The 55,000-nt window shown below is 67.5% G+C and carries 58 protein-coding genes and 3 tRNA genes (2 of these 61 running past the window's edge); 39 read left to right on the top strand and 22 right to left on the bottom strand.

Annotated features, from left to right (window positions below; genetic code table 11):
• Positions 1-614, bottom strand: the 5' portion of a protein-coding gene (locus tag AC4JJG_RS07245) for a Nif3-like dinuclear metal center hexameric protein (protein ID WP_495400237.1). Its footprint begins 502 nt before the window's first position; 614 of the gene's 1,116 nt are visible here — the first part of the coding sequence; its start codon is at positions 612-614; its stop codon lies beyond the left edge, outside the window.
• On the bottom strand, positions 611-1,663 hold the full coding sequence (gene cobC / locus AC4JJG_RS07240) for an Rv2231c family histidinol phosphate aminotransferase CobC (RefSeq protein WP_495400236.1): 1,053 nt from the start codon (positions 1,661-1,663) through the stop codon (positions 611-613). The genes AC4JJG_RS07245 and cobC overlap by 4 nt, the downstream gene beginning before the upstream one ends.
• A gap of 120 nt (positions 1,664-1,783) precedes the next feature.
• Here cobC and AC4JJG_RS07235 point away from each other — a divergent pair, with 120 nt between their 5' ends.
• The 4 genes from AC4JJG_RS07235 to AC4JJG_RS07220 all read left to right on the top strand — a co-directional run bounded on the left by AC4JJG_RS07235 (position 1,784) and on the right by AC4JJG_RS07220 (position 5,179).
• A complete protein-coding gene (locus AC4JJG_RS07235) occupies positions 1,784-2,932 on the top strand; it encodes a heme-binding protein (protein WP_495400235.1) in 1,149 nt (382 codons plus the stop codon).
• Between the two features lie 80 nt (positions 2,933-3,012).
• Positions 3,013-3,699 carry an HAD hydrolase-like protein gene (locus AC4JJG_RS07230; protein WP_495400506.1) on the top strand — a complete coding sequence of 229 codons (687 nt, stop codon included), beginning with the start codon at positions 3,013-3,015 and terminating at the stop codon, positions 3,697-3,699.
• Entirely contained in the window at positions 3,692-4,171 is a 480-nt protein-coding gene (locus tag AC4JJG_RS07225) for a low molecular weight protein-tyrosine-phosphatase (RefSeq protein WP_495400234.1), read from the top strand. Before AC4JJG_RS07230 ends, AC4JJG_RS07225 begins: the two co-directional genes overlap by 8 nt.
• Before the next feature lie 36 nt (positions 4,172-4,207).
• Positions 4,208-5,179: an SURF1 family cytochrome oxidase biogenesis protein gene (locus AC4JJG_RS07220; RefSeq protein WP_495400233.1), complete on the top strand. Its 972-nt coding sequence runs from the start codon at positions 4,208-4,210 to the stop codon at positions 5,177-5,179.
• On the opposite strand, the gene AC4JJG_RS07215 is transcribed toward AC4JJG_RS07220, so the two are convergent.
• Positions 5,167-6,108 carry a cobalamin biosynthesis protein gene (locus AC4JJG_RS07215; protein WP_495400232.1) on the bottom strand — a complete coding sequence of 314 codons (942 nt, stop codon included), beginning with the start codon at positions 6,106-6,108 and terminating at the stop codon, positions 5,167-5,169. The genes AC4JJG_RS07220 and AC4JJG_RS07215 overlap by 13 nt on opposite strands.
• Positions 6,109-6,161: 53 nt before the next feature.
• Between AC4JJG_RS07215 and AC4JJG_RS07210 the strand changes: the two genes are divergently transcribed.
• Together AC4JJG_RS07210 and AC4JJG_RS07205 are read left to right on the top strand one after the other, a co-directional pair.
• Positions 6,162-7,016, top strand: coding sequence for a spermidine synthase (locus tag AC4JJG_RS07210; protein ID WP_495400231.1), 855 nt, complete (start codon positions 6,162-6,164; stop codon positions 7,014-7,016).
• Between the two features lie 140 nt (positions 7,017-7,156).
• The gene (locus tag AC4JJG_RS07205; protein WP_495400230.1) at positions 7,157-9,151 is read left to right on the top strand and encodes a protein kinase domain-containing protein; all 1,995 of its coding nucleotides are present in this window, start codon (positions 7,157-7,159) and stop codon (positions 9,149-9,151) included.
• 14 nt (positions 9,152-9,165) lie between these two features.
• Here the strand turns inward: AC4JJG_RS07205 and AC4JJG_RS07200 are convergent, their stop codons facing one another.
• Positions 9,166-9,996, bottom strand: coding sequence for a maleylpyruvate isomerase family mycothiol-dependent enzyme (locus AC4JJG_RS07200; protein ID WP_495400229.1), 831 nt, complete (start codon positions 9,994-9,996; stop codon positions 9,166-9,168).
• Entirely contained in the window at positions 9,993-11,318 is a 1,326-nt protein-coding gene (locus AC4JJG_RS07195) for a family 1 glycosylhydrolase (RefSeq protein WP_495400228.1), read from the bottom strand. Before AC4JJG_RS07195 ends, AC4JJG_RS07200 begins: the two co-directional genes overlap by 4 nt.
• Before the next feature lie 116 nt (positions 11,319-11,434).
• On the opposite strand from AC4JJG_RS07195, the gene AC4JJG_RS07190 reads away from it, so the two are divergent.
• The 5 genes from AC4JJG_RS07190 to AC4JJG_RS07170 all read left to right on the top strand — a co-directional run bounded on the left by AC4JJG_RS07190 (position 11,435) and on the right by AC4JJG_RS07170 (position 15,370).
• Positions 11,435-12,457 (top strand): CE1 family esterase, encoded by a 1,023-nt coding sequence (locus AC4JJG_RS07190; RefSeq protein WP_495405747.1) that lies wholly within the window; start codon positions 11,435-11,437, stop codon positions 12,455-12,457.
• Positions 12,458-12,525: 68 nt separating this feature from the next.
• Positions 12,526-13,401, top strand: coding sequence for an aldo/keto reductase (locus AC4JJG_RS07185; protein WP_495400226.1), 876 nt, complete (start codon positions 12,526-12,528; stop codon positions 13,399-13,401).
• Positions 13,402-13,449: 48 nt separating this feature from the next.
• A complete protein-coding gene (locus AC4JJG_RS07180) occupies positions 13,450-14,436 on the top strand; it encodes a helix-turn-helix transcriptional regulator (protein WP_495400225.1) in 987 nt (328 codons plus the stop codon).
• On the top strand, positions 14,433-15,239 hold the full coding sequence (locus AC4JJG_RS07175) for a putative protein N(5)-glutamine methyltransferase (protein ID WP_495400224.1): 807 nt from the start codon (positions 14,433-14,435) through the stop codon (positions 15,237-15,239). Before AC4JJG_RS07180 ends, AC4JJG_RS07175 begins: the two co-directional genes overlap by 4 nt.
• 56 nt (positions 15,240-15,295) lie before the next feature.
• A tRNA-Val gene (locus AC4JJG_RS07170) sits at positions 15,296-15,370 on the top strand.
• 4 nt (positions 15,371-15,374) lie between these two features.
• On the opposite strand, the gene AC4JJG_RS07165 is transcribed toward AC4JJG_RS07170, so the two are convergent.
• The 4 genes from AC4JJG_RS07165 to AC4JJG_RS07150 all read right to left on the bottom strand — a co-directional run bounded on the left by AC4JJG_RS07165 (position 15,375) and on the right by AC4JJG_RS07150 (position 17,327).
• Positions 15,375-15,725 carry a VOC family protein gene (locus AC4JJG_RS07165; protein ID WP_495400223.1) on the bottom strand — a complete coding sequence of 117 codons (351 nt, stop codon included), beginning with the start codon at positions 15,723-15,725 and terminating at the stop codon, positions 15,375-15,377.
• Entirely contained in the window at positions 15,695-16,156 is a 462-nt protein-coding gene (locus AC4JJG_RS07160) for a redoxin domain-containing protein (protein WP_495400222.1), read from the bottom strand. Before AC4JJG_RS07160 ends, AC4JJG_RS07165 begins: the two co-directional genes overlap by 31 nt.
• A complete protein-coding gene (locus AC4JJG_RS07155; protein ID WP_495400221.1) occupies positions 16,153-16,581 on the bottom strand; it encodes a DUF3052 domain-containing protein in 429 nt (142 codons plus the stop codon). Before AC4JJG_RS07155 ends, AC4JJG_RS07160 begins: the two co-directional genes overlap by 4 nt.
• Positions 16,582-16,700: 119 nt before the next feature.
• A complete protein-coding gene (locus AC4JJG_RS07150; protein ID WP_495400220.1) occupies positions 16,701-17,327 on the bottom strand; it encodes an Rv2240c family protein in 627 nt (208 codons plus the stop codon).
• Positions 17,328-17,628: 301 nt separating this feature from the next.
• Here AC4JJG_RS07150 and aceE point away from each other — a divergent pair, with 301 nt between their 5' ends.
• From aceE to AC4JJG_RS07120, 6 genes are all read left to right on the top strand, one after another.
• The gene (gene aceE, locus AC4JJG_RS07145) at positions 17,629-20,358 is read left to right on the top strand and encodes a pyruvate dehydrogenase (acetyl-transferring), homodimeric type (RefSeq protein WP_495400505.1); all 2,730 of its coding nucleotides are present in this window, start codon (positions 17,629-17,631) and stop codon (positions 20,356-20,358) included.
• 137 nt (positions 20,359-20,495) lie between these two features.
• Positions 20,496-21,755 carry a PucR family transcriptional regulator gene (locus AC4JJG_RS07140; RefSeq protein ID WP_495400219.1) on the top strand — a complete coding sequence of 420 codons (1,260 nt, stop codon included), beginning with the start codon at positions 20,496-20,498 and terminating at the stop codon, positions 21,753-21,755.
• 204 nt (positions 21,756-21,959) lie between these two features.
• Complete coding sequence (locus AC4JJG_RS07135) at positions 21,960-22,868, top strand: ACP S-malonyltransferase (RefSeq protein ID WP_495400218.1); 909 nt, start codon at positions 21,960-21,962, stop codon at positions 22,866-22,868.
• Positions 22,869-23,002: 134 nt separating this feature from the next.
• Entirely contained in the window at positions 23,003-23,308 is a 306-nt protein-coding gene (gene acpM, locus AC4JJG_RS07130; protein ID WP_495400217.1) for a meromycolate extension acyl carrier protein AcpM, read from the top strand.
• Complete coding sequence (locus tag AC4JJG_RS07125; protein WP_495400216.1) at positions 23,305-24,576, top strand: KasA/KasB family beta-ketoacyl-ACP synthase; 1,272 nt, start codon at positions 23,305-23,307, stop codon at positions 24,574-24,576. Before acpM ends, AC4JJG_RS07125 begins: the two co-directional genes overlap by 4 nt.
• A 31-nt stretch (positions 24,577-24,607) precedes the next feature.
• Entirely contained in the window at positions 24,608-26,059 is a 1,452-nt protein-coding gene (locus AC4JJG_RS07120; protein WP_495400215.1) for an acyl-CoA carboxylase subunit beta, read from the top strand.
• A gap of 144 nt (positions 26,060-26,203) precedes the next feature.
• Here the strand turns inward: AC4JJG_RS07120 and AC4JJG_RS07115 are convergent, their stop codons facing one another.
• Entirely contained in the window at positions 26,204-26,779 is a 576-nt protein-coding gene (locus tag AC4JJG_RS07115; RefSeq protein WP_495400214.1) for a TetR/AcrR family transcriptional regulator, read from the bottom strand.
• A 97-nt stretch (positions 26,780-26,876) separates the two neighbouring features.
• On the opposite strand from AC4JJG_RS07115, the gene AC4JJG_RS07110 reads away from it, so the two are divergent.
• A complete protein-coding gene (locus AC4JJG_RS07110) occupies positions 26,877-27,878 on the top strand; it encodes a hypothetical protein (RefSeq protein ID WP_495400213.1) in 1,002 nt (333 codons plus the stop codon).
• Positions 27,879-27,994: 116 nt separating this feature from the next.
• Here AC4JJG_RS07110 and AC4JJG_RS07105 read toward each other — a convergent pair whose 3' ends face one another.
• The 5 genes from AC4JJG_RS07105 to AC4JJG_RS07085 form a co-directional block, all read right to left on the bottom strand.
• The gene (locus AC4JJG_RS07105; protein ID WP_495400504.1) at positions 27,995-28,513 is read right to left on the bottom strand and encodes a DUF3145 domain-containing protein; all 519 of its coding nucleotides are present in this window, start codon (positions 28,511-28,513) and stop codon (positions 27,995-27,997) included.
• A 130-nt stretch (positions 28,514-28,643) separates the two neighbouring features.
• The gene (locus AC4JJG_RS07100) at positions 28,644-29,474 is read right to left on the bottom strand and encodes a serine hydrolase domain-containing protein (protein WP_495400212.1); all 831 of its coding nucleotides are present in this window, start codon (positions 29,472-29,474) and stop codon (positions 28,644-28,646) included.
• Between the two features lie 28 nt (positions 29,475-29,502).
• On the bottom strand, positions 29,503-30,633 hold the full coding sequence (locus tag AC4JJG_RS07095) for an NDMA-dependent alcohol dehydrogenase (RefSeq protein WP_495400211.1): 1,131 nt from the start codon (positions 30,631-30,633) through the stop codon (positions 29,503-29,505).
• A 98-nt stretch (positions 30,634-30,731) separates the two neighbouring features.
• Positions 30,732-32,336, bottom strand: coding sequence for a fatty-acid--CoA ligase FadD5 (gene fadD5, locus AC4JJG_RS07090; protein WP_495400210.1), 1,605 nt, complete (start codon positions 32,334-32,336; stop codon positions 30,732-30,734).
• Positions 32,333-33,148 carry an enoyl-CoA hydratase-related protein gene (locus AC4JJG_RS07085; protein WP_495400209.1) on the bottom strand — a complete coding sequence of 272 codons (816 nt, stop codon included), beginning with the start codon at positions 33,146-33,148 and terminating at the stop codon, positions 32,333-32,335. The genes fadD5 and AC4JJG_RS07085 overlap by 4 nt, the downstream gene beginning before the upstream one ends.
• Positions 33,149-33,337: 189 nt before the next feature.
• On the opposite strand from AC4JJG_RS07085, the gene AC4JJG_RS07080 reads away from it, so the two are divergent.
• Entirely contained in the window at positions 33,338-34,531 is a 1,194-nt protein-coding gene (locus tag AC4JJG_RS07080; protein ID WP_495400208.1) for a TetR/AcrR family transcriptional regulator, read from the top strand.
• Here AC4JJG_RS07080 and AC4JJG_RS07075 read toward each other — a convergent pair.
• Complete coding sequence (locus tag AC4JJG_RS07075; RefSeq protein WP_495400207.1) at positions 34,505-35,206, bottom strand: Rv1363c family protein; 702 nt, start codon at positions 35,204-35,206, stop codon at positions 34,505-34,507. The genes AC4JJG_RS07080 and AC4JJG_RS07075 overlap by 27 nt on opposite strands.
• A 38-nt stretch (positions 35,207-35,244) precedes the next feature.
• On the opposite strand from AC4JJG_RS07075, the gene AC4JJG_RS07070 reads away from it, so the two are divergent.
• A complete protein-coding gene (locus AC4JJG_RS07070) occupies positions 35,245-35,952 on the top strand; it encodes a GntR family transcriptional regulator (RefSeq protein ID WP_495400206.1) in 708 nt (235 codons plus the stop codon).
• A 259-nt stretch (positions 35,953-36,211) separates the two neighbouring features.
• Here the strand turns inward: AC4JJG_RS07070 and AC4JJG_RS07065 are convergent.
• Positions 36,212-36,285 (bottom strand) — tRNA-Ile (locus AC4JJG_RS07065).
• Between the two features lie 142 nt (positions 36,286-36,427).
• On the opposite strand from AC4JJG_RS07065, the gene AC4JJG_RS07060 reads away from it, so the two are divergent.
• Both AC4JJG_RS07060 and AC4JJG_RS07055 read left to right on the top strand, forming a co-directional pair.
• Positions 36,428-36,500, top strand: a tRNA-Asn gene (locus tag AC4JJG_RS07060).
• A gap of 326 nt (positions 36,501-36,826) precedes the next feature.
• Positions 36,827-37,054: a helix-turn-helix domain-containing protein gene (locus AC4JJG_RS07055; RefSeq protein WP_188584826.1), complete on the top strand. Its 228-nt coding sequence runs from the start codon at positions 36,827-36,829 to the stop codon at positions 37,052-37,054.
• Positions 37,055-38,087: 1,033 nt separating this feature from the next.
• Here the strand turns inward: AC4JJG_RS07055 and AC4JJG_RS07050 are convergent.
• Complete coding sequence (locus tag AC4JJG_RS07050) at positions 38,088-38,576, bottom strand: helix-turn-helix domain-containing protein (RefSeq protein ID WP_188584825.1); 489 nt, start codon at positions 38,574-38,576, stop codon at positions 38,088-38,090.
• A gap of 140 nt (positions 38,577-38,716) precedes the next feature.
• Between AC4JJG_RS07050 and AC4JJG_RS07045 the strand changes: the two genes are divergently transcribed.
• From AC4JJG_RS07045 to AC4JJG_RS07010, 8 genes are all read left to right on the top strand, one after another.
• The gene (locus AC4JJG_RS07045; RefSeq protein ID WP_188584824.1) at positions 38,717-38,965 is read left to right on the top strand and encodes a helix-turn-helix domain-containing protein; all 249 of its coding nucleotides are present in this window, start codon (positions 38,717-38,719) and stop codon (positions 38,963-38,965) included.
• Between the two features lie 153 nt (positions 38,966-39,118).
• A complete protein-coding gene (locus AC4JJG_RS07040; RefSeq protein ID WP_188584823.1) occupies positions 39,119-41,083 on the top strand; it encodes a phage/plasmid primase, P4 family in 1,965 nt (654 codons plus the stop codon).
• Positions 41,080-41,313: a glutaredoxin-like protein NrdH gene (gene nrdH, locus AC4JJG_RS07035; RefSeq protein ID WP_188584822.1), complete on the top strand. Its 234-nt coding sequence runs from the start codon at positions 41,080-41,082 to the stop codon at positions 41,311-41,313. Before AC4JJG_RS07040 ends, nrdH begins: the two co-directional genes overlap by 4 nt.
• Entirely contained in the window at positions 41,310-42,446 is a 1,137-nt protein-coding gene (locus AC4JJG_RS07030) for a helix-turn-helix domain-containing protein (protein ID WP_188584821.1), read from the top strand. Before nrdH ends, AC4JJG_RS07030 begins: the two co-directional genes overlap by 4 nt.
• A 1,120-nt stretch (positions 42,447-43,566) precedes the next feature.
• On the top strand, positions 43,567-44,271 hold the full coding sequence (locus AC4JJG_RS07025) for a hypothetical protein (protein ID WP_495400205.1): 705 nt from the start codon (positions 43,567-43,569) through the stop codon (positions 44,269-44,271).
• The gene (locus AC4JJG_RS07020; RefSeq protein WP_495400204.1) at positions 44,268-46,223 is read left to right on the top strand and encodes a relaxase/mobilization nuclease domain-containing protein; all 1,956 of its coding nucleotides are present in this window, start codon (positions 44,268-44,270) and stop codon (positions 46,221-46,223) included. Before AC4JJG_RS07025 ends, AC4JJG_RS07020 begins: the two co-directional genes overlap by 4 nt.
• Positions 46,220-46,504 (top strand): hypothetical protein, encoded by a 285-nt coding sequence (locus tag AC4JJG_RS07015; protein ID WP_495400203.1) that lies wholly within the window; start codon positions 46,220-46,222, stop codon positions 46,502-46,504. The genes AC4JJG_RS07020 and AC4JJG_RS07015 overlap by 4 nt, the downstream gene beginning before the upstream one ends.
• A gap of 2 nt (positions 46,505-46,506) precedes the next feature.
• A complete protein-coding gene (locus tag AC4JJG_RS07010) occupies positions 46,507-46,875 on the top strand; it encodes a hypothetical protein (RefSeq protein WP_495400202.1) in 369 nt (122 codons plus the stop codon).
• Positions 46,876-46,933: 58 nt separating this feature from the next.
• Here AC4JJG_RS07010 and AC4JJG_RS07005 read toward each other — a convergent pair whose 3' ends face one another.
• Positions 46,934-48,487, bottom strand: coding sequence for a type IV secretory system conjugative DNA transfer family protein (locus tag AC4JJG_RS07005; RefSeq protein ID WP_495400201.1), 1,554 nt, complete (start codon positions 48,485-48,487; stop codon positions 46,934-46,936).
• Positions 48,484-48,744: a hypothetical protein gene (locus tag AC4JJG_RS07000; RefSeq protein WP_495400200.1), complete on the bottom strand. Its 261-nt coding sequence runs from the start codon at positions 48,742-48,744 to the stop codon at positions 48,484-48,486. Before AC4JJG_RS07000 ends, AC4JJG_RS07005 begins: the two co-directional genes overlap by 4 nt.
• 132 nt (positions 48,745-48,876) lie before the next feature.
• Here AC4JJG_RS07000 and AC4JJG_RS06995 point away from each other — a divergent pair, with 132 nt between their 5' ends.
• From AC4JJG_RS06995 to AC4JJG_RS06965, 7 genes are all read left to right on the top strand, one after another.
• On the top strand, positions 48,877-49,083 hold the full coding sequence (locus AC4JJG_RS06995; protein ID WP_495400199.1) for a hypothetical protein: 207 nt from the start codon (positions 48,877-48,879) through the stop codon (positions 49,081-49,083).
• Positions 49,080-49,895: a hypothetical protein gene (locus AC4JJG_RS06990; protein ID WP_495405746.1), complete on the top strand. Its 816-nt coding sequence runs from the start codon at positions 49,080-49,082 to the stop codon at positions 49,893-49,895. The genes AC4JJG_RS06995 and AC4JJG_RS06990 overlap by 4 nt, the downstream gene beginning before the upstream one ends.
• Entirely contained in the window at positions 49,888-50,268 is a 381-nt protein-coding gene (locus tag AC4JJG_RS06985; RefSeq protein ID WP_495400197.1) for a hypothetical protein, read from the top strand. Before AC4JJG_RS06990 ends, AC4JJG_RS06985 begins: the two co-directional genes overlap by 8 nt.
• Complete coding sequence (locus tag AC4JJG_RS06980) at positions 50,265-50,975, top strand: hypothetical protein (RefSeq protein ID WP_495400196.1); 711 nt, start codon at positions 50,265-50,267, stop codon at positions 50,973-50,975. The genes AC4JJG_RS06985 and AC4JJG_RS06980 overlap by 4 nt, the downstream gene beginning before the upstream one ends.
• Positions 50,968-51,987: a hypothetical protein gene (locus tag AC4JJG_RS06975; protein WP_495400195.1), complete on the top strand. Its 1,020-nt coding sequence runs from the start codon at positions 50,968-50,970 to the stop codon at positions 51,985-51,987. The genes AC4JJG_RS06980 and AC4JJG_RS06975 overlap by 8 nt, the downstream gene beginning before the upstream one ends.
• 92 nt (positions 51,988-52,079) lie before the next feature.
• Positions 52,080-52,481, top strand: a complete 402-nt coding sequence (locus AC4JJG_RS06970; RefSeq protein ID WP_495400194.1) for a hypothetical protein — start codon at positions 52,080-52,082, stop codon at positions 52,479-52,481.
• 97 nt (positions 52,482-52,578) lie between these two features.
• Entirely contained in the window at positions 52,579-53,169 is a 591-nt protein-coding gene (locus tag AC4JJG_RS06965; protein ID WP_495400193.1) for a hypothetical protein, read from the top strand.
• A gap of 67 nt (positions 53,170-53,236) precedes the next feature.
• Here AC4JJG_RS06965 and AC4JJG_RS06960 read toward each other — a convergent pair whose 3' ends face one another.
• Complete coding sequence (locus AC4JJG_RS06960) at positions 53,237-53,692, bottom strand: hypothetical protein (protein WP_495400192.1); 456 nt, start codon at positions 53,690-53,692, stop codon at positions 53,237-53,239.
• Between the two features lie 203 nt (positions 53,693-53,895).
• Entirely contained in the window at positions 53,896-54,459 is a 564-nt protein-coding gene (locus AC4JJG_RS06955; protein WP_495400191.1) for a recombinase family protein, read from the bottom strand.
• 243 nt (positions 54,460-54,702) lie between these two features.
• On the opposite strand from AC4JJG_RS06955, the gene AC4JJG_RS06950 reads away from it, so the two are divergent.
• A complete protein-coding gene (locus AC4JJG_RS06950; RefSeq protein WP_188584802.1) occupies positions 54,703-54,948 on the top strand; it encodes a DUF2188 domain-containing protein in 246 nt (81 codons plus the stop codon).
• Between the two features lie 9 nt (positions 54,949-54,957).
• Positions 54,958-55,000, top strand: the 5' end (the start) of a protein-coding gene (locus AC4JJG_RS06945; RefSeq protein ID WP_188584801.1) for a DUF1883 domain-containing protein. It continues 743 nt past the right edge of the window; the window shows 43 of its 786 coding nt (coding positions 1-43); the start codon lies at positions 54,958-54,960; its stop codon lies beyond the right edge, outside the window.

Genomic DNA, 55,000 nt, shown 5'->3' with positions numbered 1-55,000 from the left:
GCGACCATTTCCACGCGATCCTCGTCGACGCGCGTCCGCTCGCCGATCTGCCCGATCGCCGGATTCGCCGCGTCCTGTGCCTCGAACTGCCCGGTGCCCACCACCGACCACGAACAGTCGCGGTACTCGCCGATGGCGCCGGCGCCCGCGGCGAACATCGCCTCGGTGACCTGCTCGGCGTTGCCCTCCGGCACCATCACCACCCACTTGTCCATGGGCGCAGCCGGTTTCGGGTCGATGGGTACGGTGCCGACGATGTCCAGCAGGTCGGCCAGCGCATCCGATACCCCCGGCCGCGCGCTGTCGGCATTGGTGTGGGCGCTGAACAATCCGATACCCGCACGGATGAGTCGGTGCACGATGCGGCCCTTGGCCGTATCCGCGGACACGCTGTCCACTCCCCGCAGCAGCAACGGGTGATGCGCGACGATCAACTGCGCACCGTCCGCGACCGCGGCGTCCACCACGTCGTCGGTGACGTCGACGGTCACCAGTACCGACGACACCTCCTCGGCGGGATCACCGCACACCGGCCCCACCGAGTCCCACGACTCGGCGAGCCGTCGTGGATACGCGCGATCGAGGACCGCGATCACCTCGGCACCCGTCGTCATCGTCTGGTCTCCTCTCCGGCTCGTCCGAGCGCATCGATCAGGGCGGTGGTCGACGGCTCGCCGCGGACGGCGAGCCGGATGTGGTCCTCGTCGAGGCCGACGAAATTGGCGGCGCTGCGCACCGCGAACCCCAGGTCTCGCAGTCGTTCCTTGACGCGGAGTGCGTCGGGCACCCGGATCAGCACGAAGGAGGCCGCAGGCGTCGCGCACACCTCGATCCCGGCCGCGGTGAGTGCGTCGATCATGACCACGCGCTCGGCGGCCACGGCGCGTGCCTGCTCGTGTGCGTAGGCGACTCCGGCATCACCGGCACATTCCGCGAGGGCCGTCAGCGCCAACGTGCCCAGGGGCCACGGCCTGCGTCCGACGACGAGCCGGGCGATAACGTCCGGTGATGCCAGAAGATAGCCGGCACGCAGGCCCGCGAGCCCGAAAGTCTTTGTCACACTCCGAATCACGATGACGTCGTCATACCGGTCCCCTGCCAGCGACTCCGGTTCGAACCGGCCCGCCTCGCCGACGGTGACATCGGCGAAGGCCTCGTCGACGACGACCGTCCGCCCCGGTCGTCGCAGGGCCGTGATCGCACTGGCGGGATGCAGCACGGACGTGGGATTGGTCGGGTTGCCGACGACGACCAGGTCCGCGTCCCGCGGCACCACCGCCGGCTCCAGGGTCCACGGTGCCGAGAGCTCGACATCGGTGATCGGGATGTTCGCGGCACGCAACGCCAGTTCGGGTTCGGTGAACGACGGCTGGATCAGCGCCGCATGCGCCGGTCGCAACCGCGGGAGCAGTTCGAATCCCTCGGCGGCACCGGCCAGCAGCAGCACCTCATCGGCACCGCGCCCATGCAGGCTCGCGATGGCGTCGACCGCGCGCCGCTCGTCGCTCGCCGACGGGTAGGCACCGAGATCGGGCAACCGCGCGGCGAGCGCGTCCCTCAGGAACGCGGGCGGACCGCCACGCACATTGACGGCGAAGTCGATCAGGCCGGGTTCGGCATCGGCATCGCCGTGCCGATGACGTGCGAACAGCCTGGATGTCATGGGCCACAAGCCTACTGTCACCTCGTCGGCGACCCACGCCCGATCGTGTCGACGGACTGCGGAGCACCCACAACCGATGTTTTCATGGTCAGTGGGCCGGGACGAAACCGAGGAGATCCCATGCCCGTGCCATCGGTCCGGTACAGCCCGGAGAATGACGACGTCCTCCGTGACCTGGGACTGCTGCGGGAGATGGTGGGATCGTGGCAGGGCACCGGGTTCAACCTGATCGCACGCCCGGATTTCGAGGGGCACTCCAATCTGTATCTGCAGCTCAACCGGACGCAGGAGACCTTCGACGTCACGGCCGTCGGCTCCCCGATCCCCAACCGGGCCTGCGGATGCGATGACATCGAGCTCACCGGCGCCACCTACCTGCACAAGGTGCGCGACCGCACGACCCACGGCGCCCTGCACATCGAGCCCGGGATGTGGATGCTGCAACCGCCGGCCGGCTACCCCGACGAACATCCTCCGGCCGACGGACAGATCGTCTACCGCATGGCATCGATCCCGCACGGCAACACGGTGCTCGCGCAGGGAGCGGCCGTACCGTTCGGGAGCGGTTCACCGACGCTGCCCACCGCGGACGTCCCCTACGCGTTCTCCAGTTTCCTGTCCTTCAACAGCACTCCCATCACGGCCGTCGAACCGCCCGCGGTCGCGATCATGAATGCGGCCGGATCGTCGGAGGCCGGCACGTCACGCACCGATCACCTCAAGCCGTTCGCGCAATACGACCTGTCCGTGCCCGCGTCGGCGGACAATCCGCGAACCCCTTATGCGACACAGCCTCCGGAGCCTCCGCTGCCCGACAGCATCGACGGGGTCCCCATGCAGACGATCATCAATGATCCGATCACCCTGCTGCAGGCCGAGGTCCGCAGCCAACTCGCCGACGGCTATTCGTTCGAGGGCGTGGCCATCAACGTGATGACCCAGGAGAAGGTCGGCTTCCGGCGGCATGTGAACGATCCGTACGGCCCCTCGGTGACCGTCGCCCCGCCGAACGCCGCAGGCGGGGTCACCAACACGCCGTTCCTCTCCGGTGGTCGCACTCCCGGCGACATGGGTCCGAACGCGGAGGCCTCGCTGGTGTACGCGACCTACTGGCTGGAGAAGCTCACCCATCCCGATCATCCGCCGGTCATGCAGTTGCAGTACGCCCAGATGACCGTCCTGAACTTCGAGATCCTCCTCATGCCGGATCAGGGCATCATCGGCTGGCCACACATCTCGGTCGCCACCCTTCGCAAAGCGTTCTCCTGACGGGTGGTCAGCCCGGATGCGGCCGCCCCGGAACGGCCGTGCACGATGAACGGGTGACCGATACGCCCGAAACCACCGCCGTGCGCACCGCGACCGACCCGGCAGATCCGGCCACAACCCTGCTGGTCGACCTGGACGGCACGATCACCGACAGCTTCGCCGGGATAGCCAACAGCTTCCGGCACTCCCTCGCGGCGGTCGGCGCGCCACCGCCGCCGGACGACCTGGTAGCAGGCATCGTCGGCCCACCGATGATCGACACGCTGCGCTCGATCGGGCTCGACTCCGCGGCGGTCGACGACGCGATGCGCGCCTACCGCGAGCGCTACACCACGATCGGCTGGCTGGAGAACGCGGTCTTCGACGGGATGGCCGCATTACTCGCCGACCTGACCGCTGCCGGACGTACCCTCGCTCTCGCCACATCGAAGAACGAGACCACCGCGCGGGCCATCCTCGAACATTTCGGCTTGACCGGTCACTTCCAGGTGATCGCCGGCGCCAGCGACGACGGCAGCAGGCGCACCAAATCCGATGTCATCGCCCATGCCCTGGCCGGACTCGGTCTCGATGCGTCGTCGGTCGGTTCGGCCACTGGCCGGCCGGTGGTGATGATCGGCGACCGCGCCCACGATGTCGAGGGCGCTGCCGAATTCGGGATCCCGGCGATCCTCGTCGGTTGGGGCTATGCTCTGCCCGGGGAAGACCCGGCGGCGGCATGGCGCGCCGACTCGGTCCACGATTTGCGTGAGGTACTCGGTGTCTGAACAACTACACGTCTGTTTCGTGTGCACCGGCAATATCTGTCGGTCGCCCATGGCCCAGAACATCTTTCGATCAGCGCTCGACGAGGCGGGACTCTCCGACGCGGTGCGCGTCACCAGTGGCGGTACCACCGGCTGGCACAGCGGCGACCCGGCGGACAATCGGGCGCGCACCGAATTGCTGGCCCACGGATACTCGGACTCACACGTCGCGGCGCAACTCTCGCCGGTGCACTACGACGCGGATCTGTTCGTCGTCGCCGACTCGGGACATGTACGGGATCTCGAGCGCAAACGGCTCGGCGACCGCGTCCGGCTGCTGCGCAGCTTCGACCCGTCCGTCGACGAGGACGACCTCGAACTCGCCGACCCCTACTACGGGACCGGTGATGACTTCGCGGCGACCCGGGAACAGATCGAGGCCTCGATACCCGGACTGCTCGCGTGGGTCCACGCCGAGCTCGCCGACCGCTGACCACGACGACCGTCGGCTCCCCGGTACGGTTGAGGGGTGCATCTCGTCCGAACATTCCTGCGACCCGGGTGGATCGTCCTGGGCATCGTGGTGGTGGCGTTCGCCGCACTGTGCTTCAGCCTGTTGGCCCCGTGGCAACTCGGGAAGAACTCGTCGACCCAGCACCGCAATGAGCTAATCAAGACGGCGATGGCCACCCCGGCCGCGCCGCTGGGCGACGTGGCACCCTCCGGCGCCCCGTTCGCGGCGGATACCGAATGGCGAGAGGTGACACTGACCGGTCGTTATCTGACGGACCGGCAGATCCTGGTCCGATTGCGATCAGCCGAGGAGCGTCCCGCGATCGAGGTGCTCACCCCGTTCGTCACCTCCGACGGCGCACGCACCGTGCTCGTCAATCGGGGCTTCGTCCGGCCCGACCAGAACGCGATTCCGGACATCACGCCCGCCCCCTCCGGGGAGACGACGATCACCGCACGCATCCGGCGCAGCGAGGGCACCAGTCCCGAGCGTGGTGCCCACACCGAGGCAGGGACCCTCGCCGTCTACACCATCGACCCCTCGGAGGTGTCCCGGGCGACCAACCTGACTCTGGACCCGTTCTACCTGCAGCTGTCACCGGATCAGCCGGGCTCCCTCGGGGAGATCGCCGTGCCGCAGCTGGATTCCGGCCCCTACCTCTCCTACGGCCTCCAATGGCTGGCCTTCGGCATCATGGCTCCACTTGGTGCCGCCTACTTCATCTATTCGGAGATCCGTCAGCGCCGCCTCGCCCGCGCTGCGGCCGCTTCCGCCCCGGACGAGGGCGGCTCCGATACGACGACCGGAGATCGGACCAACCCGGCGCCCACCGCACCGATGCGACGCAAGGACCGTGTACGGGCCGATCTGCAGCGCGCGGGCACGGCGAGCGGAACGCGACAGCGTCACCAGATCGGCTCCCGGCCCAACGCCGAGAACACCTCCGACGACGTTCGCACCAAGCTCGCGGAACGCTACGGCGACTGACGCGTACCTCCGCCGCGCCGACGACAGAACGCCACCGTCACCGCCGCGATCGCGGATGCGGCCTGCACGCGTGACGACAGGCGGGCTCCCCTGCGCAGGTCCGCGGCCACCGGCGCGGGGCCCGAGCCGAGCCGGGGCCGGTTCTCGACGCCGTGGGGATAGTCGGTCCGACCGCCCAGCGTCACACCGAGGGCACCGGCGAAGGCCGCTTCCACGACCCCGGCATTCGGACTCGGATGCTTCGACGCGTCGCGCCGCCACGCCGTCCACACCTCCCCTGCATCGCCACTGATCCCGGCGACCATCAGCCCGGTCACGCGCGCCGGAACGAGATTCGCCACGTCGTCGAGACGTGCTGCGGCCCAGCCGAATCGGCGATAACGCGGGTTGCGGTATCCGACCATGGCGTCGAGGGTGTTGATCGCCCGGTAGGCGATCAGTCCGGGTACGCCGGCCACGGCACCCCAGAACAGGGGGGCGACCGTTGCGTCCGAGGTGTTCTCCGCGATGGATTCGAGTGCGGCACGAGCGATTCCGGATTCGTCGAGAACCGACGGATCACGTCCGCACAGGCTGGGCACCAGTGCCCGGGCTCCGTCGAGATCGCCTGCGTCGAGCACGTCGGCCATCTGTTCCCCGACCCGGACCAGCGTCGTGCCACCGAGCACCGACCAGGTCACCGCCGCGACGATCCCGGTGCGCGCCACGACATTCGAGAGCTGCCCGGCACCGGCTCCGACTCCCAGCGCACCGAACACCACGCCCCCGGCGAACAGGCTGCCCGCCACCCGGGAATCGCGATACAGCACCCGTTCGGCGGCACCGGCGATCCGGCCGAGTCCGGCCACCGGGTGACCGCGCCGCGGGTCGCCGACGACCCGGTCGGCGAGGAAGCCGAGAGCGAGTCCGGCCGCGAGGTCTGTACGCACGGGCCGATGGTAGCGACCGAGGGCCCCGCGCCCCGGCAGTAGACTGCCCGATCATGGCGAGGACTCGTCCCGAGCCGGTCTCCGGCACCCACGACATCGATTCCGGTGTTGCCGAACTGACGCCGGATTCCGTGGCGGGCGGATGGTTGCTCACCATCAACGGGGCCCACAGCTCGCATCTGCATCCCGACCCGGAGGTCTTGGACTTCGAGTACATGCGGCAGATGTCCGCACTCGTCGCCGCCCGGCACGCTCCGGCCGACCGGCTGCGCATCCTGCATCTCGGCGCCGCCGCCTGCGCACTTCCCCGGCATCTCGCCCACCGGTTTCCGGAGGCCAGGCAGGTCGCCGTGGAGATCGACGCCAAGCTCGCCGACCTGGCACGGACGTGGTTCGACCTGCCACGCGCTCCTCGCCTGCGCATCCGGGTGGGCGACGGCCGCGAGGTGCTGTCGTCGCTGCACGACGACAGCCGTGACATCGTCATCCGCGACGCGTTCGCCGACGTTCCCGGTGGTCACAACGGGGTCGCGGAGGTGAGGACGCCACGGCATCTGACGACCGTCGAATTCACCCGCGAGGTCCGTCGGATCCTGAATCCCGGAGGGCTGTACCTCGCCAACTGTGGCGACGGACGGGATCTGTCCCGTGCCCGCTCCGAGACAGCCACCGTCGGTTCGGTGTTCGATAACGTCGCGCTCGTCTCCGATCCCTCGATGTTCAAGGGCCGGCGCACCGGCAATATCGTGCTCGCGGCATCGGACGGACCGATCGACGAGACCCCGGAGCTCGTTCGCACGTTGCTCAGCGACCCGCAACCGGCCCAGTTCCGCACCGGCAAGCAGGCGCGGGAATTCGGTTCCGGACCGATTCTCGGTGACCCGATGCCCGCCGACGCCCCGGAATGACGTCCTGTCGTCCGACCGGATGACCCACGGGTCCCGCATCCTGCAACACCGCTCCCTACAATGAACCGGATGCCCGCCATTCGGCGGATATGGTGCGAGATGCACCGGACAGCAACGCGACCGGGGAGATCGGAGGGACCGTGGCCGACCAACCGTCACGCACGGGCTCCGTTCTCGGACACTTCCAGATCGGCCGCATGCTCGGACGCGGCGGTATGGGCGAGGTCTATGAGGCCCTCGATACCCTGCGGGATCGCACCGTCGCCCTGAAGCTGTTGTCCGCCCACCTGGCCGACAACGAGGAGTACCGCGACCGTTTCATGCGGGAGTGCCGGACCGCCGCACGGCTTTCCGAACCCCACATCGTCCCGATCCATGACTTCGGCGAGATCGACGGCATGCTCTTCCTCGACATGCGGCTCGTCGAGGGCAAGGACCTCCGGTACGCGATCAGCCAGGGCCCGTTACCGCCGGCACGTGCGGTCTACATCATCACGCAGGTCGCGAGCGCCCTCGACGCCGCTCACCGCAGCGGTCTCGTTCATCGCGACATCAAGCCCGACAATGTCGTCATCGATGCCGACGACTTCGCCTATCTGGTGGATTTCGGCATCGCGCACGGCCCCACCGACACCCGACTCACCATGACTGGCTCAGCTCTGGGATCGCTCGCCTATATGGCACCCGAGCGCTTCGGCGACGAACGACTGGGCCCCGGCGCCGACATCTACTCCCTCACCTGCGTATTCTACGAATGTCTCACCGGCGCACAGCCTTTCGGCCAAGGCAGCATGAGCTCACTGATGGGCGCGCATCTCACCAAACCGCCGCCGACGACCGGCGGCCCCTTCGATTCCGTCATCGCGCGAGGTATGGCGAAAGATCCGGCACAGCGGTTCGCCACGGCGAAAGAATTCGCGCGGGCCGCGGCGGAGGCCCTGACGCACGTCCCCGAACCGAACCGGGCCGGAGCGTATGCACCTCCTCCCCCTGCCGCGCCGCCATCGACGTCGAATCCGGTACCGCTCGGCTCCGGACCGCAGCCACCGCAGGTACCGGGTCCGCAGGGAACGAACACACCGATTCCGCCTCATCCTCATCGCCACACCTCGGGGCCGCAGCAATCAGTTCCGTGGGCCTCCGGTCCGCACGCCACCGGGGCGGCTCCGATCGGCCGCGTGGCCCGCCCGCAGCCGCCGGGCCCGCCTGCTGCGGGCAGCTACCCCGCCGCATCGGACATCAGGTCCGCGCCACCGCCACCTCCGTCCACGCCCCAGGTGGGCGGCGGCGGTTTCACACCACCACCTCGACCACCGAGTGGTTACAAGAGCCAGTACGGGGTCACCGGTCCGTCGTGGTCGCCGCCGCCGGACACCAGGAAGCGCAACATCCTGATCGGCGTCGGCGTAGTCGTCGTGTTGGCACTGGTGATCGCGGGAATCGTCGCTCTGGCCACCGGCGGCGACGACGATCCGCGCACCGATACCCCCGTCTCGGGCGCGCAGAATGCTTCGGCCACAACCGAATGCACTTACCGCACCCGGCAGGCGAACGGCCCCTCGGCCCCGGTTCCGGCGGCGCAGCAACCGTCGACCGGCACGGTCGCGATGACCCTCGACACGAACCGCGGCGACATCGGACTGAACCTGGATCGGGCCGAGGCGCCGTGCAACGTGGGCGCGATGGTCGCCCTGGCGCAGAACAACTTCTACGACAGCACCACCTGCCACCGGCTGATCGGGGCCGAACTTCTGGTCTGCGGATCCCCGACTGGCCGTCAGGACGCCAATCCCGGGTGGACGAGCGCGGACGAAGTGCCCACGAGCCTCGCACCGGGACCTGCCGGAGGAACCCGCACGGTGATCTATCCGCGCGGCTCCGTCGGCATCCTGAACACGCCGTCGACGGAGCGCACCGGAGACAAGTCGGTGGGAACCGGCGCGGCCTCCTTCTTCCTGGCGATACAAGACACGCCGCTGCCACCGGACTTCACCATCGTCGGCACCATCGACCCGGCCGGATTGTCGGTGCTCGACCGGATCGCCGCGGGCGGCTTCGTCCCGGACGCTCCGAAGGGCACCTACGGACGACCGAAGATGCAGGTCGTGTTGGCGCACGCCACCGTCACGAACTGAGCGCGCGGGGCGTCTCAGATCATGTAGGCGAGATTGTCGACGATCTGCTTGCCCAGCGCCGCATCACCGTCGATCCGGACGCTCCCCGGATCCGCGGAGGCCCGACCACCCGCCAGACGCACCAGGTCCATGAAATCCAGCTCGAGCCGCACCGTCGCGGCGTCGTCGCCACCGGGCAGGTCATCGACGAGCGTCGCGCGCTCGTCGACGGAAATCCGGAGATCGCGCGTGACGAGTCCACCGACGTGGATCAGCACCGACGACCCCGACGGCAGGCCGGCACGTTTACCGAGGACGAACGGCAGTGAGGCGCTGATCTCGTCGAGCACGAATTCGGCGGGCACCGGATCGGTCGGCGGCGTGCGGCCGACGGTGTCCCGGATGTCGAGTTCGTGGACCCAGCAGTCGAAATTCCGGATGCGCATGAAGCGGCCGTAGGTGTCCGGGCCTGCCGGGGTGGCGGCCTCCACGGCGAAGTCGTCGTCGGTCATGGCACGCAACGCCGCCGTCCGTACACCGACGATCTCCCGGTAGGCGGCCATCACGTCGTCCCGGCTCGCGGACCGGAAGTGGTCGAGCCAGCGTTCGTTGAACTCGCCGATGGGATTGCGGACGTGCGGCAGTCCGGCGACATCACGTGTCGCCTCGACATCGCGGCCCTGCAGCATGCTCTCCGTGCCGATGATGTGCGCGATGATGTCGGCGACGGTCCAGCCCGGAAGAATCGAATCGCCCGCCCATGCCGCGTCGTCGAGGGACGACGCCAGATCGTCGAGCGCGGCCCATTCGGCGGTGAGCGCATCGACGATCGGTGTGACCGGGACGATGGTCGGCCGGCGGCTCATCGCACGGGCTCCAGGCAGCTGGACAGGCCGTCGACGAGCGAGCACACCTCGGGCGGCCGGGTGGGTCGGTACCCCGCGGGCACGCCATTGCCGGCGATGATGCCCCGGTAGGCGGATACGCCGTCGGTGGCCCGGCGACGCAGGTGCGGATCCGACTTCACGTCGACCGTGTAGAGACCGAATCGCGGTGCGTAACTGCCCCATTCGTAATTATCGGTCAGACTCCAGTAGTTATAACCGATCACACTGATCCCCTCGCCTCGTGCACGTTGCAGCCAGTAGATCAGATCCCGGAGATGATCGCCTCTCCGGTAGCCGTCCGGCCGGGGTGCGCCGTTCTGCGTGGGCATGCCGGATTCGACCACATAGAGCGGTTTGCGCGGGTATGCCCGTGAGTAGTGACGCAGCGCGTAATACAGTCCGTCGGCCGAGACGGGCGCCCGCCACATCTCCTCTGTCGCCGCGTATTTCGCGTCGGTGTTGCCCGGCGAGATCGAGTAGTAATAGTCGATGCCCACGAAGTCGAGTTTGTCGGTGACCCGATCGAGGAACTGGGTGTCGAGGACGGACTGGACCGACGGTATGTAGGCGACGTTCGACGAGACCATCGCGTGCCGGTCCCGCCGGTGGATGTGGTCGTAGATGGCGCGATGCGCGCGGACCATCCGGTCCACCATCGCCGGGGCCATGGGCGCGGCCAGCCCACCGAAACGCAGTTCGTTCAGGACGTAGGCCGACGGTTCGTTGATCGTGATCCACAGCGGATGCACGCGCGTGTAGCGATCCACGATGCGCCGCTGATGGCGAAGCCACAGCATGGTGATCTGCGGGTCGGCCCAGCCACCGCGCGCAGCCATCCAGCCGGGGTACACCCAGTGATCGAGGGTGATCATCGGCCGCATCCCCGCGGCCACGATGGCATCGACGACCTCGTCGTAGTACGCGAGCTCCCGATGATCGACGACACCGGGTCGCGGTTCGACCCGCGCCCATTCGATGCCGACGCGATACACGCGCACGCCCAGCCGGGCGGCACGGTCGATGTCCTCGCGGAACCGGTGCCGGAAATCGACGGAGGTGCCGATGGGGTCCCAGTGGCGATTCGCCGCCATGTACCGCGTCCAGTTGCTGTCCGGGGAGAAGCCCTCGCTCTGGAATCCGGACGACGACACTCCCCAGGCGAAGTCGCGGGGCAGTGCGGCCGGACCGGGGCGCCCGGGAGCGGCGATCGCGGGAATCGTGACGACGAGGGACAACAGGATGCCCACGACGAGCACCTCGGCGATCACGCGAAACAGTCCGCATTTCGCAGGTGTGTTCACGCGCCAAGAGTCTCAGAGAACACCGTCTCCGGGGGCGGTTTTCCGTGCACAGGCACCAATTCTCGATGTCGTGGATCAGCTCAATGGGGACGGAACCGGCGGAGCACATTACTGTGATGCTGGTGTTCGAACGTTTACGCCGCCGACGTGCTGCCACGCGCACCGGCATCGCCGGTCTGTGCCTTGTCCTCGGGATGACTCCGCTCCTGCTCACCGCGAACGGTGCCGGCGCCGCGGGTGCCGCGCCGTCCGCCGCGCGTCCGGCGGTCTCCCTGTGCGGGATCGATCCCGCAGGCTCCTCGGACAGCTCGGGCTCAGCCGGTTCCTCATACGGCTCGACCGGCTCCGACGGGCTCACCGGTTCGGGCGGACCGAAGGCGGGTCGCACCGAGGTCCGCACCATCCGGGTGGACAACCGGAGCCGAACCTTCCGGGTGCACTATCCGAGCACCTATTCGGGCCGCGCACGGGTGCCGCTGATCCTGGCGTTCCACGGACACTCAGAGCGCAGTGCGGCATTCGAGCGCTACTCCGGGCTGTCGCGGCTGCCCGCGATCGTCGTCTACCCCGACGGCACACGCGGCACCGACGGCGGCTCGGCATGGCAGGGTGCCCCGTACTCGTCGTCGGCGAACGACGTCGCCTTCACCCGCGCGATCCTGAGCACGATGCAGCGCTCCGCCTGCGTCGACGGCAGCCGTGTGTACGCAGTCGGACGCTCCAACGGCGCCTCCCTCGTCGCCGTCCTCGCCTGCCGCATGCCAGGTGCCTTCGCCGCGTTCGCAACCGTCAGCGCCGCCGCCTACCAGCGCACCGAGAGCACCTGCCAGAGCCGTACACCGGTGTCCCTCATCGACTTTCACGGCACGAACGATCGCGTCATCCACTACGGGGGCGGCGTGAAACATGGAGAGCGCTATCTCTCCTCGTCGGAGTGGATCAACCGCTGGAGCTCTCGTGCCCGCTGTGCCGCGCCGGTCACCGTGCGCGTCCCGAACGCGGATCGCGTGAGCCGCCCCATCTGCGCCAACGGCAAGCGCGTGGTGCACTACCGGATCATCGGCGGTACCCACAAGTGGCCGTCTCAGGTCTCACCGGGCCAGAAGATCTGGCAATTCTTCGCCACCACCCGCCGCTGACCTGCGGCCTCGGCGGCACTGACGGATCCGCTTCGGCGGCAGGTGCTCATCGTCGCTAGCCTGAAAACATGAGCACAGATCTACCGACCATCGAGCTCAACGACGGCAGCCTCATCCCGCAACTCGGGCTGGGCGTCTGGCAGGCCGACGACGACGAGACCGAACACGCGGTCGAGTACGCCGTCGGTTCGGCCGGGTACCGGCACGTCGACACCGCCGCGGCGTACGGCAACGAAGCCGCCGTCGGCCGCGGACTCCGCGCATCCGGTGTTCCCCGCTCCGAGGTCTTCGTGACCACGAAGCTGTGGAACGCGGATCAGGGCCACGACGGCACCCTGGCCGCGATCGACGCCAGTCTTGATCGCCTGGAGCTGGACCATGTCGACCTCTACCTCGTGCACTGGCCTCTGCTGGACCGTGACCGGATGATCGAGACGTGGCGAGCCATGATCGAGATCAAGGAGTCCGGCAAGGCCACCTCGATCGGCGTCTCCAACTTCGAGGCCCATCATCTGACCGACATCATCGAGGCGACGGGCGTGACGCCGTCGGTGAATCAGATCGAGATCCATCCCCGGCATCAGCAGCGCGACCTGCGAACCTTCTGCGCCGACCGCGGCATCGTCGTCGAGGCGTGGAGTCCGTTGGGCGGCAGCGGATCCGGATGGGGTTCCGATTCGGTGCCGAACTCCGTCCTCTCCGATCCGGTCATCGGCCGGATCGCCGAGAAGCACGGGCACTCCCCCGCACAGGTGGTGATCCGCTGGCACCTGCAGAGCGGCATCGTCGTCATCCCGAAGTCCGTGCACGACGATCGGATCCGTCAGAACATCGATGTCCTCGACTTCGAACTCGACGACGAGGACATGGCGGCGATCGCCGCTCTCGACACCGGCGCCCGCGTCGGCGCGCATCCCGACGAGATGAATATCGGAGCGCCCTGACCTCGTTTGCGGACACCATCTGTCCGCAAACAGCGGCATGATGACTGCATGCTGGAAACCTCGGCACGGCTGCTCGCTCTTCTCACCCTGCTGCAGACGCGGCGGGAGTGGTCGGGCGCCGAGCTCTCCGAACGCCTGAACATCACCACCCGCACGGTGCGGCGCGACATCGACAAACTGCGCGAACTCGGCTACCCGGTGGACGCGAGCGTCGGAGTCGGCGGCGGTTATCGGCTGGGCGCCGGAGCCGAGATGCCGCCCCTGCTGCTCGACGACCGCGAGGTGCTCGCCGTCGCGCTGGGCCTCAACGAGATCACCACCGGGTCGGTCGCCGACATGGCGGAGGCCTCCGCGGGAGCCCTCACCAAGCTGAGGCAGGTGATGCCCTCGCGCCTCCGTCACCGGCTCGACGCCCTGTCGATAGAGGCCGTTCCCCGCGAGCACACCGTCTCCGTGTCCGCGGCGGTGCTCGGCGAGATCGCGACCGCCTGCCACCGGACCGAGCGCCTGCGATTCGACTACCAACGCGGAGACGGCGACCGAAGCCGTCGTGAAGTGGAACCATATCGATTGGTGCGCAGCGGTTTACGATGGTACCTCATCGGCTGGGACCTGATGCGGGAGGATTGGCGATCCTTCCGCGTGGACCGCATGACGCCGAAGATCCCCACCGGTCCGCGGTTCACCCCGCGAGAGTTACCCGAGGGCGGGGCGTCGGCGTTTCTGGCACGGAACCTGGGCTCGATGTACCGGCGCGCCGAAGCCCGGATCCGGGTGCACGCACCTCTCGACGTGGTGGCTCCGATGGTGCACGACGCGTGGGGCACCGTGGAGGCCGGCGACGACCGGAGTTGCGAGGTCATCCTTTACAACACCTCGCTGTCCGGTATCGCGCGCTGGCTGCACGCCTTCGACGCCGACTTCACCGTCCTCGAACCTGCAGAACTCCTCGACGAATGCCGCGCCCGCGCCGACCATCACGACCGGGTGGCCTCGCGTTACCGACGGGCCGTCGGCGACGCCCTGCCCTCATGACCGGCATACCGCCGACGGTGGTGGCCGCCGCCGTGCTCCGACTGCGGGCCGCGGGATGCGTGTTCGCCGAGGAGGAGGCAGCCGTGCTCACCGAGCACGCATCCGGCGCCGCCGAACCGCTATCGGCGATGACCGGCCTGGTGGAACGACGCGTCGCGGGCGAACCATTGGAGGTGATCGTCGGCTGGGCCGAGTTCTGCGGCTTGCAGGTCACGGTGGCGCCCGGTGTCTTCGTACCACGCAAGCGCACCGAGTCCCTGGTGCAGGCCGCACTCCCCCTACTGTCGTCGGGAATGACGGTGGTCGACCTGTGTTGCGGCTCGGGGGCGATCGGCCTCGCCCTCGCTACGTCGGTACCCGGCTTGCGGGTACACGCCTGCGACATCGATCCGGTGGCAGCCGGCGTCGCCGCCGACAATCTGCGCGCCGTCGGTGGCACCGCCTACTGCGGCGACCTGTTCGGCCCGCTCCCCGAGTCACTGCTCGGCAGCCTGGATCTCGTCGCCGTCAACGCCCCGTATGTACCGACCGACGACATAGCGCTGATGCCGCCCGAGGCACGGGACCACGAACCACGCCACGCGCTCGACGGCGGCTCGGACGGTATCGATCTGCACCGACGCATCGCCACGGCGGTCCCCGCGTGGCTCCGGCCCGGCGGGACGATCCTGATCGAGACCGGCGACCACCAGGGCGATCACACCGCCGCCGCTCTCTCCGACGCCGGCCTGCGCACGACGGTGGAGCACTCCGACGAGCTCTACGCGACCGTCGTCACCGGCGTCCTGCCGGTACCGGTTTGAGGCTGGAGCGTCCTACCGGCTAAATTCATCTGTTGGTGCACGTCGGTGCGCCGTCCGCGCGTATAGCTCAGCGGTAGAGCTCTGGTCTTACACACCAGCGGTCAGGGGTTCAAATCCCTTTGCGCGCACCACCATTCATGACTTCGCGCACCCCTCTACCATCTCCACATAGTGGGCGTTGCTCATGATGCCCAGGATGCAGCCGAAGGGATCGATCACCGAGGCGGTCACATAGCCGGGCGCCTGCTCGGTGATGGGCAGGTATTCGCGGGCGCCCATGTCGATCAGCCTCGTCAGGATGCCTTCGAGATCGTCGACGTGCCAGTGCATGAGCGCTCCACCGGGCCCGGCCGTCTGTCCATCCGGCGCGAAGGGGCGATCGATGAAACCCAGTTCGTCCTGGTCGTTGCCGAGCCGGAACTCCGCATATTCGAGCCGGCCGTCGGGGGTCGAGCTCAGCGGGCCGCGCTCAGCGCTCGTTGCCACAGGTCGTCGCCGCGCTGCTCTCCCGCACCGACCATGTCGGCGAAGAGGGTCGTGCCGTCCCGATCGACGACGAAGGTGCCCCGATTCGCGAAGCCGCCGTCCTCGTTGAACACCCCGTACTCCTCCGCGACCGCGCCGTGCGGCCAGAAGTCCGACAGGATCGGGAACAGGAAGCCCTGCGCGGACGCCCACACCTTCTGCGGGGGTGGCGCCGACACGGAGATGGCAACCGTGTGCAGGTCGTCGTTCTCGAACTCGTCGAGGTGATCACGTATGTGCCCGAGCTCGCCTTGGCACGTGCCGGTGAAGGGCATCGGGAAGAAGACCAGCAGAACCTTGCCGGACTCCCGCAGCTTCGCGAGGGACACGGCCTGATAGTTCTGATCGCGCAATTCGAAGTCGGGGGCGTTGTCGCCTACCGCGAGCGTCATGCTCGTTTACGCGACTTCGGTTGCACCAGACGGGATCCCGACCAATCTCCGAGGCTGGCCACATTTGTCTGCGTCAGGCCCGCGGTAGGCGCGGCCTCCGCGATCTCGCTCGGGTCGACATGCCCCGGCTGGCCGGTCTTCGGCGAGAAGACCCAGACGTAGCCGTCGTCGGCGAGCGGCGAGATGGCGTCCATCAGCGCATCCACCAGGTCACCGTCGTCGTCGCGCCACCAGAGGACCACCACGTCGATGACGTCCTGGGCGTCTTCGTCGAGCATCTCGGCATCGATCGCATCCTCGATCTCGATGCGCAGCTGGTCGTCGGTGTCCTCGTCCCAGCCGAGTTCCTGCACAACCATGCCGGATGTGAATCCGAGCTTCTGAGCGCTGTCGCCAGCACCACTGGACTCTGAAGCGGCAACCACCGCGAATGACCTCCCTGGATGAATACGACTGATGTCAGCTTAGAGAACAGCCTAAATGCTCTCCGCGCAACAGGAACAGGGGGCAACACGTTCGAACGGAAATGACTGCGCGAAACCTGTTACGGGGTGGGCGCCGGAGGCGTTGCCGCAGCCCCCTCCTTGCCCGGTTGCGGCGCAGGCGTGGCGGGCGGGAGTGGCAGGAACTCGGAGCAGGCGTTGAGGACCGCGAGCTTGTCGCCGGTCCACTGGTTCGCGATGGGATTCAGCTTGGCGAGCTCGCTGCGGCCGATCGCGGCACCCAGGCGGCCGGTCGTGTCGAGGAAACGGTTCGTCGGTTCGACGACCGCCATCGGGGTCGTCGGCAGGATCTTCGCGCGGATCTGATCGGACCCGGCGATCAGCGACGCCCGCGCCTTGTTGCCGAGATCGCCGACCTCGCGATAGTTGTGCACCTCGTTGAGGCGTTTGAGCAGGACGTTGTAGCCGTTCAGCATCACCACCGCCGACGATGTCGCCTGGCGGCACAGGTCAACCGCCTGCCTGCGGATCGCCGCGGCTTCCCGGTCGGCACGTTCGGACGCGTACGCGGACACCTCGCCGGGTGCCGCGGTTCCGGAACCGTCGACCGCCGACGCGCACCCGGAGACCGAGGTCAGGGCAGCAAGCAGCAGGGCGGCGACTGCCGCCCTGCGTCGAGGTGACCGATCCCCTCCCGGCCACACGGGTCCGTTGCCCGCGCCCCCCATAAGTTCTCCTGACCCATGAGTACAAACACCAGCACGCTACCGCAGGTGGGGCCGGTGATCACAACCCCTCACCACCGCGTGTGCCAACGGGGGTGACATGGGGCACGATATTGGATAGAAGTCGTCGTCCCAACATCCTGGGTGCGACTCGTGTCATCGCACGCCGAACACCACCGTGTTTCGGCCGACCGAGGGAGTATGCAACACCGTGACCGACAAGGCAGCGACCACACAGACCGCCACCGACCGGACTGCGTCTGAGAACGGCTCGCCATCATCCGGCACCGAGCCGACACCCCGGGTGCGTGTCATCCGTGAGGGCGTCGGTTCCCATCTGCCGGACATCGACCCCGCCGAAACCGCCGAATGGCTGGAGTCCTTCGACAGCCTGGTCGCGGAAGCCGGCCCGGCACGTGCGCGCTACCTGATGCTGCGCCTGTTGGAGCGGGCGGGCGAGAAACATGTGTCGCTGCCGTCGCTGACGTCCACCGACTACGTCAACACGATTCCCACCGAGAACGAGCCGTGGTTCCCCGGCGACGAATCCGTCGAGCGGCACTTCCGGCGCATGCTGCGGTGGAACGCCGCAATCATGGTGCACCGCGCACAGCGGCCCGGCGTCGGCGTAGGCGGGCACATCTCGACGTATGCGTCGTCGGCGACACTGTACGAGGTCGGCTTCAATCACTTCTTCCGCGGCCCCGACCACCCGGGCGGCGGCGACCAGATCTTCGTACAGGGGCACGCCTCTCCCGGCATCTATGCCCGTGCCTTCCTCGAGGGCCGGATCGATGCGCATCGCATGGACGGCTTCCGTCAGGAACACAGCCACGCCGGACTGGGCGGCGGTCTGCCGTCCTATCCGCACCCGCGGCTGATGCCGGAGTTCTGGCAGTTCCCCACGGTGTCGATGGGACTCGGACCGATGAATGCGGTCTATCAGGCCCGGTTCAACCGATACCTGCACAACCGCGGAATCAAGGACACCTCCGAGCAGCACGTGTGGGCGTTCCTCGGCGACGGAGAGATGGACGAGACCGAGTCGCGCGGCTTCGCGAGCTTCGCCGCGACCGAAGGCCTCGACAATCTCACCTTCGTCATCAACTGCAACCTGCAGCGGCTCGACGGCCCCGTCCGCGGCAACGGCAAGATCATCCAGGAACTGGAGTCGTTCTTCCGCGGCGCGGGCTGGAACGTCATCAAGGTCATCTGGGGCCGCGAGTGGGACTCCCTCCTGCACGCCGACCGTGACGGCGCCCTGGTGAATCTGATGAACAGCACCCCGGACGGCGACTACCAGACCTACCGGGCCAACGACGGCGCTTTCATCCGCGAACACTTCTTCGGCCGCGACCCGCGCGCGAAGGAACTCGTCAAGGATCTGACGGACGCGGACATCTGGAACCTCAAGCGTGGTGGCCACGACTACCGGAAGATGTACGCGGCCTACCAGGCGGCGATGACCCACAAGGGCCAGCCCACGGTGATCCTCGCGAAGACCATCAAGGGCTACACCCTGGGTTCGCACTTCGAGGGTCGAAACGCGACGCACCAGATGAAGAAACTGACGCTCGACGACCTCAAGGCGTTCCGCGACACCAACCGCATCCCGGTGTCCGACGCGCAGCTCGAGGAGAATCCGTACCTGCCGCCCTACTACCACCCGGGACCGGATTCCCCGGAGATCAAGTACATGCTGGACCGTCGGCGTCAGCTCGGCGGCTTCCTGCCGACCCGCCGTACGTCGAAGAAGGTCCTGCGCCCGGATGTGACGCCCGCACTGAAGACCACCGCGAAGGGATCGGGCAAGCAGCAGGTCGCGACGACCATGGCCCTGGTCCGCATCTTCAAGGATCTGTTGCGCGACAAGGAGATCGGACACCGGATCGTCCCGATCATCCCGGACGAGGCCCGCACCTTCGGCATGGACTCGTGGTTCCCGACGCTCAAGATCTATAACCCGTACGGCCAGCTCTACACCTCGGTCGACGCCGAACTGATGCTCGCCTACAAGGAGAGCGATGCGGGGCAGATCCTGCACGAGGGCATCAACGAGGCCGGGTCGACGGCGAGCTTCACCGCGGTCGGCACGTCGTATGCGACGCACGACGAACCGATGATCCCGCTGTACATCTTCTATTCGATGTTCGGTTTCCAGCGCACCGGCGACAGCTTCTGGGCCGCGGGCGATCAGATGGCACGCGGATTCGTCATCGGCGCCACGGCCGGACGCACTACGCTGACCGGTGAGGGATTGCAGCACGCCGACGGTCACTCGCACCTGCTCGCGGCGACCAATCCCGCCGCCGTCTCCTACGACCCGGCGTTCGCGTACGAACTCGGCCACATCATCGCCAGCGGCCTCGACCGGATGTACGGCGAGAATCCCGAGGACGTCTTCTTCTACCTGACGGTGTACAACGAGCCGATTCACCAGCCGGCCCAGCCGGAGGATCTCGATGTCGAGGGCCTGCTCAAGGGCATCTATAAGTTCCGCGCGGCGCCCGAGGGCACGAAGCACACCGCCAACCTGCTGGCGTCCGGCGTGACCATGCCCGACGCACTGGCCGCGGCCGATCTCCTCGAGAAGGACTGGGGTGTCGGCGCGAACGTCTACTCGGTGACCTCCTGGAACGAACTGGCCCGTGACGGTGTGCGCGTCGACCGCGCCGCCGTGCGCGAGCCGGGCGCCAATCACGGCACGCCGTACGTCACGTCCGTCCTGTCGGAGACCGAGGGACCGTTCGTCGCGGCCAGCGACTATCAGCGCGGTGTGCAGGAACAGATCCGCGCCTATGTCCCGGGCACCTATCTCACGCTCGGCACCGACGGGTTCGGCTTCTCCGACACCCGCCCGGCCGCGCGTCGGGTGTTCAACGTCGATGCCGCGTCGATCGCCGTCGCGGCACTGGTCGCCCTGGCCCGCGACGGGAAGATCCCGGTGACCGATGCCGCGCACGCGGCGGAGAAGTACGGCGTCACCGACGTGTCGGCCGCGCCCGAGCAGACCAGCGATCCCGGCGTCGCCTGAAGCCATGGCAGACGTTGCACTTTGACGCGCTCACCGCGTCAAGGTGCAACTTCTGTCGGTGTCTCCCGTGTCCCACGGACGTGTCATTCGGACGCAAGACGACGGGCGCCGGATCGCCGAGGTAATACATTGGAGCAATGAGCGAGCCGCGCGTATCCCCCGAACCCCTGGGTGATGTGTTCGGCGAGCGCGGTGCGCATGTACCCGCGCCCGCGACCGTGCACGACGCTCTCCCCGACACACTGCTGCGCCGGGTGAAGCAATACAGTGGCCGCCTCGCCACCGAGGCCGTGCACTCGATGCAGGATCAGCTGCCGTATTTCGGCGATCTCGACGCCGCCCAGCGGGCCAGCGTTCAGCTCGTGGTCCAGACCGCCGTCGTGAACTTCGTCGAGTGGATTCAGGATCCCGAGGGCAACGTGAAGTTCACGGTGCAGGCCTTCCAGGTGGTGCCGCAGGATCTGGCCCGGCGCATCACGCTGCTGCAGACCGTCGAGATGGTGCGTGTCGCGATGGAGTTCTTCGAGAAGTGGCTGCCTCTTCTTGCACGGAACGACGCACAGCTTCGCGCGCTCACGGAGTCGGTGCTCCGCTACGGCCGCGAGATCGGTTTCGCGGCGGCATCCATCTATGCGTCGGCCGCGGAATCCCGCGGTGCGTGGGATTCACGCCTCGAGGCGCTCGTCGTCGACGCGGTCGTCCGTGGTGACTCCGGCCCCCAGCTGCTCTCCCGGGCCGCCGCCCTCAACTGGGATTCCGACGCCCCGGCGACGGTCATCGTCGGTGTACCGCCGCCCGAACAGAACGTGTCGGTGCCGTTGGCCGTCCACAACACCGCCAAGCAATACGACCGCGCCGCGCTGTCGGTTGTCCAGGGCAGTCACCTCGTGGCCATCGTGAGCGGGCCGGTACGGCCCACCGAACGGTTCGTCACCGAGTTGCTGACGCATTTCGCCGACGGACCCGTGGTGATCGGACCGACGATGCCCAACCTGGCGGCCGCCCACGCGAGCGCCACCGAGGCCATGGCCGGCATCACCGCCGTTGCGGGCTGGCCGGGAGCGCCACGCCCGGTGCACAGCATGGAGCTTCTGCCCGAGCGGGCCCTGAATGGCGACGCCACCGCGATGACCACGCTGACCGAGACTCTGGTGCGCCCGCTCGCGAAGAGCGGCGAGACCCTGAACGCCACTCTGGAGGCGTACCTCGACGCGGGCGGGTCCGTCGAAAGTTGCGCCCGCGTACTGTATATCCATCCAAATACAGTGCGTTACCGGCTCAAGAAAATTACCGAGACAACGGGACGTGATCCAACTAACCCTCGGGATGCCTACGTATTGCGGATCGCAGCCACTGTGGGTCGATTGACACACATTCGCGACGAATCGCACTCATGAGTAACACCAACCTCATGCGTAACGTTTGAAAAAACTCGTTTTCGCAGATGAGCGTCCGTAGGCCACGGTTTGGTAACGAGTCTCAACACGATGACAAAGAAAACCACCCTTTGGTCACATTTGTAGGAACCTCACAAAAGGTCACGTGAAGGTTCATGCGCCCCAACACCCACATCCCCGGCCCGAACAGTGTTCTCTGGTCACGTGCTCTCGATGCTTGCGCCCGGTCAGGGCTCTCAGACCCCCGGCATGCTCGTCCCATGGCTGGAACTCGCCGGTGCGCGAGACCTTCTGGCCACGTGGTCGAAGCTGACCGGACTGGATCTGGAACGTCTCGGAACCACGGCGACCGCCGAGGAGATCACCGACACCGCGGTGACTCAGCCGCTGGTCGTCGCGTCCGCTCTGCTCGCCTATAACGAGCTGGCCACCCGCGGCGAACTGGCAGAGGACGCCGTCGTCGCAGGCCACTCTGTCGGTGAACTCGCGGCCGCCGCGATCACCGGCGTGATCTCCGCCGACGAGGCGGTCACCCTGGCCGCCATCCGCGGTGCCGAGATGGCCAAGGCCTGTGCGCTCGAGGCCACCACCATGGCTGCCGTCCTCGGCGGCGACGAGACCGAGGTCCTGGCACGACTCGAGGAACTCGACCTCGTCCCGGCCAACCGGAACGCCGCAGGCCAGATCGTCGCCGCAGGCAAGGTCGAGGCGATCGACGAACTCATCGCGAACCCGCCGGAGAAGGCCCGCACCCGCAAGCTCGCCGTGGCGGGAGCGTTCCACACCCGGTTCATGGCTCCCGCGCAGGATGCGGTGGCCACCGCGGCGGCACAGATCACGCCGTCCGACCCGACTCGCACTCTGTTGTCGAACTCCGACGGCCAACCTGTAACGAATGGCGCCGACGCACTGAAGAAACTAGTGGGACAGGTGACACGACCGGTCCGCTGGGATCTCTGCTCGGCGTACCTGCGCGAACACGGGACCACCGCGGTTGTCGAACTACCACCCGCCGGCACGCTCGTCGGCATCGCGAAGCGCGAGTTGAAGGGCACGCCGACGCTGGCACTCAAGACGCCCGACGATCTCGACAAGATCACCGAACTTGGATAGCGGCCACGGCCCGAGGCCGTGACCCCCGGAGACCGGATCTCTCGTCCGGTTGTCCACCACCTGTCAGAACGAACAGTTCGTCGGGTGTTCCGGATCATCTGAAGAAGCGAACGAACGAAGAAGGGAACCACACAGTGGCTGCCACCCAGGAACAACTCATCGCCGGCATCGCCGAGATCATCGAAGAGGTCACCGGTATCGAGCCGTCCGAGGTGACGATGGAAAAGTCGTTCGTCGACGACCTCGACATCGACTCGCTGTCCATGGTCGAGATCGCTGTGCAGACCGAGGACAAGTACGGCGTGAAGATCCCGGACGAGGATCTGGCCGGCCTGCGCACCGTCGGTGACGCGGTCTCCTACATCCAGAAGCTCGAGGCCGAGAACCCCGAGGCCGCCGCTGCCATCGCAGCTCAGGTCGAGGCAGACAAGAACTCGTGACTCCGTCTTCCCTCCGCGACTACTCCACCCTGGGCGGGAACTTCCCCAGCGTGGTGGTCACCTCCATGGTGGCCACCACCTCGCTGGGCGAAGATCTGGATTCTACCTGGAAGGGTCTCCTGGCGGGGCAGACGGGCATTCGCACCCTGACCGACGACTTCATCACGAAGTTCGGCGAACTCCCCTGCCGCGTCGGCGGACGGCTCGTCAAGGACCCGGCCGACGAGGTGACGCGCATCGAGGCACGCCGTATGGCGTATGTCGAGCGCATCGCACACGTGATGAGCAAGCGCCTCTGGGCGCAGGCCGGTGAGCCCGACGTCGACCCGGATCGTCTCGCGGTCGTCATCGGTACCGGCCAGGGCGGCGGCGACGCGATGGTCGACGCCGTCAAGGCGATCGAGGAGTCCGGCAACTACCGCAAGGTGTCGCCGCTCGCGGTCTCGATGGCCATGCCCAACGGTCCGTCGGCGGTGGTGGGACTGAACGTCGGCGCGCGCGCCGGTGTCATCACCCCCGTCTCCGCCTGCTCGTCGGGTGCCGAGGCCATCGCGCACGCGTGGCGTCACATCGTCATGGGCGACGCCGACATGGTCGTCACCGGTGGCGTCGAAGGGCACATCGATGCGATCCCGATCGCCGCGTTCTCGATGATGCGGGCGATGAGCACGCGCAACGACGACCCGGCGGGCGCATCGCGTCCGTTCGACAAGGATCGTGACGGCTTCGTCTTCGGCGAGGCCGCCGCCATGCTGGTCCTCGAACGCGAGGATCACGCCAAGGCACGTGGAGCACATATCCACGCGCGGGTGCTCGGTGCGGGGATCACCTCCGACGGGTTCCATCTGGTCGCCCCGGACCCCAGTGGTCAGGGCAACGCGCGGGCGATGACCCGGGCGATCCAGACGGCCGGTCTGAGCAAGGCCGACATCACCCACATCAACGCGCATGCGACGTCGACACCGATCGGCGACACGGCGGAGGCCGCGGGCATCAATGCGGCCATCGGTCAGCATGCGGCGGTGTACGCACCGAAGTCGGCACTCGGCCACTCCATCGGAGCGGTCGGTGCGCTGGAGTCCGTGCTCACCATCAAGTCCGTTGAGGAAGGCGTCATCCCGCCGACCCTCAACCTGGAAAATCAGGATCCGGAGTGCGACCTCGATGTCGTTCACGGTGAGGCCCGTTACGGCCAAATCGATTACGCATTGAACAACTCGTTCGGATTCGGTGGGCACAACGTCGCGCTCGCCATCGGCCGCTACTGACACCAACACCCGACACCCCCAGGAGACAGCGATGACCACATTGGCTCCCATCACAGGCCGTGAGGAAGCTGCGGATCCCCGCGATCCGTTGCTCCGTCTGACCAACTTCTTCGACGAGGGCACGATGTCCCTCCTGCACACCCGCGACAAGTCGGGCGTGCAGGCGGCCATCGGCCTGGTCAACGGCGTTCGCACGGTCTCCTACTGCACCGATGGCACCGTGATGGGCGGTGCCATGGGGGTTGTCGGGTGTGCCCACATCGTCAATGCGATCGACACCGCGATCACCGAGCAGGCTCCGGTCGTCGGTATCTGGCATTCGGGCGGTGCCCGTCTGGCCGAGGGTGTCGAGGCACTGCACGCGGTGGGTCAGGTCTTCGAGGCGATGGTCCGTGCCTCCGGCTACGTCCCGCAGATCTCGGTCGTCGTGGGCTTCGCCGCAGGTGGCGCAGCCTACGGACCGGCTCTGACCGACGTGGTCATCATGGCTCCGGAGGGTCGCGTGTTCGTGACCGGTCCGGATGTCGTCAAGAGTGTCACCGGCGAGGCCGTCGACATGGAATCGCTGGGCGGTCCGCACACCCACGGCAAGAAGTCCGGCGTCAGCCACATCACGGCCGATTCCGAGGCCGACGCCTACTGGCGTGCACGTCGCCTGGTGTCGACGTTCAACCAGCAGGGACATTTCAATCGCGAGCAGGCCGAGGCCGGCGACACCGACCTCAAGGCGCTGCTGCCGGAGTCCAACCGCCGCGCCTACGACGTGCACCCGGTCGTCGAGCAGTTGCTCGACACCCAGCTCGCCGCCGACGGCGAAACCGAGATCTCGAGTTTCGAAGAGCTGCAGGCGAAGTGGGCGCCGAACATCGTCATCGGTTTCGGTCGCCTGTCCGGCCGCAGCGTCGGTGTCATCGCCAACAACCCGCTCCGCATGGGCGGCTGCCTGAACTCGCTGAGCGCGGAGAAGGCATCGCGCTTCGTGCGCCTGTGCGACGCGTTCGGCATCCCGCTGATCGTCCTCACCGACGTGCCCGGCTACCTGCCCGGCGTCGGCCAGGAATGGGACGGCGTGGTGCGCCGCGGCGCCAAGTTGCTGCACGCCTTCGCCGAGTGCACGGTCCCCCGCGTCACCCTGGTGACCCGGAAGATCTACGGCGGCGCCTACATCGCGATGAACTCGCGCGCGCTCGGCGCGACCGCGGTCTTCGCGTGGCCGGGCTCCGAGGTCGCCGTGATGGGCGCCAAGGCGGCCGTCGGCATCCTGCACAAGAAAACTCTCGCCGCCGCTCCCGAGCATGAGCGTGAGGATCTGCACGAGCGTCTGGCCGTCGAGCACGAGGCCATCGCCGGCGGTGTGGGCCGCGCCCAGTCGATCGGTGTCGTCGACGACGTCATCGACCCGGCGACCACCCGCAGCCGTATCGCCGAGGCCCTGGCATCGGCACCGGCACGACGCGGACGGCACAAGAACATCCCGCTGTGATTGCCTGATCGCAGCTTTGCGCTGGAAAGCCCTCGGTGATCACACCGGGGGCTTTTCACTTGCCGTCTCCTCCCGCGCGAACCCAACCGATGGTCGAGTAGCGCCGAGCGAGCGCAGCGAGCCCGCCGCGTATCGAGACCCCGCCTACCCCCGAGAGACCGCCTCGAACAGCGGGATGATGCACATCCGGATGATCTCGTCGAGATCGTTGTCGGTGACCCGGCCGCGCAGCAGCACCTCGTGGCGGAGCATGACGATCGGGACTTCGAGAACCCGTTGCGGCACAGGCAGATCGCCGAGTTCGCCGCGCCGGCGCGCGCGTTCGACGATCCCCCCGAAGATCGTGGCGATACGTCCGGCGAACAACGTCCCGAAAAGATCGACACTCTTGCTGTCGACATCGGCGTGCAGGCCCAGCAGCACATCGCGACGGGCGTCGAGTAATTCGCGACCGCGAGTCATGGCCTCTGTCAGATCGCCGGCCAACGAACCGGTGTCGACATTGCCCATCTCGGCGATCTGCCCGTCGGCGGCGAAGGCCGCCAGCACCATCTCCGCCTTCGTCGGCCACCGCCGGTAGAGCACCGCCTTGCCGGTCTCCGCCGCCGCCGCGACCCCCTCGTACGTCAGGTTCGTGTACCCGGTGCGCGCCACCTCGTCCCGGACCGCCGCCAGTATGGCTGCTTCGAGCTCGGCGCCCCGGCGTCGTCGGACGGCCATGTCTTCCCCTTCGACTCTCTAAAGAACGTTGCGTTCCTTATCGAACGAGTCTACAGTCCCTCACTAAGAAACGCATCGACTCTTAAAGAAGGCCCACATGGCTTTTCCGACTCCGGCTCGGACCGAGCCGTCCGCACGATTGGGGATCGGCGTGGTCATCGGCATCGCCGTGCTGCTATCCCTGATGGTCATCGCGTTCGCGCTCCCCGCCGCCCGATCCGCCCCGCACGACGTGCCCCTCGGCGTGGTCGGCTCGCAGACCCAGATCACCCCACTGGAGGCCAAGGCGCACGGATTCGACGTCCGCGACTACCCCTCCGAAGATGCCGCGCGCGACGCGATCCTGCATCGAGAGGTGTACGGCGCCATCATCTTCGGCGACCAGCAGCCCGAACGAGTGCTCGTCTCGACCGCCGCCAGCCCGACCGTGGCATCCCTGATCGGCACGGTCGGCCAGAAGCTCGGCATACAGACCCCACCGGTCGACGTGAAGGGCTTTCCGCCCGACGACCCCAAGGGTGCCGGGCTGGCCGCAGGCGCATTGCCGCTGGCGCTGGGCGGCTGGATCGGCGCGATGGTGATCATGCTCCTGATCCACAACAATCGGGTGCGTCTCGCCGTCGCACTGGGCATCTCCGTCGTCGGCGGTCTCGCGCTGGTCGCCACCCTGCAGTTCCTGATCGGCACCTTCGACGGCAACTATTGGCTGACCGCGCTGGCCGGCATGCTCGGCATCGCGGCCACCTGTTTCATGGTGCTCGGCCTCCGCGAACTGCTGGGCGGTCCGGGTCTCGGCATCGCGGCCATCCTGCTGATCTTCCTCGGAAACCCGTTGTCCGGCTTGGCGAGTGCACCGGAGATGCTGCCCCAACCGTGGGGCACGATCGGTCAACTGTTGCCGCCGGGGGCCACCGGCTCCCTCCTGCGTGACGTCGTCTTCTTCGACGGACACGGCATCACCCGACCGCTGATCGTGCTCGTCTTCTGGCTGGCCTTCGGTCTCGCATGCTACGGCCTGGGCGTCGTCCGGGCACAGCGACGCGCACCCGACACACCGGAACCCACGGTTCCCGACGGCGAGCCGGTCGCCATCGCCTAACGGCGACAACGCTCCTCCGGACACGACTCGGCCCCGGCAGTGTTCTGCCGGGGCCGGATCTCGGAATTGGCCTTCGTGGTGGTGATCTTCGTGGAGTTGGTCTACGTGGTCGCCGGTCAGCCGACGCGTTGCTGCAGCCAGGTCACCTCGGCCCCGGCGCCCCCCATGCGATACGACTCGAGCGCGTCATCCCATGCGGTACCCAGCGCAGCCTCGATCTCACCGGCGAGGCCGATGCTGTCGGGCTGCGATTCGAGCAGTGAGCGCAACTGCATCTCACCGATCACCACGTCGCCATTGGCGCTCATCGAGCCGCGCCACAGGCCGAGGCCGGGCACGTAGCTGTAGCGCTCTCCGTCGACGCCTTCGCTGGCGTTCTCGGTCACCTCGAAGCGCAGCGCCGACCACTCGCGCAGCGCCGTCACCAGGCGTGCGGCCGTGCCGACAGGGCCCGCCCAGTCAACGGTTGCTCGTTGCATGCCCGGGTCGGCGTCCTGCGCGGACCATTTCAGGTTGGCCCGTGCATTCAGGGTCGACGACAGCGCCCACTCGACATGTGGGCACAGCGCCACCGGCGCCGAGTGGATGTAGACCACTCCGGTCGCCATGTCCGCAAACTGGCTCAGATTGCGCACCTTGTTCACCTCCGGTTTCGACGAGGAACGTCTTCCCCAACACACCTCTCGAACCGGATATCACATTCGTGTGATTAATTGTGCCTCATGTGGCCCGTGTTGCGCCAGTTTCTGCAGTGGATTCACAGGATCAATTTTTCGGGGCCTCGGCCTCCCCCAGTCCGGCGACGACCGTGTCGTTGAACTCGCTCCACAGAGGCTTCGCCCAGGAACCGAACGGTTTGTCGGTGAGCACGACGCACGCGGCCGACAGGTCGGGGTCCACCCAGAGGTAGGTGCCCGCCTGACCGAAGTGCCCGAAGGTGCGCGGCGAGTTGGTCGCGCCGGTCCAGTGCGGGGTCTTCTCCGCCCTGATCTCGAACCCCAGTCCCCAGTCGTTGGGCCGGTGGCGGCCGTAACCGGGAACGAATCCGTCCAGACCGGGAAACGCGACCGACGTCGCGCGCGCCGCGAGTTCGGCCGAGAGCAGTCGTGGCTCCAGCAGTTCACCGGCGAATCGCGACAGATCGGCGGCAGTGGACCGGGCACCGTGGCCGGCCGGGCCGACGAGCGCGGTGTCGGTCAGCCCGAGCGGTTCGCACACCGCCTCGTGCAGGTAGTCGGCGAACACGAAACCGGTTGCCGCCTCGACGGCTTCCGCGAGGATCTCGAATCCGGCACTGGAATAGATCCGCTGTTCGCCCGGTGCCGCGACGACCTCGCGACTGTCAAAGGCCAGCCCCGACGCGTGGGCGAGTAGATGCGCGACCGTCGCACCCGGCGGTCCCGCGGCATCGTCGAGGCCGATCGCCCCCTCCTCGACGGCGATCAGAACAGCTTCGGCCACAAGCAGTTTGGTGACCGAGGCCAGCTCGAACACGCGAGTGGGGTCGCCGAATTCCTCGGCGACCCCACTCGTGGTCACAGTGGCGGCCGAAACGTGGTCGACCGGCCAATCCGCCAGCGTTGCAAGTGTGGACACATCAAGCAACGCTACCTGTTGGGCAGGATCAGCGATCCTCGTCGGTGTAGCGGATGACGCCGCGGATGTTGCGGCCCTCCAGCATGTCCTGGTAGCCCTCGTTGATCTGATCGAGCCGGTACTGCCGGGTGATCATGTCGGCGATGTTGAGCTTGCCCGCCTTGTACATCGACAGCAGCATCGGAATGTCCAGCTTCGGATTCGCTCCACCGAAGATGCTGCCCTGCAGGTTCTTCTGCAGCAGGGTGAGCATCGCCAGGTTCAGCGTCACCTGGTTCTCCATCATGTTGCCCATACCGGTGAGCACGCAGGTGCCGCCCTTGGCGGTAATGCTCATCCAGGTGTCGACGTCGGTGCCGTGCACCTCGCCGACGGTGACGACGACTTTCTGACACATCCCCCAGTCGGTCGCGTTGCCGATATCGTTCATCGCCTCCTCGACGGACGCGAACGCCTGCGTGGCACCGAACTTCAGCGCCTGCTCCCGCTTCCACTCCACCGGGTCGATGACGAACACGTTGCGGGCACCTGCGATCACTGCACCCTGCAGCGCGGCGGTACCCACACCGCCGACACCGACGATGGCGACGTCCTCGCCGGGTCGCACGTCACCGCTACGGGTCGACGATCCGTAACCCGTGGGGATACCGCAACCACACAGCGCGGCGACCTCGAAGGGAATCTCCTTGTCGATCTTCACCACCGACGCCTCGTGCACGACCATGTATGGCGAGAAGGTGCCCAGCAGCGTCATCGGGTAGACGTTCTCGCCGTCGGCGGTGTGGATGCGAAAGGTGTTGTCGGAAACAGCTTCACCTTGCAGCAGCATCGCACCGAAATCGCACAGGTTGGCCAGATTGGATCGACACCACTTGCACTTGCCACACGACGGGATGAAGGACAGCACGACGTGGTCGCCGACCTCGAAGTCGGTGACGCCCTCGCCCAGCTCCTCGACCACACCGGCGCCCTCGTGACCTCCGAGGATCGGGAAGCCGCCCATCGGGATGCCGCCGGTCATCAGATGATGATCCGAGTGGCACATGCCCGCGGCTTCCATACGGATCTTGATCTCGTGCGCCTTGGGATCGCCGATCTCGATCTCTTCGATCTTCCACGGCTGATTGAGCTCCCGAAGAAGCGCACCCTTGGTCTTCACCAGTTACCTCCAGAGTTTCTACCGAACGCGAAATCGCTTGCCTCGACCCTAGCCACTTTCGGACGAAAATGGAACGTGTTCTAGTCTCGGGGTCGGCGTCAGTTCGCGAGTCCGGCATCCTTGCTGCCATAAGTCGCGCGCAGATTCGGCTTGACCACCTTGCCGCCGGCGTTGCGGGGCAGCTCGTCGACGATGACCAGCTCTTTCGGGTGCTTGAACCGAGCGAGATTCTCGTTCAGGTACGGCTCGAGCTCTTCGAGAGTCAGGTCGTCGACGCCCTCCGCGGTCACCACGACCGCCACCGGAACCTCTCCCCACTTGTCGTCCGCCCGGCCGATGATTGCGGCCTCACTGATTTTCGGATGCCCGAAGAGCGCGTTCTCCACCTCGGCGCAGTAGATGTTCTCGCCACCGGAGATGATCATGTCCTTGGCACGGTCGACGACGTAGAGGAAGCCCTCCTCGTCCTGCCGGACCAGGTCACCCGAATGGAACCAGCCGCCCGCGAACGCATCCGCGGTGCCCTGCGGGTTCTGCCAGTAGCCCAGCATCATGTTGGGGCCGCGGTAGACGATCTCGCCGACCTGCCCGGGCTCGACGTCGTTCATCTCCGGATCGACGACGCGGGCGGTCACCGCGGGGACGACCTTGCCGATGGAACCGATCTTGCGCAGTGCGTCCCGGCCTTCGAGGACGCAGGTGATCGGCGACATCTCCGTCTGACCGAAGACGGCGACGTTCAACGCGTCCGGGAAGGTCTCGTTCATCGCGTTCAGCACGGTGTCGGATGCCGGTGCGGCACCCCAGCTGATGACGCGCAGTTTCAGATCGCGCGGCTTGGCCTGCTGTGCGGCACACACGGCCTGCCACTGTGCGGGCACCAGGAAGATCGACGTCGTGCCCTCGGCCTCGATGGTGTCGAGCATGTCGTTCGGGTCGAAAGCACCGAGCGGGTGGATGACCGAGAGTGCGCCCATGTAGAACAGCGGCGCCATGGCACCGAGTCCGGCGATGTGGAACATCGGCGCAACGCACGAACCGACATCGTCGGAACGGGTCTGCAGCGCCTGCAGACAGGTCACCGCCTGCGCCTGCAGGTTCTGGTGGGTCAGCATGGCGCCCTTGGGTTTTCCGGTGGTTCCCGAGGTGTACATGATGAGCGCGACGGTCTCCTCGGGGATGTCGACCTCCGGGAGATCCGACGCATCCTCGGCGACCAGGTCCTCGTACTTCAGATGCGCGTCGTTGTCGGTGTCCCCCACCACGATCACCGAGTCGATGGCGCCGGTGGAGGCAGAGACCGCGTCGGCGAGCGGCGCGAGCAGCGATTCGGTGACGATGACCTTGGCGCCGGAATCGCTGACCAGGAAGGCGATTTCGGCCGGGCTCATGCGGATGTTCACCGGTACCGGGATAGCGCCGATCAGGTTGGCACCGAGGACGGCCTCGACGTATTCGGAACGGTTGAGCAGGACCAGCAGGATGCGGTCACCGAACTGCACTCCCCGCCGGGTCAGCGCGGCCGCGAAGGCACGACTGCGACGATCGAGTTCACTCCAGGTGGTTACGGTACCCAGGAACTTCAGCGCCGGGCCGTCCGGATTCATGAACGCGTGCCGGCGGATCTGATTGTTCCAGTGGTTGCGGCGCGAACGCAGCGGTTCGGTGGTGAGATCGTTGCCTGCGTCGATCGTCGCGGTCATGTCGGTGTCTCCTTGTTGTGAGCGGAAAACGCGGCCAGCGAGGCCTGGAATTCAGGGGATTGCAGCAGAGTGGTCTGTCCGTCGAGTTCACGTTCGATGGCGGCCTCGAAGCCGGACATCGTGTGCGCGTCGAGTGCGGATTTCGTCATCCGCAGCGCGTTCGCGGGTACCGATGCCAATTTCGACACGACTCGATCCACGGTCGCGTCCAGCCCGGCACGGTCGGCGACCACGCGATTGATCAGCCCGGCATCGAATGCCTCTGCGGCCGGGAGCTTTTCGCCGAGAAGTGCCAGTTCGTTGGCTCGGGCACGGCCGACGGCCGCGGCCACGGACATCGATGCGCCACCGTCGGGCATGAGGCCGATGTTGACGAAGGCGAGCAGGAAGTAGGAGCGCTCGGTGGCGTAGATCAGGTCACTGGCGAAGGCCACGGACGCGCCGATGCCGACAGCCGCACCGTCCACCGACGCGACGACCGGCGCACGAACGGCACGGACCGCGCGGGCGAGTTCTGAACCGTTCGCGATGATCGCGCGGGCCGCCGTCTTGTCGATCCCCGTGCCCGATGTGCGCGGACCGGACGCCATGTCGATGATGTCGGCCCCCGCGCTGAAGCTGCCGCCCGCACCGTCGATGACCACGGCGCGGATGCCGTCGTCGTCCGCCCATGCGCCGAGCGTCTCGATCATCACGGCGGATGCCGCCGAATTGAGTGCGTTCATGCGATCCGGACGATCGATCTCGATCCGGGCCACACCCCGCTCATCGACGCCGGTGCGAATCCCGACGCCGGCTCCGTCATCACTCACGTGGGTGTGCCCCAATCATCCGACCCTGCGGCCGCATCTGTCCGGCCTCCCTCACCTTACACACATTGCGACCCACGTCACTAGAATCTTGATTAACTTATTAGCCCACAAAGGGGTCATGTTCTGCACACATTCGGGTTCTTGGGCGATCCGTACCGGTGAATCACAGGTCCGGTTAGGCTGGCAGACATGCCGACTCAGACGATCCGCCGACGCCCTGCCGACCGGCGCGCGCTGATCCTGCGTTCCGCAGCCCGCTCCTTCAGCGAGAACGGCTACCACGCCGTCCACCTCGATGACATCGCCGAGATCGTGGGCATCTCGACGCCGGCCCTCTATCGGCACTTTCCCAACAAGTACGCACTCTTCGCCGAGACGGCCCGCATGCTGGCCGACGCACTGTCCGAGGCAGTCGCGGCCGTACCCGCCTGCCCCGACGAGCCTGCCGCCGAGGTCCGCGCACTACTCGCCGCACTGACCGGCGCGGCGATCGAGAACCGGCGCACCGGCGGCCTCTATCACTGGGAGGCCGCCTACCTCACCGGCGACGACCTGACCTACGTCCACGATGTCCTCGTAGCGCAGCATCGGCGTATCCGGGCCGGCGTGCGCGCACTCCGGCCGGAGGTGGATCGTGGGACGAGTGACGTTCTCACCGCGGCGATGACGAGCACGGTGGCCAGCCCGGCGACCCACCGCACTCCCCTGCCGGCGCGCCAGGCCCTCGACCTGATCACCGACGCCGCGATGTCACTGACCGGCCTTCGGCTACCCGAGTCCGACCACACCGGCCCCACCCCGACCGCCGGACTGACACCGACATCGAAACGTGAAGTGCTGCTTACGGAGTCGATCCGTTTGTTCGCTGCCAAGAGTTTTCACGAGGTGACCATCGACGACATCGCCACGGCCGCCGAGCTTCCCGCGTCCGGGGTGTATCGCCATTTCGACAGCAAAGCGGAGATCCTGCACGCGGCGTTCTGGCGCGCGTCGGACCGCGTCTCCGCGGCCATCGCGGATGCGCTGGCGTCGGCATCGACCCCTCGCGAGGCGATCGTCGCGTTGGTCACCGGATATGTGAATCTCTCCGTGACGACGTCGGACATGCTGTCGGTCTACGTGACCGAGATCGGTTCGGTCGCACCCGCGCAGCGGACACGGCTGCGCAATCAGCAACGTCTGACCGTCGAGGAATGGGCCGCCTGGGTGAGCCGAGCCCGCCCGGAACTGCCTGCGGCACAGGCACGTTTCCTCGTTCAGGCCGTACTCAACGTGACCATCGACCTGGCCCGTCAATCCCGTCCGCCGTCGGCCGCCGCCATCTCGGCGATCGGTATACGGCTGCTGCTCGGCCCGTCAGACGGTGTCGAGGCCGGCGAGTAACCAGCGGCCGTCCTGCCGTTCCAGGGTCACCCGGACACGGGAGCTGTACGGAATCCCTTCGGGGACATCGGCGGCGACCTCCGGCGAGGTCACCGTCTGATCGAGTGTCACCAGCACGACGGCCTTGGAGTCGGTGAACGACGTGATCCCGGCATCGTTCGACACCGCCTTCGAGGTGCCCTTGGCGGCGGTGTTGCCGCGGCGCGCGTCACCGGACGCGGCGATGTAGCTCTTCGCGAAGTCGGGCGTCGAGATCTCCCGGATCCGCCGGTCGAGGTCGGCGTAATTCGCCGGATCGTACGTCGCGAGTTGTGCGGCGTACTTGCGGGCGGTATCCATCGCCTCGGTGCGCTGTGCGTCGGTGGCGACCGCGGGCGCGTTGCGATTGTCGACGTACTCGTAGGCCAGCCATCCCATTGTTCCGGCCAGGACGACGATCACGGCCACGAGCGCCGGGACCAGCCACGATCGGCGCCGGCTCGCGCCCCGGCCGGCGACTTTCGGTGCCGGTCCGTCCGGCGTCGACTCGACAGCAGTCGGTACGGATGGATCCGGCGCGGATTTCTCGGCCTTGCGGGCGGCTTCCTCCTTCGCCAGTTCGCGATTCCGGCGGTTCTCGGCGAGGAAGTCGTCCCCGTCGAGCGGTGTCGTCGAGGGACGCGAGGACTTCGGCATGCGACCAATGTAACGACCGACCGTCTACCGTGACACGAATGAGTTCAAGCGGAAGGATTCGGCGGCGGCCGCAGTTGTCGGAGGAAGTCGCCGCTCACCTGCGCCATCAGATCATGACGGCCGCGATCAAACCCGGCGAGTACATCCGCATGGACGACACGGCCGAACGCCTGGGCGTGAGCGTGACCCCGGTCCGCGAGGCACTGCTGACCCTGCGTGGTGAGGGCATGGTGAATCTCGCTCCCCATCGCGGGTACGTGGTCGGCGCGATGAGCCGGACCGACGTCGACGATCTGTTCTGGTTGCAGGGCGAGATCGCGGTGAAACTCGCGCTCCGGACCGCCGACGTGATCACCCCCGAACAGTTGGACGATCTCGACGAATACAACGAAAGACTGCGCGCCGCAGTGGATTCCGGCGATCCTTCCGCGGTGAGTGATGCCGAGTTCGAGTTCCACCGGGCACACAATCTGATCACGTCGAGCAGCAAACTCTCCTGGTTTCTCCTCAACGCGACCCGATACACGCCGGACCGCCTCTACTCGGCCGACCCCGGCTGGGCCGAGGTCGCTCTGGATTCACACACCCGCCTCATCAAGGCCTACCGCGCGGGCGATCGGGACGAGGTCGTCGCGCAGACCCGCAGGCAGTTCGTGGACGGCGCAGCACGCCTACTCCACCATCTCGAACAGACCGGGATCTGGGACGACGATGCCGCGGAATCGGCCACGGACGACACACCCTGACCCCCCTGTCGACAACCAGGCGTCGTCAGGTACTGTGTTTTTAACAGCGCCGCCCAGGGCGGGGCTGGTCACCCCCGACGACCAGTCCCGCCCTGGGCGGCGCACTTTTTCTGGGCATTCGTCCAAACAGGTGAATCGGCATCCGGATCGTCCCTGGTCGTCCACGTGCGACACGCCTCGGTCACTCGGATTGCATCATGCACGTGAGCCTCCCCAGCGGTGACCGCTGTGGATTCGTCCGCGACTCGGCAGCTCAAGGTGGGGCGGGTGGGGCTCGAACCCACGACCAGCGGATTATGAGTCCGCGGCTCTAACCGACTGAGCTACCGCCCCGAGCGAGGCCGTGTGGCCCGCGGGAGCACAGTACCGCACCGACGTTCCGCGGAACGCTCCCCGTGGACCGATGTCCGCCGAACAGGCGTTTTGTCCTCCGGGTGAGGGATGCGCTAGAGTCACATCTCGGTTCAAGGAGCATTCCCCCATAGCTCAATTGGCAGAGCATTCGACTGTTAATCGAACGGTTACTGGTTCGAGTCCAGTTGGGGGAGCAAGGAAAACCCGCTGGTCACAGCGGGTTTTCTGCTTTCATGGGTCCGTCGCAACGAGTGCCCGTGGGCCCTGCGTGGGCCATTGAATGCGCCTTTGTTGGCAGACCATTGACACGGCATGGCAGATGTGGATAATGGGGCGCATACGGACCCCACCGGTCGCCTGCGAGGGCGGTCGAGCGCGTTCAGGCGGACAGCCTGTGGAGCATCAGCGGACCTGGTGCGAGCGGGGGGATAACGACAGGGCCGCCGCATCGTGCGAGGCCCGCCGCAGAACTGATGCAATAGATCCGTGCGGAACACCAAGATCCTTTGGGAGTTCCGTCATGTCCACGACTGCCAGTCCCGTCGGCCTCGCCGACGACCTGCAGGCCTTCACCGTCCCCGAGGTGGCCGCCCGGCTGCGGATCAGCGAGCGCCAGGTGTGGCGCCTGATCGCCGCGGGCCGGCTGACAACGCTGTTCAAGCGGGAGCGCGGGGTGCCGGTGCGCGTTCCGAGCCCGTCGCTGCGGGCCCTGCTGGAGAACGGCCACACCGATGGCGTCGCCAGCTGATCCGCCTCGGTGCACAGGCCCCCGGCAGCACTGCTGCCGGGGGCTCGTTCGTTCTGCGGCGCGGGCAGCGGGACCCGGCCGCGCCGGGTTGGCTGGGGTCCGGCGGCCGGTGGGCCCGGCTGCCCCGGCGCGGCCGGGTACCGGCGCCGGGTACGAAATGAGGCAGCGGCACAATCTGTACCCGTGGGCCCGTACCCGACCGAGCCGGAGGGCGCAGGAAGCCATCGTCGGCGGTGGCGGTCCGGCAGCGGACGGTGAGGATGCCGCGGTGGGCAGCAGGCCCGGTCGGTCGCGCGCCGTCCTCCGGCCCGGCGGCGACCGCCCCGGTTCCCGTGGGAAGCACCCGCCTTCCTGCAGTGTCCTACTACTTGTCCTGAGCCGCTGAGTTCAGCAGCTCGCCCGGCGGCGATAGGACGGGTGTGAGGTGCAGGCTGCGGTGGGGAGCTTGGACGGGAGGCTGCTGGTGGGCTCGGCTGCCATGTCGGCGGTGGACCGGCGCGGGAGCATCCCTCGGAGTGCACCTCTCTCCTGCGTCTCGTGCTGCGGGTTGAGCAGCCATCGCACTGATTCGCGGGACGGTCAGGGAAGGGCAGCATCCGCTGGGAGCACCCGATCGGCAGCAGGGCCCCGGAGCAGGGCCTGGTCCAGTGGTCCAATGGGTGGTCCAGTCATTTTGCCCATTGGACCACCCATTGGACCACCCATAACGCCAGGTCAGACTATATTTTCTTCTTCACTGGTCCAATGGTCCAATCACATCGCACTTTTAATACATGTGCGCGCTCGTGCGCGCATGCGCGCGCTTTGGAGTTTGGGCCTCATCGATTGGACCATTGGACCACGCCCGTCGAAAACATGCTTCTACCTGCGCATACAGCTGGTCCAATGGGTGGTCCAACGCCGTTTTCGACTGGACCAGCGGGAGCGGCACTGGACCAGCAGGGGCGTCGAGGGCGGCCCGATCGTCGCCTTCTCCTCGTCGGGCCGAGGGCTGCTGGGTCGGTCCAGCACCGGCGTCGCGACGCTGGATCTATCAGGCCTCGTCGTCCCGGGACCGGTCGATCCTCGACCAGGCGGGCGTGGCCCGCTGGTCGAAGTATTCGACGTACTGCTCGTAGTGCGTCGGGTCGCTGTCGTGCTCGCTGGGGTGGATCAGCGGCATCCTCGCGCAGAGCCACTGCCAGACGACATGCGCCGGCATGCGCTGCCGGCCGGTGCTGCCGGGTTCGTCGATGTCGCCGCCGGTGAAGGCGACCGACTCGTGCGGATCGTCGGAGCGAGGCATCAGCAGCGTGGCTGGTGATACGCCGAGGCCTTGCGCGAGCGCGATCAGGTCGTCGACGTCGCAGCGGCGCCGGAGGTTCTCTATCTCTCCGATCGTCTGCTGGGCGAGGGCCCTGCCGTTGGCATTGACCTTCGCGGCCAGTTCCGCGGCCGTCATCCCCTGGGAGGCTCGGTGGAAGGCTACGTTGAGCGCAACCGTGCGGCCGCTCTCGCCGATCTCGACTTTCTTGGCAGGCATCGCTAAATCGTACGGTCTTGCACTGACTTCCTGTCTGCCCGACGTTGCCAACGTGTCGACGCTCGCTCGGCTGGGTCCGTGCTACCTTGGAAGCACGGATTAATCGGATTAATCCATATCCACCGACTAGGGAGGCAGCGATGGCCACAACGCCAGCGGACGTGATCGTCAGCGAACCGGTTCGAGCGGTGACGAGCGCACTGCCCGACGACATGGGCCTCAGCGAAAAGGTTCGCACGGAGACCGGCTTCGGGATCAAGAGGTGGCAGAAGCTGCTGCGGAACGCGGAGATCCCGTCGATCTGGATCGGCAAGCACCGCTACGTCCGGCGCTCGGACGTGCAGGCCTACATCACTAAGCAGTTCGATCTGCAGGCCACGTCGGCCTGACCATACAAGAAAAGCACCCCCGCTACTGGGCCTGCTGGTAACAGGTCCGCGAGGGTGCCTCTGATCGCCTGGAAGGAGCGATTAATGGGTACAACTACGCATACTACTGCATCCGCCTCCGATGGCGCGAGCGGCGCGCGGGACATGCGGGCGATGACTGAGGACGAGGTCATCGCCGCGGCCACCAAGAAGTTCCTGCGCGGGACGGACCGCCCGGAGGCGCTCCGAGGGAGCCCGCAGCGGGCCAAGGCCGAGCTGCTGAAGGCGACGAACCTCGCTCTCGCGGCGTGGTGCAAGGCCCGCGAGCAGGAACCGCGCGGGATCAGGGAGCTGTATCCGCGACAGGCGGCCGAGCTGCTCCTGGCGTACAACCGGGTCGTTCTGATCCCGACCGACGACGGCGAGAACCGAGACAGCGCGATGCTCGCGGTCTACGACGCCGACGAGGGCTGCCACGTGGAGGCGTTCGGCTCCTCCAACCGGTTGACGGGCTGGATGCGCGAGGTCTTCTATACCGCCAAGGGCTCGTACCTCGACGAGTGCCTGCGGGCGATCCGCGACCTCGCGCCGCTGCGGCGCCAGTGCGAGGACTCAGATCTGGTGTTCTTCGAGGACTGCGTCTACCACGTGTCCACCGGGGAGCGCGAGCCGCACTCGCCCGATCGGGTGGTGCTGTCCAAGGTGCGCACGCGGATGCCTCTCACCGAGCCTCCGCTGCCGGTCATCACCAGGGCTGACGGCACCTCGTGGGACCCGTGGAGCTGGCTGGTGGAAACAATGGGCTCAGAGCAGGGTGCTCGCACGATCTTGGAGCTGGTGAACTGGGCGATGCGCCCCCGCTCGTTCCGCGACGACAAGGTCGTCATGCTGTACGCAGAGGACGGGTCCAACGGCAAGGGCACTGTCCTTGAGATGTTGAGGTGCATCTTGGGCGGGTCGACGGGACGTCGGTGCGTCTCGATCCCGCTGGAGGCGTTCGGCGGGGCCACCGACAGCTTCATGCTGACCCAGCTCATCGGCGCGGTCGCCAACCTGTCCGACGAGTCGAACCCGGACGGGTTCATGGCGTCGTCAGGACTGCTCAAGGCGATCTCGTCGCACGACTCGATCCAGGTCAACCGCAAGCACAAGGATCCGGTTTCGGTCAAGCTGTACGTGCCGATGATCTTCAGCGTCAACAGGCTTCCGAAGATCAAGGACAAGACCGGAGCGGTCGACCGGCGGCTGTTCATCGTCAAGTTCAACAAGCGGTTCATGGACAAGGGCACCGAGATCGCCAAGGACCCGGCCATCAAGGCGGACTACGTCAAGCGCGACGGCGTGCGCGAGTGGCTCGTGTGGCAGGCCATGCAGCTGGGCGCCATCGACTCGCTGACGGAGACTGCCGAGGTGAGCGCGGCGCTGGACTCCTACCGCGAGAACAACGACAGCGTGGTCGCGTTCTGGGCCGAGTTCGGCGAGGTCTTCGCCGGGAGCGGACTCGATTCGCTGCCCCTGGACATGCTCCACGACGCGTACGTCGGCTGGATGCGGGGCACCCGCAAGGGTTCTGTCCCCGTCGAGAAGCGCGCGTTTCTGGACCGGCTGGTGCCGGAGGCGACCGGCAGCGGGCTCTGGCGCGACGAGCGGGACGGCAACGACAACCGCAAGAAGCCGCGCTTGACCGGCTGGATCGGCAGCGATGGGGCCAAGTTCGTCATCGAGCACTTCGGCGAGTTCGGCAAGGTGCGGCTCGTTCCTCGCGACGGCAACTCGAAGTCTGACTTCGAGGAGGAGCTGACCGGGTACGGCCAGCTGGCCCGCTGGACCCGCATGGTGAACACGCCGTCGGGCACGATCGCCAGGGCTCAGAGTCTGCCAAGCCGGTGCCCGGCGCTGACCCGCGTCACCGCGACCAAGTACGGCTTCGGTGAGTTCTACGCCGCTGCGTCAGCGGTGGCGGCGTCCGACCGCGCCGTGGAACAGGCCATCGCCGACGCCGAGCAGCAGCAGGCCCCGGCCACCGGCTCTGGCCGCCGTCCGGCCCACGAGACCGATGAGAGGGTCGCGGCAATCCTCGACAAATGGACCCGCGATCTGGCACGCGCCCCTGAGATCGAGGGCGGTGATGCCGCATGATCACCGTCTACAGCAAGCCCTCGTGCGTGCAGTGCACCGCGACTTACAAGGCTCTCGACAAGCACGGCCTCGACTACGAGGTGGTGGACATCAGCCAGGACCCCGAGGCCCGCGACTACGTGATGGCCCTGGGCTACCTGCAGGCGCCGGTCGTGGTGGTCGGCGACGATCACTGGTCCGGGTTCCGTCCCGGACGTATCGAGGATCTAGCGAAGGAGATGGTCGCATGACCAAGCCGAACAGGTCCGAGGAGCACAAGCGCGGGTACTACGCCGTGGTGCTGGTGGCCGGGGTGGCCCTGTCGGTGGCGGGCAACGCCCTGCACGCCCACTCGGTCACCGGCGGGTCCGTGCTGGCGTCGGTCGGCGCGGCGGTGTTCCCGCTGCTGCTGCTGATGATGACCGAGCTGACGGTGCTGACCGCCAAGCGGTTCGGCGGGTGGGTGCGGGCCGTGACCGCCGGGCTGGCCGCGGTGGTGGCCGTGATCTCGTTCGCGATCAGCTACGAGGCGCTGGCCTATGCCGCACGAGAGCTGTTCGGCATCGAGCGGCACCTGGCGTGGCTGGCGCCGCTGACGGTGGACCTGCCCATCATCGGGGCGACGCTGGCGCTGTGGGCGGCCAGCGACCTGATCCGGCGCGATCAGGCCGTGGTGGCCAACGAGCCGGCAGCGCCGGTGGCGGATGATCGGCCGATGCCGGTCGTCCCACCGGTCACCACCACCGTGGCGGATCGCCCATCACCGGCGATGACCGTCGTGGGCGATTCGGCCGCTCCGACCAGCCACTCGACCACCACCGGCGCAGAGGCGGCTGCCGTGGGCGATTCGGTGGGTGATCCCGTGGGCGACTCGGCCGACTCCGTGGTTGGTTCCGTGGGTGATTCCGGGGAACCACCGCAGGTCAGCGGGGGGGTGGCCGAGTCCACCGGCGAGTCGACCATCCACCACCAGCAGCCGGTGGCGAAGGCTCCGGCGGCCGTCGACGAGACCGCCGCAACCAACCAGTCGCCCACCGCGCCCACCGCCGCAATCACCCACCCGGTGGCCGAGTCGCCCACGATGGCGGCTGGGCCCGCCGCAGTGGCGGATCAGCCGCTGGAGTCGGCCGCTCCGGTGGACGAGTCGACCATCGAGCTGGCCAGGGCGGTCCACGCCGCCACGGGGACCATCAAGCCGGTGGAGGTGGTGGCGGAGGTCCTGCGGCTGACCGCTGCGGGCGAGAGCCAGCGGGCCGTCGCGGACGCGGTCGGCGTGGACCGGACGTTGGTGCGGAAGTGGAGGGCGTCCGGCGAGGAGCTGGCGGACGCAACCAGGCAGCCGCACGGCCGCCACTCGCATACGCTGGTGGAGTCAGTGCTCTGATGTGAGCAGATGGCTGCAGGCAGGCCCCGATCCCACCACGGGATCGGGGCCTGCTGCATTTGTCGGCGGCATTTATCCAGTGGGGTCGTCGGTCATTGTTTCGATGTCGATGTGCATTTCTCAGCGACATTCTTTCCGGGCGCTCGGGCATTTATTCATAACCATTTTCCTGCGTCCTGCGGTGCAATTCTTCCGTCTCTTTTCCGTGGATTTATCCCCGCCGATCGCCGGGCCGTCGACCAGGGGTTCCTTCCGGGGGCTGACGGCGCCGGTGACGGCTCCGGGCGGCGACCGCGCAGTTGCAGCGGCCACGAGGGGCTCCGCGGCCCGCAGCGGCCCGCTCAGCGGCCTGCAGCGATCCTCGGCCGCGATGGACGTGCGAGAGGAAGCAGGGCGGCCCTGGCCCGTGCCGGCCGGGCAACGACCTGATGGGCACCGGCATCCGCTGCCCATCCCCTTGCGCGTCCCGAGCCTCTCGGGCGATGTGACGACGCGCCCGCCACCGGATCGGCGGCCACAGCCGCGGGATCGCACCGGTCACTGATGGTGCCCGCAGAGGCCCCCGCACCGGCCGTCGAGGCCGTCAGGGGCCGATATTTGGCACCCTGACACCTGCGTCACGGCCAGAAGGCACCCAGCCAGTGAAAATGGCCTCTGACCAGGGGTTGAAATCGGACATAGCCAGCACCAATTCTGTTTCAGGCCCTCGGAACCGCTGGCGGTGGCTATGTGTTCGCGGCGGTTATTCGCAGGTCAGCAGGTTGCACAGGCGATTCGCGGCATAAACGGCGCGGTATGGCGCCGACGGAATAGGCCCATTAGTAATAAGGCGCCGTGACGCAGGGGCCATTTTTCTGCCGGTCGGCGGCGGTTCTCGGATGCGCGGCCGAGCCGGCGCGTGGGCGCATTCGGGGCGATGATCGCATCGTCGCAGGTCAGGGCCGTTTGTTGGCTGGGGGTCCAGGGGGGCGCAGCACCCCCCTGGTGGACCCCCGCGGACCCCGCGAGCGCCAGCGAGAGGGGCGTTGAACGGAGGCGGCGAAGCCGCCGACGTTTAACGGCGGGGACGTTCACCGTGGCTGCAACCTCCGGTCGCAGATGTTCTGGTATCGTGGCTCCCATGACCGAGGAGGCCAGCAGCGAAGATCCGACGGCGTCAGCCGTCGTGGATCTGACGGTGCTGGCCTCCGAGGTCGTCGCGGCGGTGACGGGCCCCCGGGGCCCGGAGCCGTCGCGATCCGCAGTGCGGGACGCGCTGCGACGGCGCGCCGAAGGCGCGACGTACGCGGAGATCGCCTCGGCGATCGACGGCGTCAGCGAGAAGCGGGCGGCGAGCTGGTGCCGGGCCGCGGCGCGGATCGATCCGCGCTTCGACGCCCGCGAGGCCAAGCCCCGGAGGGCGCGCAAGGGGGCGCAGCGGCCGGAGCTGGACAAGCTGATCGGCTGGCGCCCGCGCCACGGCACCCGGGCCGCGCTCCAGCGCCGATCGGAGGTCGAGGGCCGAAGCATCACCGTGATCGTGCAGGCCGCTGTCGACGCCTACCTGCAGCGCCGGACGGCCGGAGTGGAAGTGCTCGTGCGCGAGCAGCTGCGCAAAGGACTGAAAGAGGAATTGCGGGCCGTCGCCAAATCCGTCGGCGATCAAAGAATGGAACTGGCGCGCCAGGGGAACAATTTCAATCAGCTCGTTAAATTCACCAATCGGTACAAGGAATTGCCGGTGAGCGTCACCGGAGAAATGCAGCAGCTGCGCGCGGCGCTGGACGCCAACTCCGCGGAGCTGGCCCGGCTCCGGGCGAGCGTCGAGGCTCTGGTGGAGCGATGACCACCCTGGTGGGCAGCGCGGTCGACGACCCCGTGTCCCTCGACGGCTACATGGGCACCGCGCCGGCCCACGACCAGGACAACCCGCGGGGTCCGAGCCAGCGGGCGGAGTACGTGAGCACGGTCGGCGACTGCACGCCCGAGACTTTTGTCCCCGACATGCGGCGCACGGCGCTCGCCTTCGGGCAGACCAGCCTCGTCCGCGAGGCGTACTCCTACGTGCTCAGCCACAGCCACGAGGAGCTGGACCCGACCAACGACTTCCACGGCTGGCTCGCCCACCAGCTCGCCCGGGAATGGGTGGCGCGGACGTTCCCCGGCCGGCAGGCGAAGCTGGTCACCCAGCGCGACAACGGGCGTTGGGAGGGCGAGGGCGACGACCGCCGGTGGGTGGAGGGCCACTGGCACACCCACGTGATGGTGGCCAACGTCGCCGAGCAGGAGGTCACGCTGCGGTGGACGAGCGCCGACGGCGACGAGCTGGTCAAGCACTACAAGGCCGGGCGCGCCATCGACGGCGACATCAAGAACATCTATCGGCTCCAGGGCATGGTCGACGAGGTCGTGCTGGAGCAGTGGCGCTACGACAACGCCGCCTACGTGGACAGTTGCCGGCGGTTCAGCGAGGGCCAGGTGGCCAAGGCAGACCTGGCCCAGCGAGCAGCGCGCGGCTACTCCAACCACGACCAGGTGAGACTCAAGCTCCGCGAGGCGTTGGCGCAGTCCGACGGCTGGTCCGACTACGTGACCCGATGCCAGGCGATGGCCGTCGACGTCCAGGTGCACGGGCAGTCCGGCGTCAGCTACGCATGGGTCGGCGACGACGGGCTGGAGCGCAAGGCGCGCGCCCGCGGCAAGACCGGCATCGGCCCGGAGTTCACCAAGGCCGAGGTCGAGGCGCGATGCGAGGCCAACGCGGCGGCATTGGAGCGCGGCGAGACCCTCGACGTGCCCGAGCCGGTGCTGGTGCCGCTCACGCCGACCGTGGCACCGGACCGGCCCAGGCCGCAGTACCTCACCGTCGATGGCAAGCCGCCGTGGGACGACGAGCAGGCCCAGGCCGCCTACACCGAGCACGTGCGCAGCACTGGCGGCACCTACGAGGGTCGGGCCGCACAGGCACTGGTGACCGGTGAGCCGACCCCTGGAGTCGAGCTGATCCGGGGCGACGACGGTCGGGTGAGCGCCCGGGTCGACGTCGGCGAGGGGCCGTTGGCCGTCGACGTCGACGCTGGGATCGCTGAGCGGGTGCAGCGCATCGAGTCGCTGGAGACCGATGCGCGCACTCAGGCCGACGAGATCGTCACTGCGGCCCAGGTCCAGGCGGGCACCATCACCGATGCTGCCCGCGTCGAGGCTAGGACGATCAAGGCCGATGCCCAGACCACCGCTGACATGGTCAAGGCGAAAACGCTCGCCGACGCTCGTGAGGAGGCCGAGACCGAGGCGGAGAAGATCAAGGACGATGCTCGCACCGAGGGGCTCGAAGAGGGCTACGAGGCGGCTCGGGATGCCGCACGCGAGGAGGTCTCCGACGAGCTGACCGCCGCGCGCGAGAAGCGATCCGCGGCCGAGGCGAAACTGCTGGAGGTCTCCGGTCTGAGCCGGGAGCAGGCCACGGAGAAGGTGCTCGACGATTTCAAGGTGAAGGCCCGATCGACTCTGAAGCGGTACCCGGTGAACAAGGTCAGCTACGACGCCGACGGCAAGCCCGGCCGAGTGATCGGCGACGACGGCAAGCCCGTGGTGACCAACGCCTGGGAGCAGCTCAGGGTCGACATGGCGCAGGATCGGGGTGCAGGCAAGGACCTCACGCTGGGCCAAGCGCGTCAGGACGGGCGCACGTTCCGCAAGAAGGTTTCGGAGGGCGTCAGTCGCGGCCAGGGCACTGACAAGGGTCAGGGCGAGACCAAGGCCCAGAAGAAGAAGACGAACGAGGGGCTCGGGGCATGACGACACCGACGACGAAGGACGAGCAGACCGCACGGGCGTGCGTGGCCGAGGCGGTCGGCCTCGACGCCGAGGCCGCTCTGCTGGAGCGCCAGGCTGACGAGCGATACGAAGATGGTCCGCGCCTCTACGGCGGTGGGACGCTGATGCACATGCGCAGCCTCGACATCGCCGACGGCTACCGCAAGCAGGCCGCGACGCTGCGGCACAAGGCCCGCGAGTGGCGGGCGATAGCGCACTTCCTGCGAACGGGCGTGCGTCTCGACGAGAATGACTGGAGATAGTGATGAGCACCGAGAACGACACCGCGGCGCAGCGCCGCCAGCGCGAGGAGCGCGAGCAGCGGACCGCCGAGATCCGGCGGCTGCTCGATCAGCCGGGCGGCTCCGAGGAGGTGGCCAAGCAATTCGGCAAGGCCGAACTGTCCAGTGCCGAGTACAGGACTGCCCAACGCCAGCGTCAGGCTGCCCAGGCGAGGCGCCGCGAGGCGGCCGAGAACCGGGCTCGGGAATCGAGGCGGGGCGCCGAGGCGACCTCCTCCGGCGCCGACCGGCCGCGCACCCGGCAGGAGATGGTCGACGCGCAGCGCAAGTTCGAGCGGTCAAGTGTCAAAACCGAGCGCAGTCGCGACCGGGTGCAGTCGCAGTCGATGTGACCCGAGACGAGAACAGGACCCCGCACCGTGGTGCGGGGTCCTGCTGCTCGTGGTGTTCTCAGTCCTTCTCGGCCCTGAGGTTGGTGCGGGAGATGTCGTAGAGGCGCACCCGGACGCCGGCCATACCCCCCAGCAGGAGCCGCCCGTAGGAGATCCGGGGATCGGTCCGATTGCGCCCCGGTGGCAGCAGCTCGGCGTGGGTGGGCTGGACCATCTGGCGGCTCTGCGAAGCTCGACCACCTGCGTCGAGAGTGGTCACCACGCGCTCCTCGGGCGGTGTGGTCTCGGCGGCATCGCGGAGCATCTGGGTCTCCCCGGCACCGGGCAGGATGAGTGCGGCGGGCATGATTGCGCGGAACTCGTCGGCCGCGGCCTGGCCCCACAGCCGGGTGAGGCTCTTCGTTGACTGGAGCCCTAGACATAGGCGGATTCCGAGTCCGCGACCTTCTGAAATCCAGCGATTCACGTACCGGGCGGGGATCTGGGCGCCATTGACGAACTCGTCGAGGACGAACATCACCGGGTCGAGCCTGCCGACCCGCTTGCGCCAGTAGCGGACGATCTCGATGAGGACGGTCGAGACCACAGTGGGCGCGGCGCCGTCCATGCCGGCCACGATGTGCAGGGTGCCGCCGGTGGCCAGCATCGAGGGGTTGAAGACCTTGGCGCCGGGCGCTGCCGTCGACTCCATCGCCCACGCGCCCATCGCGACCTGCAGGTTGATGCCGATCGAGTCCCGCTGGCGCTCGTCCATCGCGCGTGCGGCCATCAACGAGTCCGCATGGCGCGAGTTCACCGAGTAGGCGCGCAGGTAGGCGGTGGTCCAGTTCGGTGTGGTCATGTCGACCGGCTCGGGTTCTTCGGGTTCTTCGGCTGCGGGCTCGTCATCGTCATCATCGAGGCCCTCCTGGGTCAGGCCGCGACCCTTGTTGTTGCTCTTCTTCTTGCCCTTCTTCTTGACTTTCTTCTCGTTCTCCTTGACGGCGTCGGGTCCGACGTTCTCCGCGGCTTCCAGCACCCAGGTGATGCCGCCGCCCCACACCCTCTCGCGGGTGTCGGGGTCGGTGTAGAAGCCACCGGCGCGCAGCAGGCAGGCAAGGCGCCTGCGAGCCAAAGACTTCCAGAACGCGCTGTCACCCGAGCCCTGGCCGTCGCCGCCGGCGCCGACGTCGCCGATCTGCATCAACAAACTGGCCATCTCCATCGCCTCGTCGTCGGTCTCGATCCACGCGCAGGGATCGATGCGCACCGGAGTGAGCGGCACACCCTTGATCTTGCCGTCGCGGATCTCGCCGGAGAGGTCCATGACGTACTGCGTGCCGAACTGGGCGCGACGTCGGATGGTCTCCTCGCTGAGGTCGCCCTTACTGGACATCACCACCAGCGCGCGCGGACCCCAGCGGACGCAGTTCGGCGCGAGAACGGTCCGACTCTTACCTGATCCCGTTTTTCCGATGACCGCCAAATGTGGTGCTGTATAAGCGATTTGGCCGTCAGCACGTCCGTAGTTGGCCTCGTCGGTGATGATGCCGGGCTTGCCGTCGGCCGAGTTCGGGACGTCAAGGAGTCCTGCGAACGGCTCGTCGGTGACCTCGTCGTCTTTCTTGGTCATGATTCTTCCTCCCTGTGCTCCCACCGCTGATTGATGGCCTCGGTGGCGCCCTCGGAGATTCGCTTGGCGCTGGCGCTCTTCTCGGCGGCGATGGCGTCGGCGAGCTCGTCGACGCGACCCAAGCCATTCAGCAGCAGAGTCCGACTGAACAGGCCGGCGCTCATGCCGGCCGCCTTGGCGGCGTCGCGCAGCGTAGCGAGCTCACTCGGCCGTAACGGCACGACCTGCTTGGCACTCAACTTCGACTCCGTGGACACGTGGTTCCCCTTCTGCTGGACATGGTGATCGCCTTTCTCGTCGGATCTTACGACGTACCCACCTTGGGTTCCGTATTGACTACTCTACCCACCTTGGGTAGCGTATGGTCAAGAGACACGGAAGGAGCCGAGATGGCGAAGGCGAAAGGTGCTGGGCGGCGGGTCAGCCCCCGGACCGCGGCGAAGGTGATCGGTGCGGTCGCGATCTTCGTCGTCGGGCTGGCAGTGGGCGGCGGATGCAGCAGCGGTGGCAGCGGCGTGGACCGCGACCAGGTGCGGGCGTGCGTCCCGATCACCTCGACGGCCCAGCTCGACGAGTGCCTGGACGGTCACCGGTGAGCCGGTCGGTGCAGCGCTGGGAGCGCCAGCGCGCGGCGTGGCTGGTCGGGCACTCCAGCGCCCACGGCGGCGCCCTGTCGGCGACGATGCGTCGGCGCGCGGAGATCCTCGAACGCTCGGCCCGTCGCGGCGAGCGCTCGGGCGCCGGCATCACCGCGACCGCGGTGCAGGACGAGATCAGCCCCGGCCTGTGGCATCGGCTGACCCACGACGGGGACGGCTCGCGCCACCACCGGCCCCGGTGGGCAGTGGCCGGGCTGATCATGGCGGTGTTCGCTGGCCTGGGTCTGTTGGCCGGGCACGGGGTCTACAAGATCCTGTGGCGGCGCAGCCCCTCGATCGGGCGCCTGTGGGCCTGGCCCTGGGCGGCTGCCGCGGTGTCGGGCGCCGTGATCGCATCGGTGCTCGGCGTGGGCTTCCGCCCGGCGCCGCACTTCGACCGCCACTTCCCCGTCAGCCTGGTCGACTTCGGCCCGTGGTGGGCGCTGCTGGTCTGGCAACTGGTGATCGCCGGGCTCACCGTGGCGGCACTGATCGCGCTGTGGGGTTGGCGCGGTGTGCCCGCCAAGGCGGTCGGCGCGCCGATCCGCAACGCCGACGGCACCTTCGTCGAGGTCAAGGAGGCAGACACGCTCGACCTCGACCCGTGGAAGGGCGAGCGTGCCGAGCCATCGACTTCCGAGCCGGAGCCGGAGAGCGCCTATGAGCGTTGGGAAGCCGAGCAACAGCGCGAGGCCGAGCTGGCAGCCATCTACGGCGAGGAAGTCCCCGACACCGATGACTACGACGATGAGGACTACGACGATGAGTGACCTGAGTGCCGACACCCGGCGACTGGCCGGGATGGAGTCCGAGCTGCCCATCACGCAACCCGTGTCGGGCACACGACCCGCGGCCACCAGCTCGACCGTGACCGGGCCGCAACGGATTTGCCGCGCAACAGGACAAGCGCTCGTGATCGGCGCCGGGGGCATCGCGGTGCTGGTCTGGACCCCACAGGGTCGAGGCGAGGCAGTGCTCTGGGCAGTAACCCTGGCCGCGCTGGTGATCGGCGTGCTGGCCCTGACCACCGTGCCACGGCTGCTGGGCCACTACAGCGGCCCGATCGCCCTGGCGGTCACCGGAATACGCGATCAGCGTGCAGCCGAGCGCGAGGCACGAGACGACAACGAGGAGAAGAAATGAGCAATCAGCAACCGCCCCAGCCGGTCAACGTCCATATCCAGACCGGCACCGGCGAGGTGATCAGGATCGTGGCGACCCTGATGGTCTTCGCCGGCACCGGGATGCTCGCGTGGGTCATCGCCCAGCAGGGCTACGCCGAGAAGATCGCCACGGTCCTCAGCGCCGCGACTGTCTTCGTGGCGGGTCGGCTCTGGTCGCGCGGGGTGCTGAGTCTGCCGGCGCGCACGGCACCGACCGGCGAACCCGATGCCGACGTGGATTTTTTGCGCAACGTCGGGCGGTCGGCGACCAACGTGTCCAGCGGCTACCTCTCGCGCTGCCCGCTGCCGGTGCTGATGCTGATCGGCCTGGCCTACGGCGGGGCGTTCTTGGGCCTGCGGGTGGCGATCACCGCGGCTTTGGGGGTGTTCGAGAACGTGTTCGTCGCCGGTGCGGTGGCGCTGGTGCTGGGCTCGATCGTGGTCATGCCGGGGCTGTTCCCCCGGTTCTTCGCCTCGCTCAAGAGCAAGGGCGTGGTGCGGCCCGAGCAGATGACACCGACCCCGGTCGCGCAGCAGCCTGTCGTGCCGAGCTACCAGCCACAGCAGACTCCCGCACCGCAGCCGATCCATCAGCCGCAGCCGGTGGCACCCGCCCCGGCCCAGACCGTCCCGACCAAGCGTGTGGTGCGCCGGGTGGTTGTCAAGAAGGAGGCCCCCGATGCCTGAATACGAGTATTTCGACGAGCGCGGAAACCCGGTCGATCCCAGCGAGTTCGGCGACGACGTCGAGGTCGTCGAGGAGGTGATCGAGGAGATCCCGGCAGTTGAGCCGGCACCGGTTACCCCTGATCCCGCGCCTGCGGCGCAGCCGCCGGCGGCGGGTCCAGTGACCGGCGAGAGCGTGACTGCTCCGGCGCGACGCGTGCCCAAGGCCGCTGTCGCGGTGGCCGCAGTCGTGGTGCTCGCTGTCGGTGGTGGCGTCGCTTATGGACTGCACAGCATCGGATCTCAGCACACCGCGGCGCAGATCAAGGAGCACGTGACCAGCAGGACCAATGCCGCCAAGACCACCGCGACCCAAAAGGTGCAGGAGGTCACGCATCCCCCGATTGACGTCTGCAATGACCTGGCCAAAGCCCTGGTCGACAAGAGCGTGTCGATCCCGGCGTCGGCGTCGATGCGGTTGCGGGTGATCCACGCCGAACCGGTGCCCAGCCAGGTCTCCTCGGCGCTCAGGAGCGAGGCTGAGAAGGTGCAGATTTTGCAACTGTCTGCGAACTCCTGGGCCGTCTATCTGCCACAACCGCAGCAGCAGGGCCCGGTCGATGATTTCTCGCCGCGGACCCCGACGAAGCAGACTTGGTGGAAGATCCCGGTCGACACCAGTGGTGACGGCCTCCGGGTCGGCGCGGCGGTGTCGTGGCCAGGTGGTGACACTGATGCCGCCGGTGCTTGCCCGTCGGGCAAGGCCGGCACGTACGCGGTGACCGGTGACGTGCCCGCCGATGCTGCCGGATTGCGCAAGGGACAGGCGGACGTGCTGGCGATCAAGGGCGATGCATCCACGGCGACCGAGACCTCGACCACCGGCACCGCTGCGACCACCACGACCACTGCTGCGCCGCAGGATGACTCGGCCAACCGGGTCCTGGCGGTGATGGGCAGCAGCGTCGTCGAGGCCGCCCTCGAATACGTGCCGGCGCAGACCGGCGCCGCGACCACCACCGAAGGGAGGTGATGCCGACCGACAGCCTCACCACGCGCATCGCCCCTTTCTACCGTCCTGAGCAACAACACACATCGGCAACAACCCTCTAGGAGAACCGAATCATGAAGACCAACACCAGCACCCGTATCGCCGCCGCCGTCCTGGCCACCGGGGCCGCCGCGGCCATCACCGGCGGTGTCCTGGGCACCGGAGCGGCCAGTGCCGCGGTGCCCGAGCAGGGCAACTACACGCTGATCCTCCAGGCCCACCTGCCGGCGTCCACCGGAGTGCTCGGCATGGTCGGCATCCCCGTGGGGGCACTGCCGGCGTCGATCCACGGCGACACGCTGACCATCGCCGGGCAGTCGGGCACCCTGACCGCCTTCCACGGCGGTCGCCTGGACGCCGACGGCGAGCGGGCCGTGATCGCCGGAGTGCCCGTCGTCGTGTGGAGCCCGGAGCCCGGCGACCCCGTCCTCGACGTCGACATCAACGGCATTCCCAACGCCGCCAACCTGCGCTGAGCCGCACCACCACCATCTGATCCACACCGGGGCGCGTGCCCCGGTGTGGGCGCCCCCGGCAGGGTGAGTGCAGATACTAGATAGATAGGAGGAACCGATGGACGACAGCAGTGACGACCGTCGTGAGGCACTGCGGCGCCGACAAGATGGCATGGAGGCCCGGCGTGCGGATCTGGCCGATGCCGATGAGCGCCGGGCGGCGCAGCGCGAGCGTCGCGACCGCACTCGGGCGCAGGTAGCCCAAGGCCTTGGCAGCCTGACCAGCGAGTCGCCGATGATCGGTATCCCGGCGGCGTTGGTCGTGGCTTTCCTGATGCGTGAGAAGACCTCGGCTGGTGAGTCGTTGGCCGACGCTTACGAGGCTCGGCTGCAGCGGATGGGCCGTCGGGGTGGGCTGGCCGCAGTCGGCGGACCCGATGACACGCTGAGTGCAAGCGACGGTGAGGAGATGGACCACTTCTTGCATACGACCACCACTGCCCAGGGCCAGAACGCCATGGTGGCCTGGGAGCAGTCGCCGGAGGCGACGCAGGCGTCGCATGACTCTCTCGCGTCGATGCTAGGAGACGTGTCGGCTACCCGACCCACATTGCCGTCGCATCTCAAGGTCGCCGGGGCTGATGATGCTGCGCCGCAGCAGGAGTCGCCAGATACTAGGCCTCGACCCGGTGGTCCGTCCTACGGCTGACACCGCTATAAAACAAGATCCCGCCACCTGGCTAAGGTGGCGGGATCTAGTTGTCTACGCGAGGATCTCAGGGTCGGAGTCTGCGACCCAGGTCACTGACCGCGTCCGTGATCGCCCAGCGGGTCCGCTGCGAGTTGACCCACGCCGCGTGATCGCTGGCCATCTGCGCCTCGTGGGCGGCACGGCGGGCACGGCGCTGCCGTGACCGCTCGGCCGCCTGGTTGCGGGCGGCGCGCTCGTCATCTTCGAGCACCCGGATGGCACCACGGACCGTGCTCGCGCGCTCGTCCTCGATGGCGACGACGATGGCGGTGAGCACCATCGACCGGGTATACCCACTGGGCACAAGCTGCGGCCCGCCGAGGCCGTCAAACGCTGCCTTGAGCTGGCGCAGCTCAGCGGAAACGCGCTGATGAGCGGGCGATCCGGCGGTCAGGCCACGCAGGGCTGCCCAACGCTGCTCCGTCGCCTCGACGACCTCGACGAGGCGCCACAGCGTGGAGATGAGCTGATCGCGGGTCATAGTCGCATGGTAAACCCGGGGTGCGACAGTGAGGGCCATCGTCATTCGATCATCACCCCCTCCCAACCCCCACCCAGGGCCGGGGACCCCGGCCCTGCTGGGCACGCTGTAGGTCGGGCCCGATGCACCAGGTGGCAGCGGCGGCGGCTCGCCGAACGGGTCGTCGTAGGACATGCGGCGACGGTATCGGCGGGGTCTGACATCTAGCCCGCCCGTGCCACGGCCCGGTGCACGGTGGCGCGGGAGACGCCGAAGTCCGCCGCCAGCTCGGTGATCGAATAATCACCCGTGGCGTGCAGCTCGACCAGACGCTTCTCCTGGTTGGGCGGAAGTTTCGGCCGTTTACCCTTGAGCCGACCTCGGGCTTTGGCCACGGCCATGCCCTCCTTGGTGCGCTGGCGGATGAGGTTCGCTTCAAACTCGGCGAACACGGCCAAGATGTCGAACATCATCTTGCCCATGGGGTCTGTCGGATCGTAGGCGGAGTTTCCGAGCCGCAGCGTGACGCCGCGCTCGGCCAGCTCGTCGGCGATGTCTTTGGCGTCGCGGATCGAGCGCGCCAACCGGTCGAGCTTGGTGACGATCAACTCGTCGCCTGCGCGGACCGCGGCCAGAGCGGTGCGCAACCCCGGCCGGTCGCGGTTGGTGCCGGTGAGGCCTGGGTCGACATGGATGTTCTTCTCGTCGACGCCGAGCGCTGTAAGGGCGTCGAGCTGCGCGGTGAGGTCCTGACCTCCGGTGCTGACGCGGGCGTAACCGATCTTCATGCCTCAAATGTACGTTAAGGGTACCTTCAATGCGACTCTCTGCGTACAGGTCTTACGGACGCTTTTCGCCCCTGTTGGAGGTCCCGGCCGCGAAGTGTCCGTTCACCGACCGGCTTGCGAAAAGGCCCCGAGGGCTAACAAGTCGAACAGGTGTGCGACGCACGCTATCGTGTTCGCAGACTCTGTCGTACCTGCGGAATAGGCTTGCTCCCAAAATCGATATGCCCACAAGGAGGCCCTGCCATGAGCAACGACAACAGGCGGCACGTCGTTCCGGACACCAACGGCGGTTGGAACGTGCAGAAGCCCGGCGGGAGCCGGGCAAGCGCGCACACCGACACTCAGGCCGAAGCGATCGCCCGAGCCAGGGAGATCGTCGGCAATGCCGGCGGCGGCGAGGTTCGCATCCACGGCCAGGACGGGAAGATCCGGGACTCCGACACCGTGGCGCCGGGCAGTGACCCATTCCCGCCGCGGGACAAGCGGTAGGGACCGAGGGTGCAGCACATTCACTACGACCTGGGCCAGCAGAGCAAAGGGG

The sequence above is a fragment of the Gordonia sp. B8661-1 genome, from assembly GCF_059427765.1.
Note: the sequence above shows the minus strand (reverse complement) of the source record. Positions and strands in the feature narration are given on the sequence as shown.

What these genes read in the sequence shown, in the direction of transcription:
- cobC (WP_495400236.1), bottom strand. Translation starts at nt 1,663, where the DNA reads ATGACATCCAGGCTGTTCGCACGTCATCGGCACGGCGATGCCGATGCC.
- AC4JJG_RS07235 (WP_495400235.1), top strand. Translation starts at nt 1,784, where the DNA reads ATGCCCGTGCCATCGGTCCGGTACAGCCCGGAGAATGACGACGTCCTC.
- AC4JJG_RS07210 (WP_495400231.1), top strand. Translation starts at nt 6,162, where the DNA reads ATGGCGAGGACTCGTCCCGAGCCGGTCTCCGGCACCCACGACATCGAT.
- AC4JJG_RS07200 (WP_495400229.1), bottom strand. Translation starts at nt 9,996, where the DNA reads ATGAGCCGCCGGCCGACCATCGTCCCGGTCACACCGATCGTCGATGCG.
- AC4JJG_RS07190 (WP_495405747.1), top strand. Translation starts at nt 11,435, where the DNA reads ATGCTGGTGTTCGAACGTTTACGCCGCCGACGTGCTGCCACGCGCACC.
- AC4JJG_RS07185 (WP_495400226.1), top strand. Translation starts at nt 12,526, where the DNA reads ATGAGCACAGATCTACCGACCATCGAGCTCAACGACGGCAGCCTCATC.
- AC4JJG_RS07180 (WP_495400225.1), top strand. Translation starts at nt 13,450, where the DNA reads ATGCTGGAAACCTCGGCACGGCTGCTCGCTCTTCTCACCCTGCTGCAG.
- AC4JJG_RS07175 (WP_495400224.1), top strand. Translation starts at nt 14,433, where the DNA reads ATGACCGGCATACCGCCGACGGTGGTGGCCGCCGCCGTGCTCCGACTG.
- AC4JJG_RS07160 (WP_495400222.1), bottom strand. Translation starts at nt 16,156, where the DNA reads ATGACGCTCGCGGTAGGCGACAACGCCCCCGACTTCGAATTGCGCGAT.
- AC4JJG_RS07150 (WP_495400220.1), bottom strand. Translation starts at nt 17,327, where the DNA reads ATGGGGGGCGCGGGCAACGGACCCGTGTGGCCGGGAGGGGATCGGTCA.
- AC4JJG_RS07140 (WP_495400219.1), top strand. Translation starts at nt 20,496, where the DNA reads ATGAGCGAGCCGCGCGTATCCCCCGAACCCCTGGGTGATGTGTTCGGC.
- AC4JJG_RS07120 (WP_495400215.1), top strand. Translation starts at nt 24,608, where the DNA reads ATGACCACATTGGCTCCCATCACAGGCCGTGAGGAAGCTGCGGATCCC.
- AC4JJG_RS07115 (WP_495400214.1), bottom strand. Translation starts at nt 26,779, where the DNA reads ATGGCCGTCCGACGACGCCGGGGCGCCGAGCTCGAAGCAGCCATACTG.
- AC4JJG_RS07110 (WP_495400213.1), top strand. Translation starts at nt 26,877, where the DNA reads ATGGCTTTTCCGACTCCGGCTCGGACCGAGCCGTCCGCACGATTGGGG.
- fadD5 (WP_495400210.1), bottom strand. Translation starts at nt 32,336, where the DNA reads ATGACCGCGACGATCGACGCAGGCAACGATCTCACCACCGAACCGCTG.
- AC4JJG_RS07080 (WP_495400208.1), top strand. Translation starts at nt 33,338, where the DNA reads ATGCCGACTCAGACGATCCGCCGACGCCCTGCCGACCGGCGCGCGCTG.
- AC4JJG_RS07075 (WP_495400207.1), bottom strand. Translation starts at nt 35,206, where the DNA reads ATGCCGAAGTCCTCGCGTCCCTCGACGACACCGCTCGACGGGGACGAC.
- AC4JJG_RS07070 (WP_495400206.1), top strand. Translation starts at nt 35,245, where the DNA reads ATGAGTTCAAGCGGAAGGATTCGGCGGCGGCCGCAGTTGTCGGAGGAA.
- AC4JJG_RS07055 (WP_188584826.1), top strand. Translation starts at nt 36,827, where the DNA reads ATGTCCACGACTGCCAGTCCCGTCGGCCTCGCCGACGACCTGCAGGCC.
- AC4JJG_RS07050 (WP_188584825.1), bottom strand. Translation starts at nt 38,576, where the DNA reads ATGCCTGCCAAGAAAGTCGAGATCGGCGAGAGCGGCCGCACGGTTGCG.
- AC4JJG_RS07045 (WP_188584824.1), top strand. Translation starts at nt 38,717, where the DNA reads ATGGCCACAACGCCAGCGGACGTGATCGTCAGCGAACCGGTTCGAGCG.
- AC4JJG_RS07040 (WP_188584823.1), top strand. Translation starts at nt 39,119, where the DNA reads ATGACTGAGGACGAGGTCATCGCCGCGGCCACCAAGAAGTTCCTGCGC.
- nrdH (WP_188584822.1), top strand. Translation starts at nt 41,080, where the DNA reads ATGATCACCGTCTACAGCAAGCCCTCGTGCGTGCAGTGCACCGCGACT.
- AC4JJG_RS07030 (WP_188584821.1), top strand. Translation starts at nt 41,310, where the DNA reads ATGACCAAGCCGAACAGGTCCGAGGAGCACAAGCGCGGGTACTACGCC.
- AC4JJG_RS07025 (WP_495400205.1), top strand. Translation starts at nt 43,567, where the DNA reads ATGACCGAGGAGGCCAGCAGCGAAGATCCGACGGCGTCAGCCGTCGTG.
- AC4JJG_RS07020 (WP_495400204.1), top strand. Translation starts at nt 44,268, where the DNA reads ATGACCACCCTGGTGGGCAGCGCGGTCGACGACCCCGTGTCCCTCGAC.
- AC4JJG_RS07015 (WP_495400203.1), top strand. Translation starts at nt 46,220, where the DNA reads ATGACGACACCGACGACGAAGGACGAGCAGACCGCACGGGCGTGCGTG.
- AC4JJG_RS07010 (WP_495400202.1), top strand. Translation starts at nt 46,507, where the DNA reads ATGAGCACCGAGAACGACACCGCGGCGCAGCGCCGCCAGCGCGAGGAG.
- AC4JJG_RS07005 (WP_495400201.1), bottom strand. Translation starts at nt 48,487, where the DNA reads ATGACCAAGAAAGACGACGAGGTCACCGACGAGCCGTTCGCAGGACTC.
- AC4JJG_RS06995 (WP_495400199.1), top strand. Translation starts at nt 48,877, where the DNA reads ATGGCGAAGGCGAAAGGTGCTGGGCGGCGGGTCAGCCCCCGGACCGCG.
- AC4JJG_RS06985 (WP_495400197.1), top strand. Translation starts at nt 49,888, where the DNA reads ATGAGTGACCTGAGTGCCGACACCCGGCGACTGGCCGGGATGGAGTCC.
- AC4JJG_RS06980 (WP_495400196.1), top strand. Translation starts at nt 50,265, where the DNA reads ATGAGCAATCAGCAACCGCCCCAGCCGGTCAACGTCCATATCCAGACC.
- AC4JJG_RS06975 (WP_495400195.1), top strand. Translation starts at nt 50,968, where the DNA reads ATGCCTGAATACGAGTATTTCGACGAGCGCGGAAACCCGGTCGATCCC.
- AC4JJG_RS06970 (WP_495400194.1), top strand. Translation starts at nt 52,080, where the DNA reads ATGAAGACCAACACCAGCACCCGTATCGCCGCCGCCGTCCTGGCCACC.
- AC4JJG_RS06965 (WP_495400193.1), top strand. Translation starts at nt 52,579, where the DNA reads ATGGACGACAGCAGTGACGACCGTCGTGAGGCACTGCGGCGCCGACAA.
- AC4JJG_RS06960 (WP_495400192.1), bottom strand. Translation starts at nt 53,692, where the DNA reads ATGACCCGCGATCAGCTCATCTCCACGCTGTGGCGCCTCGTCGAGGTC.
- AC4JJG_RS06955 (WP_495400191.1), bottom strand. Translation starts at nt 54,459, where the DNA reads ATGAAGATCGGTTACGCCCGCGTCAGCACCGGAGGTCAGGACCTCACC.
- AC4JJG_RS06950 (WP_188584802.1), top strand. Translation starts at nt 54,703, where the DNA reads ATGAGCAACGACAACAGGCGGCACGTCGTTCCGGACACCAACGGCGGT.